The sequence below is a fragment of the Streptomyces sp. NPDC059785 genome, assembly GCF_042732375.1.
Lineage (GTDB): Bacteria > Actinomycetota > Actinomycetes > Streptomycetales > Streptomycetaceae > Streptomyces.
The window spans coordinates 55312-110127 of record NZ_JBHWHV010000010.1; the positions used below are offsets into that span (position 1 = coordinate 55312).

General features: G+C 71.0%; 58 protein-coding genes (2 of these 58 cut by a window edge). 39 read left to right on the forward strand and 19 right to left on the reverse strand.

Annotated elements, in window-relative coordinates; genetic code table 11:
• Positions 1 to 1081: the 3' portion of a trypsin-like serine protease gene (locus ACFV6E_RS10190; RefSeq protein ID WP_385460402.1), read on the forward strand. It extends 665 nt beyond the left edge of the window; the window shows 1081 of its 1746 coding nt (coding positions 666-1746); its start codon lies off the left edge, out of view; the stop codon is at positions 1079 to 1081.
• Positions 1082 to 1162: 81 nt separating this feature from the next.
• Here the strand turns inward: ACFV6E_RS10190 and ACFV6E_RS10195 are convergent, their stop codons facing one another.
• Complete coding sequence (locus ACFV6E_RS10195; RefSeq protein WP_385168465.1) at positions 1163 to 2185, reverse strand: LacI family DNA-binding transcriptional regulator; 1023 nt, start codon at positions 2183 to 2185, stop codon at positions 1163 to 1165.
• 23 nt (positions 2186 to 2208) lie between these two features.
• Positions 2209 to 3015: a response regulator transcription factor gene (locus ACFV6E_RS10200; RefSeq protein WP_385460405.1), complete on the reverse strand. Its 807-nt coding sequence runs from the start codon at positions 3013 to 3015 to the stop codon at positions 2209 to 2211.
• 249 nt (positions 3016 to 3264) lie between these two features.
• Here ACFV6E_RS10200 and ACFV6E_RS10205 point away from each other — a divergent pair, with 249 nt between their 5' ends.
• The 8 genes from ACFV6E_RS10205 to ACFV6E_RS10240 all read left to right on the forward strand — a co-directional run bounded on the left by ACFV6E_RS10205 (position 3265) and on the right by ACFV6E_RS10240 (position 8932).
• Complete coding sequence (locus ACFV6E_RS10205; protein WP_385460408.1) at positions 3265 to 4179, forward strand: alpha/beta hydrolase; 915 nt, start codon at positions 3265 to 3267, stop codon at positions 4177 to 4179.
• A 78-nt stretch (positions 4180 to 4257) separates the two neighbouring features.
• Positions 4258 to 4512 carry a MoaD/ThiS family protein gene (locus tag ACFV6E_RS10210; protein WP_385177544.1) on the forward strand — a complete coding sequence of 85 codons (255 nt, stop codon included), beginning with the start codon at positions 4258 to 4260 and terminating at the stop codon, positions 4510 to 4512.
• A gap of 10 nt (positions 4513 to 4522) precedes the next feature.
• Positions 4523 to 5971 carry a hypothetical protein gene (locus ACFV6E_RS10215; protein WP_385460411.1) on the forward strand — a complete coding sequence of 483 codons (1449 nt, stop codon included), beginning with the start codon at positions 4523 to 4525 and terminating at the stop codon, positions 5969 to 5971.
• A 153-nt stretch (positions 5972 to 6124) separates the two neighbouring features.
• The gene (locus tag ACFV6E_RS10220) at positions 6125 to 6868 is read left to right on the forward strand and encodes a DUF2993 domain-containing protein (RefSeq protein ID WP_385177540.1); all 744 of its coding nucleotides are present in this window, start codon (positions 6125 to 6127) and stop codon (positions 6866 to 6868) included.
• A 236-nt stretch (positions 6869 to 7104) separates the two neighbouring features.
• On the forward strand, positions 7105 to 7185 hold the full coding sequence (locus ACFV6E_RS10225) for an Ms5788A family Cys-rich leader peptide (RefSeq protein ID WP_350751515.1): 81 nt from the start codon (positions 7105 to 7107) through the stop codon (positions 7183 to 7185).
• 167 nt (positions 7186 to 7352) lie between these two features.
• Entirely contained in the window at positions 7353 to 8192 is an 840-nt protein-coding gene (locus ACFV6E_RS10230; RefSeq protein WP_385177538.1) for a sulfurtransferase, read from the forward strand.
• A gap of 57 nt (positions 8193 to 8249) precedes the next feature.
• The gene (locus ACFV6E_RS10235; RefSeq protein WP_004986406.1) at positions 8250 to 8537 is read left to right on the forward strand and encodes a DUF1416 domain-containing protein; all 288 of its coding nucleotides are present in this window, start codon (positions 8250 to 8252) and stop codon (positions 8535 to 8537) included.
• 134 nt (positions 8538 to 8671) lie between these two features.
• Positions 8672 to 8932, forward strand: coding sequence for a DUF3099 domain-containing protein (locus ACFV6E_RS10240; RefSeq protein WP_385177537.1), 261 nt, complete (start codon positions 8672 to 8674; stop codon positions 8930 to 8932).
• A 49-nt stretch (positions 8933 to 8981) separates the two neighbouring features.
• Here ACFV6E_RS10240 and ACFV6E_RS10245 read toward each other — a convergent pair whose 3' ends face one another.
• The gene (locus tag ACFV6E_RS10245) at positions 8982 to 9344 is read right to left on the reverse strand and encodes a DsrE family protein (protein WP_385177535.1); all 363 of its coding nucleotides are present in this window, start codon (positions 9342 to 9344) and stop codon (positions 8982 to 8984) included.
• A gap of 206 nt (positions 9345 to 9550) precedes the next feature.
• On the opposite strand from ACFV6E_RS10245, the gene ACFV6E_RS10250 reads away from it, so the two are divergent.
• The 6 genes from ACFV6E_RS10250 to ACFV6E_RS10275 all read left to right on the forward strand — a co-directional run bounded on the left by ACFV6E_RS10250 (position 9551) and on the right by ACFV6E_RS10275 (position 14852).
• Positions 9551 to 10366, forward strand: coding sequence for a hypothetical protein (locus ACFV6E_RS10250; protein ID WP_385177533.1), 816 nt, complete (start codon positions 9551 to 9553; stop codon positions 10364 to 10366).
• Complete coding sequence (locus tag ACFV6E_RS10255; RefSeq protein ID WP_385460414.1) at positions 10363 to 11514, forward strand: hypothetical protein; 1152 nt, start codon at positions 10363 to 10365, stop codon at positions 11512 to 11514. Before ACFV6E_RS10250 ends, ACFV6E_RS10255 begins: the two co-directional genes overlap by 4 nt.
• Positions 11511 to 12563 carry a hypothetical protein gene (locus ACFV6E_RS10260; protein WP_385460417.1) on the forward strand — a complete coding sequence of 351 codons (1053 nt, stop codon included), beginning with the start codon at positions 11511 to 11513 and terminating at the stop codon, positions 12561 to 12563. The genes ACFV6E_RS10255 and ACFV6E_RS10260 overlap by 4 nt, the downstream gene beginning before the upstream one ends.
• 283 nt (positions 12564 to 12846) lie before the next feature.
• The gene (locus tag ACFV6E_RS10265) at positions 12847 to 13422 is read left to right on the forward strand and encodes an FABP family protein (protein ID WP_385161157.1); all 576 of its coding nucleotides are present in this window, start codon (positions 12847 to 12849) and stop codon (positions 13420 to 13422) included.
• Between the two features lie 16 nt (positions 13423 to 13438).
• A complete protein-coding gene (locus tag ACFV6E_RS10270; protein ID WP_385161155.1) occupies positions 13439 to 13876 on the forward strand; it encodes a Fur family transcriptional regulator in 438 nt (145 codons plus the stop codon).
• Positions 13877 to 13886: 10 nt separating this feature from the next.
• Positions 13887 to 14852 (forward strand): YgfZ/GcvT domain-containing protein, encoded by a 966-nt coding sequence (locus tag ACFV6E_RS10275; protein ID WP_385161153.1) that lies wholly within the window; start codon positions 13887 to 13889, stop codon positions 14850 to 14852.
• A gap of 15 nt (positions 14853 to 14867) precedes the next feature.
• On the opposite strand, the gene dtd is transcribed toward ACFV6E_RS10275, so the two are convergent.
• Positions 14868 to 15293 carry a D-aminoacyl-tRNA deacylase gene (gene dtd, locus ACFV6E_RS10280; protein ID WP_385460420.1) on the reverse strand — a complete coding sequence of 142 codons (426 nt, stop codon included), beginning with the start codon at positions 15291 to 15293 and terminating at the stop codon, positions 14868 to 14870.
• Positions 15294 to 15523: 230 nt separating this feature from the next.
• On the opposite strand from dtd, the gene ACFV6E_RS10285 reads away from it, so the two are divergent.
• From ACFV6E_RS10285 to ACFV6E_RS10330, 10 genes are all read left to right on the forward strand, one after another.
• Positions 15524 to 16168, forward strand: a complete 645-nt coding sequence (locus ACFV6E_RS10285) for an AmfC protein (protein WP_385161149.1) — start codon at positions 15524 to 15526, stop codon at positions 16166 to 16168.
• Positions 16169 to 16318: 150 nt separating this feature from the next.
• Entirely contained in the window at positions 16319 to 17290 is a 972-nt protein-coding gene (locus tag ACFV6E_RS10290; protein WP_385161147.1) for an asparaginase, read from the forward strand.
• A 151-nt stretch (positions 17291 to 17441) separates the two neighbouring features.
• Positions 17442 to 18746 (forward strand): GNAT family N-acetyltransferase, encoded by a 1305-nt coding sequence (locus ACFV6E_RS10295; protein ID WP_385161145.1) that lies wholly within the window; start codon positions 17442 to 17444, stop codon positions 18744 to 18746.
• 358 nt (positions 18747 to 19104) lie between these two features.
• Positions 19105 to 20022 (forward strand): winged helix-turn-helix domain-containing protein, encoded by a 918-nt coding sequence (locus ACFV6E_RS10300; protein WP_385460422.1) that lies wholly within the window; start codon positions 19105 to 19107, stop codon positions 20020 to 20022.
• A gap of 135 nt (positions 20023 to 20157) precedes the next feature.
• On the forward strand, positions 20158 to 21051 hold the full coding sequence (locus tag ACFV6E_RS10305; protein WP_385161141.1) for a GntR family transcriptional regulator: 894 nt from the start codon (positions 20158 to 20160) through the stop codon (positions 21049 to 21051).
• 32 nt (positions 21052 to 21083) lie between these two features.
• Complete coding sequence (locus tag ACFV6E_RS10310) at positions 21084 to 21824, forward strand: HAD family hydrolase (RefSeq protein ID WP_385460425.1); 741 nt, start codon at positions 21084 to 21086, stop codon at positions 21822 to 21824.
• 90 nt (positions 21825 to 21914) lie between these two features.
• Entirely contained in the window at positions 21915 to 22781 is an 867-nt protein-coding gene (locus ACFV6E_RS10315) for a GntR family transcriptional regulator (protein WP_385161137.1), read from the forward strand.
• A gap of 111 nt (positions 22782 to 22892) precedes the next feature.
• Entirely contained in the window at positions 22893 to 24083 is a 1191-nt protein-coding gene (locus ACFV6E_RS10320) for an aminoglycoside phosphotransferase family protein (RefSeq protein WP_385161135.1), read from the forward strand.
• Between the two features lie 10 nt (positions 24084 to 24093).
• Positions 24094 to 24768, forward strand: a complete 675-nt coding sequence (locus ACFV6E_RS10325) for a TetR family transcriptional regulator (protein WP_385460428.1) — start codon at positions 24094 to 24096, stop codon at positions 24766 to 24768.
• A gap of 41 nt (positions 24769 to 24809) precedes the next feature.
• On the forward strand, positions 24810 to 26876 hold the full coding sequence (locus tag ACFV6E_RS10330) for a HelD family protein (RefSeq protein ID WP_385460431.1): 2067 nt from the start codon (positions 24810 to 24812) through the stop codon (positions 26874 to 26876).
• A gap of 9 nt (positions 26877 to 26885) precedes the next feature.
• Here the strand turns inward: ACFV6E_RS10330 and ACFV6E_RS10335 are convergent, their stop codons facing one another.
• The 4 genes from ACFV6E_RS10335 to ACFV6E_RS10350 form a co-directional block, all read right to left on the reverse strand.
• Positions 26886 to 27734 (reverse strand): nitroreductase/quinone reductase family protein, encoded by an 849-nt coding sequence (locus ACFV6E_RS10335; protein WP_385460434.1) that lies wholly within the window; start codon positions 27732 to 27734, stop codon positions 26886 to 26888.
• Positions 27735 to 27935: 201 nt separating this feature from the next.
• Positions 27936 to 30350 (reverse strand): ATP-binding cassette domain-containing protein, encoded by a 2415-nt coding sequence (locus tag ACFV6E_RS10340; RefSeq protein ID WP_385460437.1) that lies wholly within the window; start codon positions 30348 to 30350, stop codon positions 27936 to 27938.
• 122 nt (positions 30351 to 30472) lie between these two features.
• Entirely contained in the window at positions 30473 to 30832 is a 360-nt protein-coding gene (locus tag ACFV6E_RS10345; protein WP_385161126.1) for a VOC family protein, read from the reverse strand.
• Positions 30833 to 30902: 70 nt separating this feature from the next.
• Positions 30903 to 31979 (reverse strand): MerR family transcriptional regulator, encoded by a 1077-nt coding sequence (locus ACFV6E_RS10350; RefSeq protein WP_385161124.1) that lies wholly within the window; start codon positions 31977 to 31979, stop codon positions 30903 to 30905.
• 212 nt (positions 31980 to 32191) lie between these two features.
• Between ACFV6E_RS10350 and ACFV6E_RS10355 the strand changes: the two genes are divergently transcribed.
• The 3 genes from ACFV6E_RS10355 to ACFV6E_RS10365 all read left to right on the forward strand — a co-directional run bounded on the left by ACFV6E_RS10355 (position 32192) and on the right by ACFV6E_RS10365 (position 33930).
• The gene (locus ACFV6E_RS10355) at positions 32192 to 32746 is read left to right on the forward strand and encodes a helix-turn-helix domain-containing protein (protein WP_385460440.1); all 555 of its coding nucleotides are present in this window, start codon (positions 32192 to 32194) and stop codon (positions 32744 to 32746) included.
• Positions 32747 to 32819: 73 nt separating this feature from the next.
• On the forward strand, positions 32820 to 33416 hold the full coding sequence (locus tag ACFV6E_RS10360; protein WP_385161120.1) for a hypothetical protein: 597 nt from the start codon (positions 32820 to 32822) through the stop codon (positions 33414 to 33416).
• Between the two features lie 169 nt (positions 33417 to 33585).
• Positions 33586 to 33930, forward strand: coding sequence for a DUF2516 family protein (locus ACFV6E_RS10365; protein ID WP_385161118.1), 345 nt, complete (start codon positions 33586 to 33588; stop codon positions 33928 to 33930).
• 163 nt (positions 33931 to 34093) lie between these two features.
• Here ACFV6E_RS10365 and ACFV6E_RS10370 read toward each other — a convergent pair whose 3' ends face one another.
• From ACFV6E_RS10370 to ACFV6E_RS10380, 3 genes are all read right to left on the reverse strand, one after another.
• Positions 34094 to 35620, reverse strand: coding sequence for a SpoIIE family protein phosphatase (locus tag ACFV6E_RS10370; protein ID WP_385460443.1), 1527 nt, complete (start codon positions 35618 to 35620; stop codon positions 34094 to 34096).
• Positions 35621 to 35914: 294 nt separating this feature from the next.
• Positions 35915 to 37030, reverse strand: a complete 1116-nt coding sequence (locus ACFV6E_RS10375; protein ID WP_385460445.1) for an NlpC/P60 family protein — start codon at positions 37028 to 37030, stop codon at positions 35915 to 35917.
• A 389-nt stretch (positions 37031 to 37419) separates the two neighbouring features.
• Complete coding sequence (locus tag ACFV6E_RS10380; RefSeq protein WP_385161171.1) at positions 37420 to 38211, reverse strand: class I SAM-dependent methyltransferase; 792 nt, start codon at positions 38209 to 38211, stop codon at positions 37420 to 37422.
• A 365-nt stretch (positions 38212 to 38576) separates the two neighbouring features.
• On the opposite strand from ACFV6E_RS10380, the gene mshA reads away from it, so the two are divergent.
• The gene (gene mshA, locus ACFV6E_RS10385; RefSeq protein WP_385161114.1) at positions 38577 to 39914 is read left to right on the forward strand and encodes a D-inositol-3-phosphate glycosyltransferase; all 1338 of its coding nucleotides are present in this window, start codon (positions 38577 to 38579) and stop codon (positions 39912 to 39914) included.
• Between the two features lie 87 nt (positions 39915 to 40001).
• Positions 40002 to 40502: a YbjN domain-containing protein gene (locus ACFV6E_RS10390; RefSeq protein WP_385460448.1), complete on the forward strand. Its 501-nt coding sequence runs from the start codon at positions 40002 to 40004 to the stop codon at positions 40500 to 40502.
• A gap of 2 nt (positions 40503 to 40504) precedes the next feature.
• Here the strand turns inward: ACFV6E_RS10390 and ACFV6E_RS10395 are convergent, their stop codons facing one another.
• A complete protein-coding gene (locus ACFV6E_RS10395; RefSeq protein ID WP_385460450.1) occupies positions 40505 to 41437 on the reverse strand; it encodes an AraC family transcriptional regulator in 933 nt (310 codons plus the stop codon).
• 49 nt (positions 41438 to 41486) lie between these two features.
• Here ACFV6E_RS10395 and ACFV6E_RS10400 point away from each other — a divergent pair, with 49 nt between their 5' ends.
• Positions 41487 to 41975 carry a DUF2000 family protein gene (locus tag ACFV6E_RS10400; protein WP_385460453.1) on the forward strand — a complete coding sequence of 163 codons (489 nt, stop codon included), beginning with the start codon at positions 41487 to 41489 and terminating at the stop codon, positions 41973 to 41975.
• 49 nt (positions 41976 to 42024) lie between these two features.
• On the opposite strand, the gene ACFV6E_RS10405 is transcribed toward ACFV6E_RS10400, so the two are convergent.
• Positions 42025 to 43356, reverse strand: coding sequence for an MDR family MFS transporter (locus ACFV6E_RS10405; RefSeq protein ID WP_385460455.1), 1332 nt, complete (start codon positions 43354 to 43356; stop codon positions 42025 to 42027).
• Between the two features lie 195 nt (positions 43357 to 43551).
• Here ACFV6E_RS10405 and ACFV6E_RS10410 point away from each other — a divergent pair, with 195 nt between their 5' ends.
• The 6 genes from ACFV6E_RS10410 to ACFV6E_RS10435 all read left to right on the forward strand — a co-directional run bounded on the left by ACFV6E_RS10410 (position 43552) and on the right by ACFV6E_RS10435 (position 49655).
• A complete protein-coding gene (locus ACFV6E_RS10410; RefSeq protein ID WP_385460457.1) occupies positions 43552 to 44313 on the forward strand; it encodes a phosphoglyceromutase in 762 nt (253 codons plus the stop codon).
• Between the two features lie 336 nt (positions 44314 to 44649).
• Positions 44650 to 45087 (forward strand): winged helix-turn-helix domain-containing protein, encoded by a 438-nt coding sequence (locus tag ACFV6E_RS10415; RefSeq protein WP_385460460.1) that lies wholly within the window; start codon positions 44650 to 44652, stop codon positions 45085 to 45087.
• A complete protein-coding gene (locus tag ACFV6E_RS10420; RefSeq protein ID WP_385460463.1) occupies positions 45084 to 45593 on the forward strand; it encodes a transposase in 510 nt (169 codons plus the stop codon). The genes ACFV6E_RS10415 and ACFV6E_RS10420 overlap by 4 nt, the downstream gene beginning before the upstream one ends.
• A 419-nt stretch (positions 45594 to 46012) precedes the next feature.
• Positions 46013 to 47368 (forward strand): AAA family ATPase, encoded by a 1356-nt coding sequence (locus ACFV6E_RS10425; RefSeq protein ID WP_385460466.1) that lies wholly within the window; start codon positions 46013 to 46015, stop codon positions 47366 to 47368.
• Between the two features lie 21 nt (positions 47369 to 47389).
• Positions 47390 to 48238, forward strand: a complete 849-nt coding sequence (locus ACFV6E_RS10430; RefSeq protein ID WP_385460468.1) for a hypothetical protein — start codon at positions 47390 to 47392, stop codon at positions 48236 to 48238.
• Positions 48239 to 49322: 1084 nt separating this feature from the next.
• Positions 49323 to 49655: a hypothetical protein gene (locus ACFV6E_RS10435; RefSeq protein ID WP_385460471.1), complete on the forward strand. Its 333-nt coding sequence runs from the start codon at positions 49323 to 49325 to the stop codon at positions 49653 to 49655.
• A gap of 54 nt (positions 49656 to 49709) precedes the next feature.
• Here ACFV6E_RS10435 and ACFV6E_RS10440 read toward each other — a convergent pair whose 3' ends face one another.
• The 3 genes from ACFV6E_RS10440 to ACFV6E_RS10450 all read right to left on the reverse strand — a co-directional run bounded on the left by ACFV6E_RS10440 (position 49710) and on the right by ACFV6E_RS10450 (position 51902).
• A complete protein-coding gene (locus ACFV6E_RS10440) occupies positions 49710 to 50279 on the reverse strand; it encodes a flavoprotein (protein WP_385460474.1) in 570 nt (189 codons plus the stop codon).
• On the reverse strand, positions 50276 to 51577 hold the full coding sequence (locus ACFV6E_RS10445; RefSeq protein WP_385460555.1) for a helix-turn-helix domain-containing protein: 1302 nt from the start codon (positions 51575 to 51577) through the stop codon (positions 50276 to 50278). Before ACFV6E_RS10445 ends, ACFV6E_RS10440 begins: the two co-directional genes overlap by 4 nt.
• A gap of 151 nt (positions 51578 to 51728) precedes the next feature.
• Complete coding sequence (locus ACFV6E_RS10450) at positions 51729 to 51902, reverse strand: hypothetical protein (RefSeq protein ID WP_385460570.1); 174 nt, start codon at positions 51900 to 51902, stop codon at positions 51729 to 51731.
• Here ACFV6E_RS10450 and ACFV6E_RS10455 point away from each other — a divergent pair.
• Positions 51820 to 52299 carry an ATP-binding protein gene (locus tag ACFV6E_RS10455; protein WP_385460558.1) on the forward strand — a complete coding sequence of 160 codons (480 nt, stop codon included), beginning with the start codon at positions 51820 to 51822 and terminating at the stop codon, positions 52297 to 52299. The two genes, ACFV6E_RS10450 and ACFV6E_RS10455, sit on opposite strands and share 83 nt — an antisense overlap.
• On the opposite strand, the gene ACFV6E_RS10460 is transcribed toward ACFV6E_RS10455, so the two are convergent.
• The 3 genes from ACFV6E_RS10460 to ACFV6E_RS10470 all read right to left on the reverse strand — a co-directional run bounded on the left by ACFV6E_RS10460 (position 52197) and on the right by ACFV6E_RS10470 (position 54254).
• A complete protein-coding gene (locus ACFV6E_RS10460) occupies positions 52197 to 52511 on the reverse strand; it encodes a putative quinol monooxygenase (RefSeq protein WP_385460477.1) in 315 nt (104 codons plus the stop codon). The genes ACFV6E_RS10455 and ACFV6E_RS10460 overlap by 103 nt on opposite strands.
• Before the next feature lie 405 nt (positions 52512 to 52916).
• A complete protein-coding gene (locus tag ACFV6E_RS10465; RefSeq protein ID WP_385161073.1) occupies positions 52917 to 53366 on the reverse strand; it encodes a hypothetical protein in 450 nt (149 codons plus the stop codon).
• 228 nt (positions 53367 to 53594) lie between these two features.
• On the reverse strand, positions 53595 to 54254 hold the full coding sequence (locus ACFV6E_RS10470; RefSeq protein ID WP_385161071.1) for a TetR/AcrR family transcriptional regulator: 660 nt from the start codon (positions 54252 to 54254) through the stop codon (positions 53595 to 53597).
• A gap of 186 nt (positions 54255 to 54440) precedes the next feature.
• On the opposite strand from ACFV6E_RS10470, the gene ACFV6E_RS10475 reads away from it, so the two are divergent.
• Positions 54441 to 54816 carry the 5' portion of an SDR family oxidoreductase gene (locus tag ACFV6E_RS10475; RefSeq protein WP_385460480.1) on the forward strand. 554 nt of this gene lie beyond the right edge of the window, so the window shows 376 of its 930 coding nt (coding positions 1-376); its start codon is at positions 54441 to 54443; its stop codon lies off the right edge, out of view.

Genomic DNA, 54816 nt, shown 5'->3' on the forward strand with positions numbered 1-54816 from the left:
GGACGGCGCCGACCTGTCGTCGACGCTGCGCAAGGCGAGCCTGCCGCTGGTGGCCGACTCCACCTGCAACAGCGCGATGCAGTCCGTCCTCGGCGCGGACTACTTCGTCGAGGGCTCGATGATCTGCGCGGGCACCCCGGCGACCGGTGCCGACGAGGGCACACAGAGCGCCTGCAACGGTGACTCCGGCGGCCCGCTGGTCGTCGGCAACAAGGTCGTCGGCATCGTCTCCTGGGGCGTCGAGGGCTGCACCGCCCAGGGCGCCTACCCGGTCTTCACCAAGGTCTCGTCGTACACCTGGGCGGCCCAGCCGCGCATCGACGACACCGACGAGTCCCTGGACGGCCGGGCCGACCTGCTGGCGCGGACGCCCTCCGGCGGCCTGTTCGAGCAGGACAGCCTGGGCACCTCGCTCGCCAGGCGCGCCTACCTGAGCACCGGCTGGGACAGCATCAGCTGGGGTATGCAGGCGGACCTGGACCGGGACTTCCTGCAGGACTGGATCATCCGCGACAAGACCGACGGCAAGCTCTACCGCCAGTACTTCGACCACGCCTCCGAGTCGTGGACCTGGATGCAGATCAGCTCGGTGTGGGGCGGCTACAAGTCGTACGCGATCCCGGGCGACATGACCGGCGACGCCCGCCCCGACCTGGTCGCGGTGGACGCGGACGGCTCGGTGTACCTGTACCCGGGCAAGGGCACCGGCCAGTTCTACGGCAAGGTCAAGGTCGTCGACAAGTCGTGGAAGAACGTGAAGATCTTCGGTCACGGCGACCTGTCCGGCGACGGCAAGGCCGACCTCCTGGTCCGCAACAGTTCCGGTGTCCTGTACCTGTACCGCGGCACCCAGGTCGAGAAGACCCCGTGGTCGACGCGCATCCAGGCGCGTACCGGCTGGAACTTCACCTCGTACGTCGCCAACGGCGATGTGACCGGTGACGGCATCGCGGACATCATGGCCCGCGACTCCGGCGGCACGCTCTGGCTGTACCCCGGCACCAACAAGGCGTCCAGCAGCCTCTTCGGCAACCGCATCAGCCTGGGCACCGGCTTCAACCAGTACAACCTGCTGTTCTAGTACGACCCGCTGTCCCGGACCCCTCGCCCGGCCCGTGCGGCCGGACGAGGAGTCCGTTCCGCGTGCCGCTCCTGCGGCGGCTCAGGCGCAGCCGCAGGAGCGGCGGACCACCAGCCGGGACGGGAACAGCCTGAGCCGCTCGCGGCGGGATCCCGCGACTCTGAGGCCGTCGTCGAGCACCAGGTCGACGGCCGCGCGGGCCATCGCCGAGCGGTCGGAGGCGATCGTCGTCAGCGGCGGATCGGTCAGCGCCGCCTCCTTGACGTCGTCGAAACCGGCCACGGCCAGCTCGCCGGGCACGTCGATGCGCAGCTCGCGGGCGGCCCGCAGCACGCCGATCGCCTGGTCGTCGGTGGAGCAGAAGATGGCCGGCGGCCGGTCGGGGCCCGCGAGCAGGTCGAGCCCGACCCGATAGGCGTCGTAGCGGTTGTACGGGGCCTCGAAGAGCCGGCCCTCGGTGGGGATGCCGGCCTCCTGCATCGCGCGCCGCCAGCCCTCGACGTGGTCGGAGACCGGGTCGCCGACCGCCGGGGTCTCCGCCGTGCCGCCGAGACAGGCGACGTAGGGGTGGCCGTGCTCCAGGAGATGGCGGGTGGCGAGCTGCGCGCCGCCGATGTCGTCCGTGACGACGGCGACGTCGTCGATGGCCTCGGGCCGCTCGTGCAGCAGCACCACCCGGGCGTCCCACGCCTCGATCTCCGCGGCGGCGTTGTCGTTCAGCGCGTGGCTGACCAGGATCAGGCCGGAGACCCGCATGCCGAGGAAGGCCCGCAGATAGTGGACCTCACGCTCGGCGACGTAGTCGGAATTGCCGACGAGGACCATCTTCCCGCGCTCCGCCGCGGCCTGTTCCACGGCGTGCGCCATCTCCCCGAAGAAGGGCTGGCGCGCGTCGGGAACGATCAGGCCTATGAGCTCCGTCCGCCGCGAGGCCATGGCCTGGGCGACCCGGTCGGGCCGGTAGCCCAGCTCCTTGATCGCGGCGAGAACGCGCTCGCGCGTGGCCGGGGCGACCGGCCGGGGTCCGTTGTTGATGACATAGCTGACGACGGCGGTCGAAGTACCCGCCAGTCGTGCCACGTCGTCCCGAGTCACCTTGGCCACGCGCGGAGTCTACGCGGATGGACCTACCTGTGGGCAGGCTGTGCGGGGGCTTCCTGTGCGGTCACGGCCGCGGCGGCGTCCTCGGACGCGGGCTCCTCCGTCTCCGCGGGCTTCGGCCGGGCAGCCTTGGCCTTCGCCTCGTCGGCGGCCCGCTCCACCTTTTCCGGCGTCACGAAGCGGTAGCCCACGTTGCGGACCGTCCCGATCAGCGACTCGTGCTCGGGGCCGAGCTTGGCGCGCAGCCGCCGTACGTGGACGTCGACCGTGCGCGTACCGCCGAAGTAGTCGTAGCCCCAGACCTCCTGGAGGAGCTGGGCGCGGGTGAAGACGCGGCCCGGGTGCTGCGCCAGGTACTTCAGGAGCTCGAACTCCTTGAAGGTCAGGTCGAGCACGCGGCCCTTGAGCTTGGCGCTGTACGTCGCCTCGTCCACCGACAGGTCGCCGTTGCGGATCTCCATGGGGGAGTCGTCGGCGACGATCTGCTGGCGGCCCATGGCCAGCCGCAGCCGGGCCTCGACCTCGGCCGGACCCGCCGTGTCGAGCAGCACGTCGTCGATGCCCCAGTCGGCGGTGACGGCCGCGAGGCCGCCCTCGGTGACGACGAGGACGAGCGGACAGCCGGGTCCGGTGGACCGCAGGAGCTGGCACAGGCTGCGGACCTGCGGCAGGTCGCGGCGCCCGTCGATCAGGATGACGTCGGCACCGGGGGTGTCGACGAGTGCGGGGCCCTCGGCCGGGGCCACCCGCACGTTGTGCAGCAGCAGTCCGAGCGCGGGAAGCACCTCCGTCGACGGCTGGAGGGCGTTGGTCAGGAGCAGCAGGGAACTCATCGCGCCCCTCCCGCCCGGATCGTCATACGTTCGTGCACGGTTCGCTCGCCCATAACGTCTGGTTCCTCCTCGGTCCCATCGAGGACGTTTACGGCTGCCTCGTACTGCGGTGCGGATCCCGCGCCCCAAGGATCCACTGCGCCGGCTCCGAACCGCTTCGTATACCGGGTTCGTATACAACGCTTCAGAAAGCACAAAAGGACCCGGGGGCTGCATTGCCCGAGTCCTCTGCCCAGCACAATAGCCCACATGAGTTCTGGTTCGGCAGGTCATGTGACGCGATCTACCGGCCGTCCGGAGTATGAGACGGCCGGTCGGGGACCCGCGCGCACGTTCCTGCGCACGGCCGACGGGGTCCCTGTCGACGCGGCGTACACCCCCGGAAGGGGTACGTCCGAGACCGCGCCGGACGGCCTCGCCGTCGTCGTCGCGCACGGCTTCACCGGAGACCTGGAACGCCCGCACGTCCGGCGCGCGGCGGACGCCTTCGCGCAGTACGGGGCCGTGGTCACGTTCTCCTTCCGGGGCCACGGGGCCTCCGGCGGCCACTCCACGGTCGGCGACCGCGAGGTGCTCGATCTGGACGCCGCCGTGCGGTGGGCGCGTGAGCTCGGCCACACCAGGGTGGCCACCGTCGGCTTCTCGATGGGCGGGTCCGTGGTGCTGCGCCAGGCCGCCGCACGGGACGCCGCCGTGGTTGCGGAGCACAGGGGGCGCACAGAAGCGCGTACGGAGGCACACGCGGGAGCGCTGACGGCCACGACGGTGGACGCTGTCGTGGCCGTCAGTGCCCCGGCCCGCTGGTACTACCGCGGCACGGCCCCCATGCGGCGCCTGCACTGGCTGGTGACCCGCCCGATGGGCCGCGCCGTCGGCCGCTACGGCCTGCGCACCCGCATCCACCACCGCGACTGGGACCCGGTCCCCGCGTCCCCGGTCGAGTCGGTGCCGCTGATCGCGCCGACCCCGCTGCTGATCGTGCACGGCGACCGGGACGGCTACTTCCCGCTCGACCACCCGCGGATGCTCGCCGAGGCGGCCGGCGACGGCGCCGAACTCTGGCTGGAGCACGGCATGGGCCACGCGGAGAACGCCGCCGACGACGCGCTCCTGCACCGCATCGGCCACTGGACCGCCGCGCACACCGCCGCGCATACGGGCTAGCGCCGGGTGCGGGCTAGCCTGGCCGTGCCGGGTCACCGACGACCCCGGCACCGACTTCACCACTGATCGAGGAACCAGATGGCAAAGGGCACGGTGCGGTACTGGGCCGCCGCCAAGGCCGCGGCCGGTGTCGCCGAGGAGCCGTACGAGGCGGGCACGCTCGCCGAGGCGCTCGCCGCGGCACGTGAGCGACACCCCGGCGAACTCGTCCGCGTCCTGCGGCGCTGCTCGTTCCTCGTCGACGGTGACCCCGTGGGCACCCGCGGGCATGAGACGGTACGGCTGGCCGACGGCGGCACGGTCGAGGTGCTCCCGCCGTTCGCAGGAGGGTGACCGAGAAGCCATGAGCAACCAGCCGTACGACCCCCAGTACGAGGGGTACGACCCGTACCAGCAGCAGTCCCAGCACCAACAGCCCCAGCAGCACCAGTCCCAGCCGCAGTCCGGCTGGCCGGGGCAGCAGCAGCCGTACGACGAGGCGCAGCAGCACCAGTACACCCAGCAGTGGGAGGGCCAGACCTGGGAGACCCAGGTCCAGCCCCCCGTCTCCGCCGCGGGCACCGCGTACCTGCCCCCGCAGAACTACTCGGAGCCCCCCGCCGCACCGCGGCCCGGCACCGGGCAGGGCTACGGCGGCGGACAGGGCTACCCGCAGCCGTCCGCACCGGCGCAGAGCTACGGCGGGCAGCAGCACGCCCACGGACAGGGCCACGGCGGGCAGGGCTACCCCGGACAGGGCTACCCCGGACAGGGCTACGGGCAGCAGAACCCGGCCGGGCAGCGGCACGCCGATCCGTCCGCCTCGCCCGCCCCGTCGCAGGGGTACTACCAGCAGGCCGCCCCCGCGCACGGCACCGCCGGCCGGCCGCTGCCGCCGGAGACCCCCTCGGGCCAGTGGCCGGGCGCGGCCTCCGCCGAACCGGCGGCAGCTCCCGGTACGAGCACCCCGAGCGGCACCAACGGCTCGAGCGGCACCGGCACCACCGATGCCGACGAGCCCGGCTACGGCCCCGCGACCATGACCGGCAACGCCCGCGTCACCGACGCCCAGCGCGCCCGCGCCGAGGGCCGTTCGCCGATCATCGAGCCCGGCATACAGCCCGCCGTGCTCACCGCAGTCCTCGGCCTGCTGCTCTCCGGCACGGCCGCGATCGGCGAATACGCCCTCGTCGTACCGCTGGTGCTGCTCCAGGCGGTCACCGCGGCCGGCTGGTTCCGGCTGAACGGCATGTGGCCCGCCCGGCAGGGCATCGCGCTGGCGTTCCTGGGCGCGGTCGTCGCGGACGTCGTGCTGCTCGCGGCCGGGCGGGACCACGCGCCCGCCGCGATCCTCGGCACCATCGGCGTCTGGGTGCTGCTCTCGCTCGTGCTGAACCTGCGCAGCCACGCCGACCCGGACACCCGGATGTACGGCCTGATGGCGACCGTTGCCTCGGCGGCGCTGTCGATCGTCGCGGCCGGGCACCTCGGCGCCGACGCGGACGCGGTGACGGTGGGTGCCGCCGCGGTCGCCGTGGCGATCGTGGCCCGCGCGCTGCCGCTGCCGACGGTGGCGTCCGTCCTGGTGGCGCTGGCGGTCGGCGCGGGCGCGGGTGCCGTCGTGGGCGGCCTCACCGACTACGGCACCGACGGCGCCCTGCTAGGCGCGGGCGCCACGGTCTGCGCGCTGATCGGCCACCGGGTCGCCAGCTACGACTACCCGTCCCGCTTCGTCCACATGACGGCCGGTGTGGCCCTCCCGCTCACCGCCGCCGCCCCCGCCGTGTACCTCCTCGGCCGCGCGCTCGGCTAGGGCCCCCTCCGGGTCCTGCCGCGAGCGGGACCTTCGTCACAGGTGATCGACATCTCGCGAGGTCCCCGGTTCCGGGGGCCTCGCGCGGATAGGCTCGCAGACCGGCGGCCACGCAGGCCGCCGGCCGAACGCCTGAGTGGGGGAACACCGAGCATGCGCGCACTGCGAATACTTCTGATCGTCGTCGTCATCCTTGGTGGACTGTTCGTGATCGCGGACCGGGTGGCCGTGGGCTTCGCCGAGGACGAGGCGGCCGACCGGATCCGCAGCAGCGAGGGCCTGTCCGAGACCCCGGACGTCTCCATCAACGGTTTCCCGTTCCTCACCCAGGTCGCCGGCGGCGAGCTGGACGACGTGGAGATCGGCATCAAGAACTACGAGGCGTCCACGGGCGGCACCGACGCGGCCACCGACAAGATCCGCATCGACGACCTGAACGCCGAGATGCACGGCGTCGTCTTCAGCGGCGACTACAGCTCTGCCACCGCCGACAGCGCCACCGGCACCGCCACCATCGCCTACGACGAGCTGCTCAAGGCGGCCCAGGGCGACCCCGCGCAGGTCGCGCCCGGTGTCACCGCCCAGCTCGTGGGCCTGTCGGACGGCGGCAACGGCAAGATCAAGGTCGAGATCGAGGCCACCGTCCTCGGCAAGAAGCTGCCCGAGCCGGTCTCCGTGCTCAGCACGGTCAGCGTCTCCGGCAAGGACGTGAAGGTGCACGCCGACGGCCTGCCCAAGCTCGGCGTCGAGCTCGCCGAGGCCAAGATCCGCTCGATAACCGACTTCAAGCAGACCATCGACGAGCTGCCCGGCGGCATCACGCTCGACAAGGTCGAGGCCGCCCCGGACGGCGTCGAGATCACGGTGAAGGGCTCGGGCGTCAAGCTGGTCGGCTGACCTCAGGTACTGCCGGGGTAGGACGGCCGGTCTCCGGGTAGGACGCTCCCTGGACGGGTGGCCGTCCGACAGGCGAGACATCCCCGTCCGTTCAGCAGCCGCCGGACGGACACGGCGGCCCGGAAGCCCGGCGGGGACGGCCTCGGCGCTCCATGCATCCCATATGGCGGACGATGTCGTCTCAATATGCGACACGCCGGTGACATCCCCGCCTGTCCGTCCCTACGATCGCAGGCATGAAGCGACAGGCGGATCTCACGAAGCGGCGGGCAGTAGACCTGTGCCGCGTCGCCGCCATGCTCTGTCGCCCCTTCTGAGCGGAAGCCCGCCCCGCGGCCCTTCCGCGTTCCCCCGGCCCTCCGGCCTCCCCGTCAGGGCCACGCGTGCGCCGCGTACGCCCGCCCCTGCTGTCACAAGGCGCGTACCCGCCCCGCACCACCACCGCTTCACCGCACCGCCGTAACTGCCCCGGAGGAGAAACAGCATGAGCCGCAGCGACGTCCTGGTAGACGCCGACTGGGTCCAGGAGCACCTGGACGACCCGAACGTGGCCGTCGTCGAGGTCGACGAGGACACGTCCGCGTACGACAAGAACCACATCAAGAACGCCATCCGGATCGACTGGACCAAGGACCTCCAGGACCCGGTCCGCCGCGACTTCGTCGACCAGGAGGGCTTCGAGAAGCTCCTGTCGGCCAAGGGCATCGCCAACGACACCCTCGTCGTCCTCTACGGCGGCAACAACAACTGGTTCGCCTCGTACGCGTACTGGTACTTCAAGCTCTACGGCCACGAGAACGTCAAGCTCCTCGACGGCGGCCGCAAGAAGTGGGAGCTGGACGCCCGCGAGCTGGTCGAGGAGGTGCCCGAGCGCGCCGCGACCGACTACAAGGCCAAGCCGCAGAACACCGCGATCCGCGCCTTCCGCGACGACGTCGTGAAGGCCATCGGCGCCCAGAACCTGGTCGACGTCCGCTCGCCCGACGAGTTCTCCGGCAAGCTGCTCGCCCCGGCGCACCTGCCGCAGGAGCAGTCGCAGCGCCCCGGCCACGTGCCGAGCGCCCGCAACATCCCGTGGTCGAAGAACGCCAACGACGACGGCACCTTCAAGTCGGACGACGAGCTCAAGGCCCTTTACGAGGACGAGCAGGTCGACCTGGCGAAGGACACCATCGCCTACTGCCGCATCGGTGAGCGCTCCGCGCTGACCTGGTTCGTGCTGCACGAGCTGCTCGGCGTCGAGAACGTCAAGAACTACGACGGCTCCTGGACCGAGTACGGCTCCCTGGTCGGCGTCCCGATCGAGCTCGGCGCCGCCAAGTAACCCAGTAATCCGCATTCCGCGGCTACCGCGACCCTCAACAGCCGAAGGACAAGACATATGTGTGGAGCGAAGGCCGGCGGTCCCGACGCCTCGACGATCAAGCCCGGTGAGACCACCATCCAGGGCCAGGTGACCCGCGACGGCGAGCCCGTCACCGGTTACGTCCGGCTCCTGGACTCGACCGGTGAGTTCACCGCCGAGGTCCCGACCTCGGCGACCGGACAGTTCCGCTTCTACGCGGCCGAGGGCACCTGGACCGTCCGCGCCCTCGTGCCCGGCGGCACGGCGGACCGTACGGTCGTCGCGCAGCAGGGTGGCCTGGCGGAGGTCGCGATCGCCGTCTGACGGCACCGGCCGCCGTCCCGGACGGCGGCCGCATGTACGGCCGGAGGGCCGCACCCCCGGGTGGGACACCCACCGGACCGGGGTGCGGCCCTTCCGCTGTCCTCCTCCCGCCGCCCCGGCCTACGCTGGAAGACATGTACGCGCGACGACGGCACGCCTACTTCGCCCTGATGGCGACGTGCATCGGGCTGTTCGTGCTGGCCTGGGGGGTCGTACGGATCTGGTCGGTCCCCGTGGCGGTCGGCATGTGCGTGGTGGCGATGGTCATCCCGCCGCTCGCCGCGATGGTGGCGAACCGGCGCGGCCCCGACGACCGCTGGTGGGACGACCCCTCGGGGGACCGGAAGTCCGACGAGTGGTGGGACGAACTGGACGGCAAGAAGAGGCGACGGTAGCGGGCCACCGCCCGCGACCGCCGCTCGTGAGGTCTTCTTGAGGGACCCGCTAGTACACGAGCGCCTGCGTCTCGTCGGCCATCGCCTCCTGCACGAACACCTGGGCGCCCGCGATCCTTACGCGGTCCAGGACGTCCTTCTCCGTGATGTCCCGGCGGGCCGCGCACTGGGTGCACAGGGTGATGCGGCCCGCCGCGAGGATCGAGTCGAGCAGGTCGGGCAGCGGGGCCGCGTGCGGCAGTTGGAACCCGGCGGCCCGGCCCGGCAGCGCGAACCACGCGGACTCGCCGGTCAGCCAGAGGGAGACGTCGACCCCACTGGCCACGGCCACCGCCGCCACCGTGAACGCCTGCGAGCAGCGCTCGGGAGCGTCCGCCCCGGCCGTCACCTTGATCACCAGCTTCTTCGCCATGCCCGAATCGTAATCAAGTCGGCTACAACCCGGGGTGCCGGCCATGAGTCTCCTGTGAGCGCGCATATGGAATGCGCACTTCACGTTCTGTGGGGGACGTTTTGCAAGTACCCGAAGAGGCGCCGACCGACGCGGCGACCAGGGAGACAGCGGCGGCACCGGAGGCTGCACCGGATGCGGCATCGGCCGCGCCGGAGGCAGCACCAGTGGCACCGGAGGCGGCCGCTGCGGAGGCGTCGGCGGCTCCGGACGTACCGGTGGCGGCGGCCGCCCCGGCCGGTGAGGCGGTCGAGGCGGCGCCCCGGCCGCCCAGGTCGCGGCGTCGTGGGCGGACCGCGTTGCTGATCGCCGCTGCCGCCGTGCTCGGTGTGGTCGCCGGTACCTGTACCGGCTACCTGGTGCAGGCCGACCGCGAGCCGACCCGGCTGCCCTCGCTCTCGCAGCCGGACCTCCGGCAGGCGAAGGGCGACGGTCCCGAGCCGCTGTCCGCGGCCCAGGACCGCCGGGTGAAGACCGACGGCGACCTGCGCAAGCTGCTGCTGAAGAAGCCCGGCGGCGTGAAGGAGGCCGAGTGGCTGGCCGGCTCCGACGGCTGGATGAGCCTGGCCGAGTACGCCGAGAACTTCGACAAGCCCAAGGACGCCTTCGGCAACCTCGTCACCGACGAGTTCCGCCGGGCCGCCGCCGTCGGCTGGCACTCCGGCAGCACGTCCACCGTGGAGATCCACCTGGTCCAGTACCGGCAGGAGGAGGCCCTCGCCGCCGCCGAGTACGCGGAGAGCGGCCACTACTGGGCCGGTGCCGAGGACTCCACCGACAGCTGGCCCGTCCCGGGCACGGCCGACGGCATGGCGTACGTGCACAACCAGCCCGAGCGCGAGGCCGGGTACCTGCCGATGTACAGCGCGGAGGCGCACGCCTACCGCGGTGACATCGCCATGGAGATCTGGATCTACGACACCAAGCCGGTCAGCAAGAAGACGATCCTGGACCTGGCCACCCGGCAGATGGAGCGGCTGTGACGACCGAGAACCCCGCCGCCGGAACGGACCCGGCGCCCGCCGCCGGAACGGACCCGGCGCCCGACTCCGGGACGGACCCGGCGCCCAGCCCGGGGACGGCCTCGGTGCCCAGCCCGGGGACGGACCCGGTGCCCAGCCCGGGGACGGCCTCGGTGCCCAGCCCGGGGACGGACCCGGTGCCCAGCCCGGGGACGGCCTCGGTGCCCAGCCCGGGGACGGACCCGGTGCCCAGCCCGGGGACGGCCTCGGTGCCCAGCCACGGAACGGACCCGGCGCCCGCACCCGACGCCTCCGCACCCGACGCCTCCGTACCGGCCGCACCCGCACCCGCACCCGCACCCGTACCGGCACCCATCCCCGCCCCGCTCGCTGAGCCCGCCCCGCCCGCCCCGCCCGTCAAGAACACCGTCCTTCGGCGTCGGCTCGCCATAGCCGCCGCTTCGCTGCTCGCGGTGGGGGCCGTCGTCGCCGGGGTCGGGTACACCGTCGTCACCGTGGGGGACGCCGACCGGGACGCCGGCGCGCCCGTCTGGAAGTTCCCCGCGGCGACGAAGGCCGACGCCGGGAAGACGGCCGGGCCCGAGGGCCTCGCCGGGGTGCTCGTGCCGTACGGCACCGACTGGAAGCCGGGCCCCGACCTCGGCGAGTACGGCTCCGACGCGCAGCTCAGCGGGGCCCAGGCCACCGCCCTGCGCAAGGAGTCGCTGAGCGGTCTGCCCCGTTCCCAGCGCAAGCAGCTGGAGAAGGAGATCGACCGGCAGAAGCTCACCGGGATGGCCATGCGCAGCTACCTCGGCGCGGACGCGGGCTCGTTCGCCGACGACGACCCCTACACGGTCAGCATCGTGCTCGCGCAGATGAAGTCCAAGGCGGCCGTCGAGGATGCCGCCACCTTCCAGCAGGATTTCCTCGACGCGCTGGACGTCTTCCGCAAGGGCCCGAAGATCGAGGGGCACAAGAACGCCCAGTGCTTCCTGCCGCCCGCGGACTCCGACTCCGGCCTGGACAGCATGTTCTGCTCGGCCTACCAGGGCGACGTCCTGGTCACCGCCACCGCGGACGGCGTGAAGCCGCTCGACACCAAGGGGGTCGCGGCCCTGTTGCGCGACCAGCTGGACCGCATAGCCGAACCGGGGGAAGCGGTATGAGCACCGACCAGTCACCGATCACCGACCAGTCACCGATCACCGACGACGTACCGATCATCGACGACGTACCGATCACCGACGACGTACCGATCACCGACCGCCCGCAGGCCGACGAACCGGCCGCTCCGGCCGTCCCCGCTGCCCCGGCTGCCCCGGCCGTCCCGGCCGTCCCGGTTGCCCAAGCCACCACCCCCGTCGTGGTCGAGCGGGCGCAGGAGATCCTGCCCCCGCCGCCACCCCTCGCGCCGCCCGCCGCGGCCCCGGCACCGGACCCGGCCCCCGCCCCGCCCAAGGACCGCCGCGTCCTGCGGGCCGTGGCGCGCTGGACCGCCGCCGCCGCCGTCTTCGCGGTGCTCGGCGCGGGGACGGCGTACGGGATCACGTCGATGGAGCGGACCGACGTACCGGGGCTCGGGACGGAGAGCGACGGGCGCTGGGAGTACCCGGAGCTGACGAAGCCGCCGCTGCCGGCCGGCAGCCCGGAGCCGTTCGCCGCGGCCGACGCGACCGGCGCGCACTACGCCGACCTGCGGTCCCTCGTCCTGCCCGCGCCGAAGGGCGCCGCCGAGGACAAGGCGCTGCGCGGCTCGGACGGCTGGCTGGCGACGAAGGACTTCCTGGCGGAGTACATGGAGGACGAGCGGAGCGACCTCGGGCAGCAGCTCAAGGACGCCGGTCTGCGGCACATCGCGGCGCGCGGCTGGACGACGCCGGACGGTACGCACACCCGGGTCTACCTGCTGCACTTCGACACCGCGGCCGTCGTGGACGAGCTGTTCCCCGACCTCACCTCGGCCCTCGGCCCCGAGCACGCGCCGGCCGGCGGCGACACCCTCGCCTTCGACGAGGACTTCCCGGACGAGGCCCGGACCGAGAACGTCTCGCGCTCGCTCTACGTGGAGAACAAGCCGTACGGCGCGGAGCAGATCAGGCAGGGCTACCTGTCCGCCGGTGACGTCCTCGGCCTGGTCGTCCAGTCCCGCAAGGGCGGCGCGAAGGCCGTGCCGTTCCAGCAGACGGTGGTCCTGCAGAGCCAGCTCCTCGGGTGACACGGACTCTGAGGCCCGGCAGGGCGTACCTCGCAAGGAGACCCGGGCCCCGGCCGCGTAAGCTGGGGCCCGGCCTTGTACACCTCCCTCACTCCGGCCTGCACGCGGGGCGAGGGATTCATGACGATCGTCCGAGGAGCACTCCGTGCTTGAGGTTTTCTTCGAAGCCCTGCTGGTTCTGGTCTGTGTCGGAGTGCTCGGCTTCGCCTGGCTGACCGTGAAGAAGCTGTACCAGGGCCAGCGCTGATCCACGTCCGCTGACCCACGTCTAGGAACTGCTCCCATGATCGAGATCCCGTCCGACCTCCACAAGGACCTCGTCCCGCTCGCCTTCCTGCTCGGCAACTGGGCCGGCGCGGGCGTGCACGACTTCCCCGGCTCCGAGAAGTGCAACTTCGGGCAGGAGGTCACCTTCTCCCACGACGGCCGTGACTTCCTGGAGTACCACTCGCACACCTGGGTGCTCGACGCCGACGGGAACAAGGTCAGGCCCCTGGAGACCGAGTCCGGTTTCTGGCGCGTCGACGCCGCCCGCAAGGTCGAGGTCGTCATGACCCGCGACGACGGCGTCGTCGAGGTCTGGTACGGCGAGCTGGCCGACAAGAAGCCGCAGATCGACCTGGTCACGGACGCCGTGGCACGGACGGCGGCCTCCGGCCCGTACACCGGTGGCAAGCGCCTGTACGGCTACGTGAAGAGCGACCTCATGTGGGTCGGCGAGAAGCAGACCCCCGAGGTCGAGCTCCGCCCCTACATGTCCGCGCACCTCAAGAAGGTCGTCACCCCCGAGGACGTCGAGCGCTGGGCCAAGGCCCTCCCGGACGACATGCCGGACGACGGGATCGCTTTCTTCAAGTAGTCCTAGACTTCCCTGTGTGGTGAGCACCGACTGGAAGAGCGATCTGAGGCAGCGCGGCTACCGGCTGACGCCGCAGCGACAGCTTGTCCTGGAAGCCGTGGACACCCTGGAGCACGCGACCCCCGACGAGATCCTCGCAGAGGTGAGGAAGACGGCGTCGGGGGTCAACATCTCCACCGTCTACCGGACCCTGGAGCTCCTGGAGGAGCTGGGCCTGGTCAGCCACGCGCATCTCGGGCACGGCGCGCCGACGTACCACCTGGCCGACCGGCACCACCACATCCATCTGGTCTGCCGGGACTGCACGAACGTGATCGAGGCGGACGTCGAGGTGGTCGCCGAGTTCACCGCCAAGCTGCGCGAGACGTTCGGCTTTGACACCGATATGAAGCACTTCGCGATCTTCGGCCGGTGCGAGAGCTGCACACTCAAGACTTCAACTACCAAGTCGTAGGCTGGGACGCATGAAGAGCCCCCTGCTGTCCCTGCCCGGCGCGGTACCCGGCGAAGGCGTGGACGAAGGCGTCGCCGCGCACTACGGCGAGCTGTTCCGTGAGCAGCGTGCCCTCGCCGACGGCACCGGATTCGTCGACCTCTCGCACCGCGGCGTCGTGACCGTGACCGGTGCCGACCGGCTGAGCTGGCTGCACCTGCTGCTCACCCAGCACGTCAGCGACCTGCCCGCCGGGCAGGCCACCGAGGCGCTGATCCTCTCCGCCAACGGCCACATCGAGCACGCCCTGCACCTCGTCGACGACGGCGCGACGGTGTGGATGCACACCGAGCCCGGCACCCAGGACGCGCTGGTCGCGTACCTGGAGTCGATGAAGTTCTTCTACCGCGTCGAAGTCGCCGACCGGACGGCCGAGTTCGCCCTCGTGCACCTGCCGGCCGGGTCCATCGCCGGCGTCCCCGAGGGCGCCGTCGTACGCGAGACGGCGTACGGGCGTGATCTGTTCCTGCCGCGCGGGGAGCTGGAGGCGTTCGCCGCCGGGCACGGTCCGGCGGCCGGGCTCCTCGCCTACGAGGCGCTCCGGGTCGAGCAGCACCGGCCGCGGCTCGGCTTCGAGACCGACCACCGCACCATCCCGCACGAGCTGGGCTGGATCGGCAGCGCGGTCCACTTGCAGAAGGGCTGCTACCGCGGCCAGGAGACCGTCGCCCGGGTGCAGAACCTCGGCAAGCCCCCGCGCCGTCTGGTCTTCCTGCACCTCGACGGCAGCGAGGTGCACCTGCCGCCGCACGGCGCCGGGCTGCGCCTGGCCGCCGACGGGCCCGAAGGGCGCAAGATCGGGTTCGTGACCACGGCCGTCCGCCACCACGAGCTGGGCCCGATCGCCCTGGCCCTGGTCAAGCGGAACGTGCCGGTCGACGCGCCGCTGCTCGCCGACACCACGGCCGCGGCCCAGGAAGTCGTCGTAGAGCCCTAGGAAGACAAGACCGGCTCACATCTCCAGCAGGACCGTGAACGGGCCGTCGTTCGTCAGCGACACCCGCATCTGCGCCCCGAACCGGCCCGTCGCCACCGTGGCGCCCAGCGCGCGCAGCCGGGCGACCACCTCGTCCACCAGCGGCTCGGCGACCTCGCCGGGGGCCGCCGCGTTCCACGTGGGGCGGCGGCCCTTGCGGGCGTCGCCGTACAGCGTGAACTGGCTGATGACCAGCAGCGGCGCGTCGAGGTCGGAGCAGGACCGTTCCTCGCTCAGCATCCGCACCGACCACAGCTTGCGGGCGAGCTGGGCCGCCTTCTCCTTGGTGTCGTCGTGCGTGACGCCCACCAGGACGCACAGGCCCTCGCCGCTGATCCCGCCGACCGTCTCGCCGTCCACGACGACGCTCGCGCCGTCCACCCGCTGTACCACCGCACGCATACGGGTCATCATGCCCTGGCCGCCCCGCGCGGCGCCGAGCGGTCCCCGGCCCGCCCCACCAGCGGCCCGCCGGACCTGCGCGAGGGTGCCCGTAACCCCCCATCCGGGGCCGATCAGGGGCACTCGGTCACATAGCGGGTCGCAAGGGTGGCACCATGCGTGTTACCGGTACCGCGACGCCCATACGCGATACGCGGTGGACCGAACCGGTCGAGGGGACGGTAAGGCACATGAGCACCACACCGGGTCCCGGGCAGCCGCCCGGGGCCGTGTCATTGATTCGTACGAGTCCGCGCACGGGTGCGCCCGGACCGGTCGGCGCCCGCCGGCCGTCGGCGCAGCGCATCGAGAGCCCGCTGGCCGTGGACCCGCCCGTACCGGACCTGGCCGTGCTGCGCCTGTCCGAGCTGCGCGCGCTGCGCCGGGACGCCCAGCGGGACGAGGCCGACCTCAGCTATCTGCGGCGGCTGCTCCAGGGGCGCATCGACATCCTGCGGGCCGAGCTCGCGGGCCGCGGCGGCCATGTGCTGCCGCCGGGCCTGGTCGCGGTGGTGTCGCTCGTCGACCGGCTGCCGGAGATTCTCACGGACGCGCCCGCCCGGCACCGCTCGTCCGCCCGCCATGTGACGGTCGGCACCCCGCACGGCGAGGAGTACCGGCGGCTCGCCACGGACATGCTCGCCGAGGTCGAGCTGTCGGACCTCAAGGCCCGTACGGACGACGAGCTGAACGCCGGGATGGCGCGGCTCGTCCGCTACGAGCAGCAGGTCTCCCGGCGCCGCCAGCGCCTTCAGCGGACCGCGGACGATTGCAGCGCGGAGATCGCCCGCAGGTACCGTGAGGGAGAAGCACAAGTAGACGACCTGCTCATGTGACGCGGCGGCCCCGGCGATCCCGGGTGCCCCCGGCCGGAGCGGCCCCGGGGCCCCACGCGGGCGTCCGCGGCGCCCGGCAGCGGCGTGCGCCCGCCGTACGCCGTCGTACGTCCGTCGCCGGAGCGGGTCCCGCTCCGGAAGGCCCCGCAGATGTCCGTCCCCGCCGCCCCCTCCGTCTCCGCGATACCCCCCGTCCTCGCCGAGGTCGTCCGTTCCGGCTTCGTCGAGGGCCGTCACCGGGGCAGCCTGGTGCTGCTGGCCGCGGACGGATCGGTGGAGCTGGCGCTCGGTGACGTGACGGCGCCCGTCTTCCCGCGCTCCTCCAACAAGCCGATGCAGGCGGCGGGCGTGCTGCGGGCGGGCCTCGATCTCGCGGGCGAGCGGCTGGCGCTGGCCGCCGCGAGCCACTCGGGCGAGTCCTTCCACCGCGACCTCGTGCAGAAGATGCTCAGCGAGCACGGGCTGACGTCCGCGCAGTTGCAGTGCCCGCCGGACCTGCCGCTCGACCCCGAGGAGGCCGAGACGTACCTGGCCGCGGGCGCGGTGCGGGACCGGGTCACCATGAACTGTTCGGGCAAGCACGCCGCGATGCTCGCCGTGTGCGCCCTGCGGGGCTGGCCCACCGAGACCTACCTGGACCCTGAGCACCCGCTCCAGCGGTTGATCCGGACGGTCGTGGAGGAGGCGGCCGGGGAGCCGGTCGCGGCCCTCGGTACGGACGGCTGCGGCGCACCGCTGATGGCGATCGGCCTGACCGGTCTGGCCCGCGCCTTCCGCTCCTTCGTGCTCGCCGCGCCCGGCACCGCCGAGCGCCGGGTCGCGGACGCCATGCGCACGCACCCCGAGTACGTCGCCGGCACCCGCCGTCCCGACACGTGGCTGATGCGCGAGGTGCCCGGCGCGCTGTCCAAGATGGGCGCGGAGGCCGTCCAGGCGGTGGCCCTCGCCGACGGCCGCGCCCTCGCCTTCAAGATCGACGACGGTTACGGGCGTGCGCTGCGCCCGGTACTGGGCCGCGCCCTGACGCTGCTCGGTGTGGAGGGCCCGGTGGTGGAGCGCATCGGACGCGCGCCGCTGACCGGCGGCGGCCACGAGGTGGGGGAGATCCGGGCGGCGTTCTGAGAGCGCCCGGCCGCGCTCCAAAGGTGTCCGGGGGAGCCCGCTGCCAGGAGGAAAACGGCGCGACACCCGCGCCGCCGCCCGCCTAGTGCCCCGGCAGGCAACGTTCGGCCGACGGGGCGAACGTTGCCTGTTGGGGCACTAGCGTGTCCGCATGACTTTCACGACCGACGAGCGCTCCGGCGTCGACATACGCCCGATCACCGAGGCCGAGATACCGGAGTGGCTGCGGGCGGCGGACGCCGGGTTCCTGCGGTCGTCGGCGAGGTCGGAGCGGGAGATCGAGGACCGGGGGGCGGGGATCGTCCCGGAGCGGGCGCTCGGGGCCTTCGACGGCGGCCGGTGCGTGGGAACGTTCCGGTCCTTCGCGCAGGAGGTCACCGCCGTCGGCGGGCGCCCGGTGCCCGCCGACGCCATCACCAGGGTGACGGTCACCGCCACGCACCGGCGCCGCGGGCTGCTCAGCCGGATGATGGCCCTCGACCTCGCCGCCGCGAAGGAACGCGGGGACGTGGTGGCCTCCCTGATCGCCGCCGAGTACCCGATCTACGGCCGCTTCGGCTTCGGTCCGGCCACCACGAGCACGGAGTGGAGCATCGACGTACCGCGGACGGGTCTGGACCGGCGCCGGCCGGTTCCGGCGGACGGCGGGCGGATCGACCAGGTGGACGCCGAGGACGTACGCAAGATCGGGCCCGAGCTGCATGAGCGGCTGCGGCGCGGTCAGCCGGGCGCGGTCAGCCGGGACGAGCGCTGGTGGCGGGCGAACACCGGGGCGCTGGTGCTGAACGGCTCGCCGTGGACGGAGCCCTTCTACGCGGTGTACCGCTCGGCGGCCGGCGAGGTCGAGGGCCTGGTGTCGTACGAGTGCGACGACAAGTGGGGCGACGCGAGCCAGCCGCTGATCACGGCCTCGGTGAACTGGCTGATCGCGCTGACCCCGGACGCCGAGCGTGCCCTGTGGGGGTATCTCTGCTCGGTCGACTGGGTCGCGAGCGTCAAGACGGGGAACCGCGCCCCCGACGACCTGCTCCCGCACCTCCTGCCCGACCCCCGGGCCGCCCGCATCGTCTCGCAGGCCGACTGGCTGTGGCTGCGGATCCTGGACGTCGTACGGGCGCTGGAGGCGCGGACGTACGCGGGGACGGGGTCGCTGGTCCTGGAGGTCACCGACCGCGGGAGCGAGGTGCTGGCCGGGGCGGGCGGTGTGGCCGGGCTCTCGGTCGCCGGGCGGTATCTGCTGGAGGCGGGTCCCGACGGCGCGTCCTGTGCGCCGACCGGACGGGGCGCCGACCTCACGCTCGACGTGGGTGGGCTGGCGGCGCTGTGGCTGGGCGACGAGTCGGCGGTGCGGCTCGCGGCGCTCGGCCGGGTGCGGGAAGAACGAGCGGGCGCCGCCTCGGTGGCCGACGCCCTGCTGCGTACGTCCAGGCGACCGTGGTGCCCGGACCTCTTCTGATTTCCGTGATCGTGACTTCGGTGATGCCGGCTTCCGTAGGTCCGGCTTCCGTGATCCTGCATCCGTAGCTTCGCGTGCCCCGGCGCCCGGACGCCGGGCTGTGCCTCCTTCCGGACGGGGTCTCGGCTGGACGGGCTCCCGGCTCCCCTCCGGAAGGGAGCCCGGCCGGCCGGACCGGCGGACGGTGCTGTTCCCCCGTCGAGGATCCGTCACCTGGTCGACGTTGCCGTCCGAAGTGACCAACCCTCCGGAAGCTGGCCGATGTTGCTCAAGTTGGCGACCAACTCCACTTGGCTTATCTCCGCTTGGAGACGGCTCATAACCACCTTCACAGTAACTCCCCGAACTTGGCGCGAAGTTGTACCGTCATGACGTGGACCCGGAACTTGCCCCCGTCAATGGACGGAAGAGGTCACCACGGCCACAGAGGACGCACCGCGACGTGGCCGACGAGCTGCGCAGCCGGATCAGGTCCGGAGTGCTGCGCCCGGGGCAGCGCATGCCCACCCAGGCCAAGCTGGCCGACGAGTTCGGTGTCGAGCGCGGCGCCGTCCGCCAGGCGCTGCGCATCCTCCAGGCGGAGGAACTGCTCGCCGACGTCTCCAAGGGCAGCCCGGCCATCGTCGCCCCCGGCCCGGGAGGACACCGGACCGGGGCGGAGGCGGGACCGCAGCCCACCATGGTGGCGCTCGGCCCGCGGATCACCGCGGCCTTCGCCGCGCCGCGGGTCGCCGTCGACGCCCTGTGCCTGACGTCCGTCTCGCTCACCCTCGCCATCGGGGAGCCGCTGTGCCAGATCCACGCGGGGCGAACGAAACCGGCCAGTGTGAACGTCCGGGTCCTGCTGCCCAGCAGCGACATCCGGCTCGCCTTCCCGGCCGCGGTCGACGCCTCGGCGGCGGGCCGGCTGCAACGGGACTGGCTGGTCAACCGCAATGCGCAGGCCCAGGTGCTGCGGCACAACCTCGAAGCCCTGCGCGCCACCCACGGCATCGACGTGAACGTGTCGTTCCGCGCCCTGCCGTTCACACCCCCGGTGAAGCTGTACCTGCTCAACGGGGCGGAGGCGCTCTTCGCGTACTACACCCTCACCAGACGCGAGCGCGAGATCGGCCAGGAGAGCCTGGAGCTGTACGACGTCCAGGGGACCCGGTCCATGCTCTTCCCCTTCGCGCGGGGGGCCGGACTGCGGGACACCACGTTCGTGGAGCAGTCCCGGCTGTGGTTCGACGCGCTGTGGGGGACGATCAGTTCGGAGCTGCGGTTCGCCGACTGAGGGCCGGTGGCCGGTGGCCGGTGGCCGGGGTCCGGGCCGAGCCGCGGGCCGAGCCGCGGGGCGGGCGGCGGAGCGGATTCGCCAACTCCGCGGGGTTGGCGGCCAACTATGCTTGAGTTGTGCCCGGTTGGCACCATGGGCGGACAACTCGTGACCCGGGAGAACGTTGCAGTGAACGGCAGCAGAAGGTCCTCGCCCCAGGAGATCGCCGAGACCCTGCGGGAACGTATCCGCGCCGGGGAGCTGAGAGCCGGTGACCGGCTGCCCACCCAGGCCGAGCTGGCCGGGGAGTTCGGGGTCGAGCGCGGCACCGTACGCCAGGCGCTGCGGGCCCTGTACGAGGACGGCCTGCTGAGCGGGGTCAGCAAGGGCAGCCCGCCGCGGGTCGCGGGACCCGGACAGGCACCGGCCGGGCGTGAGCCGCAGCCCGCGATGGTGTCGCTCGCGCCCCGGCTGAGCGAGGCGTTCGAGCAGCCCCGGGTGCGGGTGGACGCGGTGAGCCTGACCGCCGAGACCCTGATGCTGGCCCTCGGCGACCCGATCCGCCTGATCCATGAGGGAACGATCCGTCCCGAGTCGGTCGACGTCCGCGTGCTGCTGCCCAGCCGGGAGATCGCGCTGGCGTTCCCGGTCCCGGTGGACGGGCGGGGCGAGGACGACCCGGTGCACCGCCGCTGGCTGGAGCAGCGCAACGCCCAGGGGCACGTGTTGCGCCACAATCTGCGCTCGCTGCGCTCCTCGCACGGCATCGACGTGACGGTCACCTTCCGCGCGCTGCCGTTCACCCCGCCGGTGAAGCTGTACCTGCTGAACGGGTCGGAGGCGCTGATGGGCTACTACATGGTGACCAGGCGGGCCGAGGAACTGGCGACCGGGACGCTGGAGACGTACGACACCATGGGGGCCAAGTCGCTGCTGTTCTCGTTCGGCAGGGAGGCGGGCGAGCGTGACGCGGCGTTCGTGGATCAGTCGCAGAACTGGTTCGACGCCCTCTGGGAAACCATCACGACTGAGCTGACACTCTCCTAGTGACTTCAGATGCAGCGAAACAGACTGTTCCGGTGGCTGAAGAGACCGAGTCGCTCCGGAATCTGATCGGAAGTGCACGTTTCGTGCTCTTCGACTTCGACGGGCCGATCTGCCGGCTGTTCGCGGGGCACCGCGCCGAGCGGGTGGCACAGGCCCAGGTGACCTGGCTCGCCGAGCGGGGTCTCGACGGGCTGCTCACCGCGGAGGAGCGCAAGCACCCCGACCCGCACGCCGTACTGCGGGCGGTGGACCGCAGGCAGCCCGGCAGTGATCTGGTGGTCGAGCTGGAGGAACGCCTCACCCGGCAGGAGCTGAAGGCCGTGGACACCGCGCTCCCCACCGCGTACGCCGACCCGCTGATCAGGACCTGGACGGCGCTGGGCGCCAAGCTGGCCGTCGCCACCAACAACGCGCCGCTGGTGGCCGCCCGTTACCTGGAGAGCAGGGGCCTCGCCGAGTGCTTCGCCCCGCACGTCTACGGCCGCACCCAGCGCCTCGACCTGCTGAAACCGGACCCGTACTGCCTGAACCGGGCGCTGAGCGCGATGGGGGCCGAACCCTCCGGGGCGCTGATGATCGGCGACGCGCCGTCCGACCACCGGGCGGCCGTCGCGGCCGGCGTGCGCTTCCTCGGCTACGCGGGCAACGAGCGCAAGCGGAAGGAACTGCACGCGTCCGGGGCCGAGTTCACCGTCGACTCCCTGCTGCCGGTCCTGCGGGTACTGCGCGCGAAGGGAGCCGCGGAGATCGGCCGCGCCCGGCCCGCGGAATGACAGCTACCGGAGCGCCGGAAGAACTTGGTTGCCAACCGGACTAAAGTTGTACGGAGTTGGCGCGAGGTCGAGACCGGGGAGAGCGTCGCGGTGAATGGCAGCAGAAGGCCCTCGCACCAGGAGATCGCCGACACCCTGCGCGAGCGGATCCGCACCGGGCAGCTGAAGGCGGGCGACCGGCTGCCCACCCAGCACCGGCTGGCGGACGAGTTCGGGGTGGAGCGGGGGACGGTCCGCCAGGCGCTGAAGACCCTCTCCGGCGACGGCCTGCTGACCAACGTCAGCAAGGGCAGCCCGCCCACCGTGGCGGAGCAGCCGGCCGCCGCCGAGACCTCGCCGCAGCCCACCCTGGTCGCCCTGGTACCCCGCCTCGAAGCCGCCTTCCGGGTGCCGCACGTGCGCATCGACGCCGTCTGCCTCACCGCGGAGACCCTGATGCGCTCGATGTACGCGCCCATCCGGCTGATCGAGCAGGGCGGCGCGCGCCCCGAGTCGATCACCGCCCGGCTGGTCCTGCCGAGCCGGGAGCTGAAGCTGCTCTACCCCGCGCCCGGGGACGGCTGGGGCCGTGATGAGAAGATCGACGCGGCCGTGCACGCCCGCTCGATGCGCCAGCACACGTACCAGATCAAGGTGCTCGGGCAGGAGTTCCGGCGGCTGAGCCGGCAGCACGGCATCCCGGTGTCCGTGAGCTTCCGGGTGGTGGACAACACCCCGTACCAGAAGGTCTATCTGCTCAACGGGACCGAGGCCCTGGTCGCCTACTACACGATCGCCCCCCGGACCGAGGAGGTCGACGGGGTCGAGATGGAGCTGCGGGACGCCTGGGGCACCCAGTCCACGCTGTTCTCCTTCAACAAGGAACACAGCGCCCGCGACCAGCTCTTCGTCGACGAGTCCCAGCGCTGGTTCGACGCCCTGTGGCCGACGCTGGAGCCGTACGCGCCGGACGCCTGAGCGACGCGCGGGACGGGTTCCGCCGGGTGCCTGAGCGACGCGCGGGACGGCTGCGTCCGCCGTACGGTCCGGCGCGCGCGGTGGTCCGTGCTGGGGATACTCTTCGCCACCATGCGGCCCTTTCAGCCACGCAGGGCGCGCCTGGCGCTCGTCCACCGGCTCGCGGAGTCCCGAAGACTGCGCGGCGGCGCCGTGTTCCACGGCCACCACAACACCAACCAGGTCCTGCCGCTCGGCCTCGGACTCGCCCTGCTGACGGGCGCCGCGCCCTTCACCCGGGGCAAGCTGCGGGTGCCGCGCGAGACGGTCGAGGTGGTGCCGCGCATCTGGCCCCGGGAGAGCGAGGTGCTGCGGGTCGTCACCCGCCACCTGCCGGAGGTGCCGCGCTGTCTGGCCGACCTCGGGGACCGTTCCCTGCACGTCTTCCGGCCGGGCCGGTCACTGGCCGAGGCCGCCCCGGACGGCGTCGGCGACGAGCTGCTGCGGGCGCTCGCCGGGTTCTTCGCCAGGACCGCCCGCATCCCGGCAGGCGAGCTGCCGCCCCGCCCGGACGGCTGGCCGGACGACGGCGACAGCGGAGGCTTCCTGCGCCGGCTCGCCGCCTTCACCGAGGACCGGGTGCACCGGCCCAACCGGGCCCGCTTCGGCTCCCTCTTCGACGACGTGCTGGTCCCGCGGAACGCGATGACGTCCTTCGCGCGGAGCCTCCCCGGCCTCACCTCCCGCCCGTTCCGGCTGCTCCACACCGATGTGCACCGCGCCAACGTCATCGCCCTCCCGGCCGGCGGCCTCGCCGTCATCGACTGGGAACTCGCCCTGTACGGCGACCCGCTGCACGACCTCGCCACGCACCTGGTGCGCATGGGCTACGGCGAGTCCGAACGGGAGCGGATGACCGTGCTGTGGGAGTCGGCCATGCGCGCGTCGGGCCAGACCGCGCTGACCGCCGGGCTCGCCGAGGACCTGCCCGTTTACCTGGCTTTCGAGCACGCCCAGTCGGTGTACCCCGACGTGATGCGTGCGGCGCTCGCCCTGCCCCGGCGGCCGGACGACGGGCAGTTCGCCGACGCCGCCCGGCGGACCTGCGTGGCCGTGGGCCTGGCGAGCGGCCCGCTGCGGCTGCCCGAGGTGCCGGACCCGGAGCGCACCGAGAAGGCGCTGCGCACCTGGCACGCGGAGGACGTCGCGGTCCACGGGCGCCGGGACCCGGAGCCGGCCGGCGGGGACGGTGCGAGTGCGTACACAGCGGATGCGTACACAGCGGGTGCGTACGGATCGGATGCGTACGGAGCGGGTGCGTAGGCTCGGGGGCATGGCTGAGATCGGGCTGCGCGAGCGCAAGAAGCAGCGGATGTACCGGGACGTCTCCGACATCGCGATCGGGCTCTTCCTGGAGAAGGGGTTCGACCAGGTGTCGGTCGCCGAGGTGGCCGCCGCCGCCGAGATCTCCAAGCCGACGCTCTTCCGGTACTTCCCGGCGAAGGAGGACCTGGTCCTGCACCGCTTCGCCGACCACGAGACCGAGTCCGCCCGTCTGGTCGCCGAGCGGCCCGAGGGACGGACCCCGGCCGGGGCGCTGCGCGAGCGGTTCCTGTCCGGGCTCGCGGGGGGCGACCCGGTCACCGGCCTGTGCGACGTACCGGAGGTCCTCGCCTTCCACCGGCTGCTCTACGGGACCCCGTCCCTGGTGGCCCGCGCGTATGCGTACCAGGAGCGCTCCGAGGCGGCGCTCGCGGCGGCGCTCGGCGGCGGCCTCGACGCCCGGCTCGCGGCCGGGCAGGTCATCGCCGTGCAGCGCGTCCTCGCCCTGGACAACTGGCGCCGGATCGTGGACGGCGAGCCGGTCGCCGTGATCCGCCCGGACGCCGTGGCCGCGGCCGGACGCGCCTTCGACCGGCTGACGGCGGCGTGCCCGGAACTGGCGACGCCACAGCCTCCCGCCTGCCAGCCCGGCCCTCCCGCCCCCGACGCTAGCGAGTCTCGGTAAAAAATTTAACTCGGTTACGTTATTCGGCTAGGCTCGTCGGAATGACGTCACCCGAGCTGACCCGTGCCCTCGCCCGCGAACGCGCCTACCACGACACCTGCCGCGCCGCCCTCGCCGCCATGGTCGACGGGGCCCAGGAACAGGTCGTCGTCGGTGAGGACGTCTCCGCCTCCGGCGCCGACGCCGAAGTACTCGGCCGCCTCTTCCGCAGCCACGCCAAGGAGATGCGCGAACTGCCCGAGGGCCCTCTCTTCTTCGGACGGCTCGACTTCGCACCGCCGGGCGAGCCGGCCGGGGGCCGGGCGTCCGGCGATCACGCCGGGCAGAGCTACCACATCGGCCGGCTGCGGATCACCGAGCGGCCCGCCGCCCCGCCGCTCGTCGTCGACTGGCGCGCCCCCGTCTCCCGCGCCTTCTACCAGGCGAGCGCCCGCGACCCGCAGGGCGTCGCCGTACGCCGCAGGTTCGGCTGGGCGCCCGGCAGCCACGGCGACTCCGCCGACCTGACGGGGCTGGAGGACGAGCCGCTGACGGGAGCGCGGCAGGGCGACGAGGCACCGGGCGCGGGCAGCCGCATCCTCGCCGGGGAGATCGAGCGCCCCCGCGTCGGCCCGATGCGCGACATCGCCGCCACCATCCAGCCCGAACAGGACGACCTCGTCCGTGGTGACCTGGACGTCTCGGTCTGTGTGCAGGGCGCCCCGGGCACCGGCAAGACCGCCGTGGGCCTGCACCGCGCCGCCTACCTCCTCTACACCCACCCGCAGCGCATCCGGCGCGGCGGCCTGCTGATCCTCGGCCCCAACCGCACCTTCCTGTCGTACATCGCGGAGGTGCTGCCCGCGCTCGGCGAGACGGGCGTGCGGCAGTCGACGGTCGGCGAGGAGATCGCCCGCCACCCGGTCACCGCCGTGGACGACGAGGAAGCCGCGCTGGTCAAGCACGACGCCCGGATGGCGCGGGTGCTGCGCCGCGCCCTGTACGCGCGGGTGGCCCCGGCGGTCGCCGACGACCTCGCGGTGCCGGACGGCTCGTACCGCTGGCGGGTGACGGCCGCCGAACTCGCCCGCATCGTGACCGGCGTACGGGACGAGGAGCCGCCGTACGCGATCGGCCGGGAGCGGGTGCGGACCCGGGTCGTGGACCGGATCCGGGCGCAGGCCGAGCGGCGGGCCGGACCGCAGCCGAACGCCTGGGTGCGGCGGATCTCCCGGGCCCGGCCGCTGAGCGCGTACGTCGACGCCGTGTGGCCCCGGGTGCGGCCCGAGGAGGTGGTGGCCGGGCTGCTCGGCGATCCGGACGTGCTCGCCGCGGCGGCCGACGGGATCCTCGGCGCCGGGGAACAGAAGGCGCTGCTGTGGCGCAAACCGCCGCGGTCGGAGAAGTCGGCGCGCTGGTCGGCCGCCGACCTCGTGCTCCTCGACGAGGTCGCGGGCCTCGTCGAACACCCCGAGGGCTACGGCCACGTCGTCGTGGACGAGGCGCAGGACCTCTCCCCGATGGAGTGCCGGGCCATCGCCCGCCGGGCGGCCTTCGGTTCCCTCACCGTGCTGGGGGACCTCGCCCAGGGGACGACCCCCTGGGCGGCCCGCGACTGGCCCGCGCTGCTTGCGCACCTCGGCAAGCCGGACACCCCCGTGACCCCGCTGACCACCGGCTTCCGGGTACCGGCGGCGGTGGCCGCACTCGCCAACCGGCTCCTGGAACGCCTCGGCGTCGACGTCCCGCACACCCGCTCGCTCCGCGCGGACGGCGCGCTGCGGCTGCGGGAGGGCACCGACGTACTCCCCCTGACGGTCCGCGCCGTGCGGGACGCCCTGGCGTACGAGGGTTCCGTCGGGGTCATCGCCGCCGACGCGGACGTCGCAGGGGTGCGCGAGGCGCTGGCCGCGGCGGGAGTCGCGCACGCGGGCCCCGACGCGCTCGGCGCCCGCGTCACCGTGCTGCCCGCCTCCGTCGCCAAGGGCCTGGAGTACGACCACGTGGTGGCCGTCGAACCGGCGGCGATCGCGGCGGCCGAGGCCCGGGGACCGCACCGCCTGTACGTGGTGCTGACCCGGGCGGTGTCCCGCCTGGACGTGGTGCACACCCGGCCGCTGCCCTGGTGACACAGGCTCTTACGCGGAGGCCGGCTCCAGCGCGGGGATCAGCACCTCCTCCTCGTACGTCAGATGCGCTTCGAGCTCCGCGGTGAGCCGCTCCACCTCGGACCGTACGGCCGCGGGGTCCGCGTCCTCCGCGGAGACCGCCCGGCGCAGCGAGTCGAGGAGCACGGCGATCTCCTCGTGCTCGCGCCGCAACCGCTCCAGCGCGGGCGCGAGGGAGGGGTCCCGGCCGGCGACGAACGGGAACAGGGCCGTGTCCTCGCCCGTGTGGTGCAGGGTGAGCCCCTGGCAGAGGGTGAGGCAGTTGACGCGCAGCTGCGCGCCGAGGGTCGTGCCCTGGTTCCTGCCGAACTCCGTGCGGATGGCGGCGAGTTCGCGGCGGAAGGCGTCGTGGACGACCTGCACGGCTTCGCCGGGGGAGCGCACCGCCATCGTGGGCGGGCCGTCCTTGGGCACGGCCCGCAGGGCCACGACGGGGATGACCCGCTCCGTCTTCGCCTGGTACTCGGCCCAGCCCGGTTCGGCCTCGACCGCGCGGGCGAAGAGACGGTCGCGCTCGGCGCCTTCGAGGACGACCGCCTCGGCGTCGTAGACGAAGACGCCGTCCTCCACCTTCACGCGGGGGTCGGCGACCAGGTTCCGGTACCAGTCGGGGTGGCGGGGAGCGCCGCCCGCCGAGGCGATGACGAGGACCTGTTCCGCGCCGTCGGGGTAGTAGGCGACGGGCGTGGTGTGCGCGGCGCCGGTCCGGGCGCCGGTCGTGGTCAGCAGGAGCAGCCGCGCTCCCTCGAAGGGGCCGCCGACCCGGCCGTGGTTGGCCCGGAACTCATCGATGATCTGCTGATTGAAGGGGTTGGGCATACGCTGCTTTCTTCCGTGGACTGCGTGGCCGTGCCTCCCTGGAGGGAGGCGGGGAACAGGGTGGGGAAGAAAGCGGCGGCGGGCTCCTGGCCCGCCCTGGCCTCACTCGGAGGCCGGGCACCCAACTCGCTCACGGCACAAGGCCGACCCGGCAGTCATACGCGGCACCGTAATGCCCGGCCGGCCGTCGCCGCAACGGAGTTACGGCCGGACGCCGACGTACTCCGCGAGGTGTTCGCCGGTGAGCGTGGAGGGGGCCGCGACGAGGTCGGCCGGGGTTCCCTCGTAGACGATCCTGCCGCCGTCGTGGCCCGCGCCGGGGCCGAGGTCGATGATCCAGTCGGCGTGCGCCATGACCGCCTGGTGGTGCTCGACCACGATGACCGAGCGGCCGGAGTCCACCAGCCGGTCGAGCAGGCCGAGCAGTTGCTCGACGTCGGCGAGGTGCAGACCGTTGGTCGGCTCGTCCAGCACGTAGACGAGCCGGTCGCCGCCCTTCTCCGTCATGTGGGTCGCCAGCTTCAGCCGCTGCCGCTCGCCGCCGGACAGCGTGGTCAGCGGCTGCCCGAGGCTGAGGTAGCCGAGACCGACGTCGGCGAGCAGGCCGAGAATGCGGTGCGCGGCCGGGGTGTGCGCCTCGCCCGCGCCGAAGAACTCAAGGGCCTCGGTCACCGGCATCGCCAGCACCTCGCTGATGTCGCGTCCGCCCAGGCGGTATTCGAGCACCGACGCCTGGTACCGCTTCCCCTCGCAGTCCTCGCACGGGGACGAGACCCCGGCCATCATCGCCAGATCGGTGAAGACGACACCCGCGCCGTTGCAGGTCGGGCAGGCACCCTCGGAATTGGCGCTGAACAGCGCCGGCTTCACCCCGTTGGCCTTGGCGAACGCCTTGCGGATCGGCTCCAGCAGCCCCGTGTACGTCGCCGGGTTGCTGCGCCGCGACCCGCGGATCGGCGTCTGGTCGACCGACACCACACCCGCGCCCGCCGCCTTCGACCGGCCCGGCAGCGCCCCGTGCACCAGCGAACTCTTGCCGGAGCCCGCGACGCCGGTGACCACGGCCAGCACACCGAGCGGGATGTCCACGTCGACGTCTCGCAGGTTGTGCGTGGACGCGCCGCGGATCTCCAGCGTGCCGGTGGGCTCGCGGACCGTCTTCTTCAGCGCGGCCCGGTCGTCGAAGTGCCGGCCGGTGATCGTGCCGCCTTTGCGCAGCCCTTCGACGGTGCCCTCGAAGCAGACCGTGCCGCCCGCCGTACCGGCACCGGGCCCGAGGTCCACGACGTGGTCGGCGATCGCGATGACCTCCGGCTTGTGCTCCACGACGAGCACCGTGTTGCCCTTGTCCCGCAGCCGCAGCAGCAGGTCGTTCATCCGCCGGATGTCGTGCGGGTGCAGGCCCGCGGTGGGCTCGTCGAAGACGTACGTGACGTCGGTGAGCGAGGAGCCGAGGTGGCGGATCATCTTGACGCGCTGCGCCTCGCCGCCCGAGAGGGTGCCCGCGGGGCGGTCGAGCGCGAGATAGCCGAGGCCGATCTCCACGAACGAGTCGAGGGTCTGCTGGAGCGCGCCGAGCAGCGGCGCCACCGAGGGCTCCACGAGGCCGCGCACCCACTCGGCGAGGTCCCTGATCTCCATCGCGCAGGCGTCCGCGATGGAGATGCCCTCGACCTTCGACGACCTGGCCCCCTCGCTGAGCCGGGTGCCCTCGCACTCGGGGCAGGTGGCGAAGGCGACCGCCCGCTCCACGAACGCCCGGATGTGCGGCTGCATCGCCTCCTTGTCCTTGGCGAGCATCGACTTCTGGACCCGCGGGACCAGCCCTTCGTACGTCATGTTGATGCCCGCGATCTTCATCTTGGTCGGCTCGCGGTGCAGCAGGTCGTGCAGCTCACGCTCGGTGAACTCGCGGATCGGCTTGTCCGGGTCGTAGAAGCCGGACTCGGCGTAGAGCCGCGAGTTCCAGCCGCCTCCGGTGTAGCCGGGGATCGTGAACGCGCCCTCGTTGATCGACTTGCTGTCGTCGTACAGCTCGGCCAGGTCGATGTCGGAGACCGAGCCCCGGCCCTCGCAGCGCGTGCACATGCCGCCGGTGCGCTGGAACGTCGCCTTCACCGCTTTCTTGGCGCCGCGCTCGACGGTGATCGCGCCGGACGCCGAGACCGACGGCACGTTGAAGGCGAACGCGCCGGGCGGGCCGATGTACGGTTTGCCGAGCCGGCTGAAGAGGATGCGCAGCATCGCGTTGGTGTCGGTGGCGGTGCCGACCGTGGAGCGGGGGTCGGCGCCCATCCGCTGCTGGTCCACGGTGATCACGGTCGTCAGCCCGTCGAGCACGTCGGCCTCGGGCCGGGCGGGCGTCGGCATGAATCCCTGTACGAAAGCGCTGTACGTCTCGTTGATCAGCCGCTGCGACTCGGCGGCGATCGTGTCGAACACCAGCGAGCTCTTGCCGGATCCGGAGACACCGGTGAACACCGTCAGCCGCCGCTTCGGGATGGCGATGCTGACGTCCTTGAGGTTGTTCTCGCGGGCTCCGTGCACCCGGATCAGGTCGTGGCTGTCGGCGGCGTGCGGCGCAGGCGACCGCGGGTCGGTGTCCGTGCTGGCCATGCTCTTCGTCTCCATCTGTCGGGCGGGACCGCCCCCGCGGCGGTCCCGTCGGCGTCGCCTGACTCAAGCAGATGAGTGGCTGTTTGTCCGTCGCTTTGCTGTGCGGGTGCGGGCGGACTCGCCTACCGGTCCTGGAGCAGTCCGAGGACGTTGCCGTCGAGGTCGGTGACGGTGGCCACCAGACGGCCGCCGCCGACGTCGTGCGCCGCCTCCCGCACGGTGGCGCCCACGGCGGTCACCTCGGCGAGCTTCGCCTCGATGTCCGGCACGTGCCAGTAGGCCAGCGGCGCGGCGGGGGCCTGCGGCGAACCGGCCGGTACGAGCCCGATCTGCTGGCCCGCGGTCTCGAAACCGACGTAGTAGTCGCTGTCGGTGGTCGGTGCCACGCCGAGCAGGGCGGCGTACACCTCCTTGGCCTTCGCCAGATCGGCGACGGGGTGCAGCACGGTCTTGATTCCCTGGGTGTTTCCCTGACTGGTCATGCCGTTCACGCTAGCCAGGGGCCGCCCGGCGGCACTTCTCGATTCCTGACCGCTTCGGCGCGCGCTTCGGCTACGGCAGGTCCACGACGTCGGCGACCACGCAGCTGACGTTGTCGGGGCCGCCGGAGCGGTTGGCGAGGGCGACGAGTTCGCGGACGGCCCGCTCGGGCCCGGCGGTCCCGGCGAGCACCCGGCGGATCTCGTCGGCCGGTACGACGGTCGGGAGGCCGTCGGAGCAGAGCAGGTAGCGGTCTCCCCGCCGGGCGTCGTGCAGGCGCATGTCGGGCGTGGAATCGGCCCCTCGGGCCAGCGCACGGACCAGCAGGGACCGCTGTGGGTGGGAGGCGGCCTCTTCCGGCGTGAGCCGTCCTTCGTCGACCATCGACTGCACCATGGTGTGGTCGTGGGTGATCTGGAACAGCTCCCCCTCCCTCAGGAGATGGACGCGCGAGTCGCCGATGTGGACGAGGGCCAGCTGCGATCCGGTCCAGTACATCGCGGTGAGCGTGGTCCCGGCGTCGTCGGCACAGGCGCCGGCTCCGGAGGCGTCGTGCACGGCCCGCCTGGCCGCGTCGACCGCGTCTTCGAGGACGTTGAGCAGATCGCCCGCCGGGATGCCGTCCGTCTCGAGGCGCTTGAGCGCGTCGACGGCGGCGGCGCTCGCGGGGGCGCCGGCGCCGCCGTAGCCGTCGGCGACGGCGAGCAGGCGGGACCCGGCGTAGGCGGTGTCCTGGTTGCTCTCGCGGACGAGGCCGGTGTCGGAGAGGGCCGCGTAACGGATGCCCAGGGGAGTGGCGGTCGGAGACATGGCGGGGTCCTTCCAGGAAAGATGGCCGATGAGGAAGGCGGCCAGGTCCCGCCGTGCGGCGGTGTCGGCTTCGACCCGGGCCCAGAACGCGCGGATCTCCTCGGCCGCCGGACCCGCCTCCAGTGCGCAGACCCGCTGGATACGGGCGAGCGGCATCCCGAGCCGCCGGAGCCAGGCGACCAGCCGGGCCCGCTCCAGCTGTTCCGGCGCGTAGCGGCGGTAGCCGGTCACCGGGTCGACGCGGGCGGGAGTCAGCAGGCCGAGCTCGTCGTAGAGCCGCAGCGCCTTCGGCGACAGCCGGGACGCCTTCGCGAACGCCCCGATGGTCAGCAGCTCCATGCCCGTCCCTCCTCGTGCCGGGCCCATCGCCCGGCCTCACCGATGCTGCGGGCTGCCCCTAGGTGAAGGTCAACGGCCCGCTCCGTTCCGACTGGCCGCTCCGGTCCGGCCGACCGCTGCATCCCGGCCGCCCGCTCTGTTCCGCAGTGGCGTGGCGCACTTTTGCAAGCAGCCGCTTGCAAAAGTTAGCGAGTCTGCGGCATGGTGAAGGCATGGCATCGCTCAACGTCGGCAATCTCGGTGAGTACCTGCGCGAGCAGCGGCGCAGCGCGCAGCTCTCGCTCAGGCAGCTCGCTGATGCCGCCGGGGTGTCCAATCCGTATCTGAGCCAGATCGAGCGCGGGCTGCGCAAGCCGAGCGCGGAGGTGTTGCAGCAGGTCGCCAAGGCCCTGCGCATCTCCGCCGAGACGCTGTACGTGCGAGCGGGGATCCTCGACGCCGAGCGGGACCGGGACGAGGTGGAGACGCGCGCCGTCATCCTCGCCGACCCGACGCTCAACGAGCGGCAGAAGCAGGTGCTGCTCCAGATCTACGAGTCCTTCCGCAAGGAGAACGGGTTCGAGATCGTGACGGCCGCCGAGGACGTCCGGAAGGACGCCCGGGAGACCGGCGTGCGGCCGGCCCCGGGCGCCGGGCCCGTCCCGGACCTGCCCGACGCACCCGGCTCGCAGGACATACCGGACCCGCAGGACGCCGTCCGCCGTGGCCCCCGTACGGCCGAAGGCGACGGCGGCAGCGACGCCGGCCCGCAGGAGTCGGCCAGTTAGCACGGCAGGCCGGCCCGCTCGCAGCGGACCGCCCAAACCCTCAGTCGAAAGCCAATCCGGGAGGACCATCCTCATGGCCATCACCGACGACATCCGCAAGGCTGCTACCGACCCGACCCCGCTGTACTTCCTGGCCGGCACCGCCGACCTGGCCGTCCAGCAGGCCAGGAAGGTCCCCGGTCTCGTGGAGCAGATCCGCACCGAGGCGCCCGCGCGCATCGATTCCGTGCGGCACATCGACCCGAACGCCGTCCAGGAGAAGGCCACCGCCCGCGCCAAGGAGGCGCAGGAGAACCTTCAGGCCAGGATGAACGAATTCCTCGGCAGCCTGGACACCGACCTCAAGAAGATCGGCGAGTCCGCCCAGGACCTCGCCCTGCGCGGTGTCGGCGTCGCCGCCGAGTACGCCGTGAAGGCCCGCGAGACCTACGAGAAGGTCGCCGAGCACGGCGAGCAGGCCGTGAGGACCTGGCGCGGCGAGGCGGCCGAGGAGATCGAGGAACTGGCCGTGGCCGTCGAGCCGAAGGCCGGGCCGGGCGAGGGCGAGGTCACGGTGGCGGAGAAGCCCGCTACGGCCACCGCCGCCACCGCGGCCGCCAAGAAGCCCGCGGCGAAGAAGGCCCCGGCCAAGAAGCCCGCCGCGAAGAAGACCGCGCCGTCCGCGAAGTGAGACGGTACCGCCGGGCCGAGGTACGGCGGATTCCGCCGGGCCGACGTGAGGCGGATCTCGCCGGGCTGACGTCCGGGGCGCGTCCGGGCCGGGCACCCTTGGGGTGTCCGGCCCGATTCACGGGTACGGTTGCCGCACAGATATCGGAAGGGAACGGGCGGTGGGCTCCATGCTGATGTTGGGCTTCGCAGGGTTCTTGGGACTGCTGAAGATCGTCCTGATGGCCCTCGCCGCCTTCGGGCTGTTCGACGCGGCCTTCCGCCGGGAGGACGCCTTCCGCGCGGCGGACAAGCAGACCAAGCCCTTCTGGCTGATCATCCTGGGCCTCGCCCTGGTGGTGAGCTACTTCTTCTCGATCCTGTCGTTCCTGCCGATCATCGGCGTCATCGCAAGCATCGTCTACATCGTGGACGTCAGGCCCGCGGTGCGGCAGGTCTCCGGAGGCGGTGGCGGCCGTGGTCGCCGCGGCTCCAGCAGCGACGGCCCGTACGGCCCCTACAACGGCGGCCGCTGACCGACCGGGACCGGCTTCGACCGAGGCCGTGCGCCGGTTCCTGGCCGGCCGGGATCGTCCGGCCGGGACGTCGGCTCAGGCGTTCAGACGCTCAAGCGCTCAAACGTGAAAACGCTCAAACGTGAAAACGCTCAAGCGCTCAAGCGCTCGGGCGCTCGGGCGTTCAGGAATCGCGGTCCAGCAGCAGTACCGCCACGTCGTCCGTCAGCTCACCGCCGTTGAGGTTCCTGACCTCGCGCACGGTCGCGCCGATCAGCTCCTCGCCCCGCAGCCCCTCGCCGAGGTGGCGGCGTACGAGGTCGACCATGCCCTCCTGGCCGAGCCGCTCCCCGGTGTCGCCGACCCGGCCCTCGATCAGGCCGTCGGTGTAGAGCATCAGGCTCCAGGCGGGGCCCAGCTCCACCTGCGTCCGCGGCCAGCGGGCCTGAGGCAGCAGACCGAGCGCCGGACCGCCGTTCTCGTACGGCAGCAGCTCCGCCGGATGGCCGGGTCGGGCGATCAGCGGGGACGGGTGGCCCGCCAGACACAGTCCGGCCCGGCGGCCGTCCGGGGCGATGTCCACCGTGCAGAGCGTCGCGAAGATCTCGTCGTTGTCGCGTTCGTGCTCCAGGACCTGCTGGAGGGTCGAGAGCAGTTCGTCGCCGCACAGGCCCGCGAGCGTCAGCGCCCGCCAGGCGATGCGCAGTTCCACGCCGAGCGCCGCCTCGTCCGGGCCGTGCCCGCAGACGTCGCCGATCATGGCGTGCACGGTGCCGTCGGGCGTGCGCACGGTGTCGTAGAAGTCGCCGCCGAGCAGGGCGCGGGAGCGGCCCGGACGGTAGCGGGCGGCGAAGCGCAGCGAGGAACCCTCCAGGAGCGGCGTGGGCAGCAGCCCGCGCTCCAGACGGGCGTTCTCCTGGGCGCGCAGCCGGGACTCGGTCAGCCGGCGCTCGGCCGTCTCGGAGCGCTTGCGCTCCACGGCGTACCGGATCGCCCGGCTCAGCAGCCGGCTGTCCAGCTCCTCGCGGAGCAGATAGTCCTGGGCGCCCACGCGCACCGCCTCGGCGCCGCCCTCGGTGTCGTCGGAACCGGTGAGCGCGAGCACGGCGTGCCGGGGCGCGAGCCGCAGCACGTGCTTGAGCGTGGCCAGCTCGTCGCTGGAGTCGTCGGACCGGCCCGGGGCCGGCAGCGTCAGGTCGAGCAGGATGCAGTGCACGTCGTCGGTGAGCAGCCGCTCGGCCTCGGTGAGGTTGCGCGCGGTGCGGATGCGGATCGGCTTGCCCGTCGAGTCCAGCATCTCGGGCACGCTGAGCGCGGACGCCGGGTCGTCCTCGATCACCAGCAGGGTGAGGCTGGTGGCGGCCTCGGCGGGCGCCGTGGTGCCGCGCACCGGTCCGCCGGGTCCGGTCGGTCCAGCAGCCGTCCTGCCGGGTCCGGTCGGTCCAGCAACCGTCGTGCTCGGCCTGCTCGGTGCGTTCGACCTGCTCGGTCCGCTCGGTCCGCTCGGTTCGTTCGCGACGCTCGCGGACGGGGTGCCGGACGGGAGGTCGGACCTGCTGCCGGACGGTGCGCCGGATCGGCTGCCGGACGGTGTGTCGGACAGCGGGCCGGGCTGGGGACCGGACAGACTGCCGTCCGGTGCGGACATGGCTCGACCCTGATCGTTTTCCACGGCCGGGACCGGTCTCTGCCGCGGTACGGGTACGGGCATCGTTGTAGGTTTCCTTCCCTCCCCCCGAGGGCTCTGCCGGGGCGTGGGTCCTCGACCCGGGGACCATAGCGGTAGCCGGCGCCGCAACGGAATGGCCCGCGGTAAACGGCCACCGTCATATGCCGCGTCACCCACCGCATTTGGACACCGTAGAACCTGGCCGGATGACGAAGGTCACGTCCGCGCGGCCGGCGGACCCGGGCGGACGTGATGCGCCCCACGTGCGGCAGATCACGCCACGCACGCTGCCACCCGTACCGGAACAAGCTCCCGTGTTCCGGGAGGCCCCGTACGTCACTTGTCGGGCCGTACGACCCCCAGGATCGGCATCGAGCCCGCGCCCGCGATCGTCACCGTGCGTCCCGGGCGCGGGGCGTGCACGATCGCGCCGTTTCCTATGTACATCCCGACGTGGGTGGCGTCGTCGAAGTAGATGATGAGGTCGCCGGGGCGCATGTCCTCGACGGCGACGTGCGGGAGCTGCTTCCACTGCTCCTGCGAGGTGCGCGGGATGGTCCGCCCGGCGGACGCCCACGCCTGCGACGTCAGCCCCGAGCAGTCGTACGTCTTCGGGCCCTCGGCGCCCCACTCGTACGGCTTGCCGATCTGCGCCGTCGCGTACTCCACGGCCTTCCTGCCCTGCGCGGAGGCCCTGCCGTTGATCTCCTTGAGGATGCCGGAACTCAGCCACGCCGTCTGCGCCTTGTAGGCCGCGTCCTCCTCCAGCTTGGCCAGCCGCTTCTTCTCGTCCTTCTCGAGCTGCGACTCCAGCTTCTCGGCGGCGGCGATCCGCTCCTTGATCTTCTTCTTGGCGGCGGCCTTCTTCTTGCGGTTGTCCTCCAGGTGCTGCCACTGCGCAGAGGCGTCCTTGGTGTACTGCGCCAAGTCCTTCTGGGTGCGCGCCATCTCGGCGAGCAGACCGCTGGCCGCGTGCTCGCCCTGGCGCACCCGTCCCGCGCCCTCCAGGTACTCCTGCGGGTTGTCGCTCAGCCAGAGGCGCGCCTCCGGGGGCAGACCGCCGCCGCGGTACTGGGCGCGGGCCGCCGCGCCCGCGCGGTCCTCCAGCGCCTCCAGCCTGGCCTGGCCCTTGACGATCTCCCGGGCCAGCTCGACGACCTGGGCGGACTGCTTCTCGGTCTTCTCCTCGGCCGCGTTGTACGCCTCTGTGGCGGTGGCGGCCTCGCGGTAGAGCTTGTCCAGTTTCAGGCGCACGGCCTCGAGGTCCGTACCGTCACCGGACGCGGCGCCGGACGACCCGGCGGACGCCGAGGGGGTGGGTGTGGGGGTCGGCGTCGGGGACGGTGCCGGCTTCGCCGGACTCGCGTACGCCATGCCCGGTGCGCTCAACACGGTGACCGCGCAGACCAGGGCCACGGCCGCCGTGGTCAGGCTCCGCTTGCCGGATCCCATCATTCGCCCCCAAACCCGATGCACAGAACCAGATGCACAGACCAGATGCACAGACCAGATGCACAGACCAGATGCACAGACCAGATGCACAGACCAGATGATCAGAGCCGGATGAACAGACCGGCTCAGACCTGACTTACCGTCAGTAACTTACGGACGTCTGGGGGATCGTGCCATGTCGACGCGCAATGCGACAGAGGCGGTCAACGACTCCCTTCCCCCTTCCCCGCTCCCAGGTCCGCCAAGGCGAGCCGCCCGCCTGTGTGACGAACGACTCATCGAGAACGTTCCCTGCTGCCCCGTTCGGGCCGACGCGAGGTCCGGCCGGGTGCCAGGTGCCGACCGGTGTCCCGACTGGTGTCCCGACTGGTGTCCCGCCCGGACCGGTGTCAGGTCCCGGGCGCCAACGCCTCCCAGCGCACGGTCACTTCGCCCTGCCGCCAGCGGGCCGGCCCGTCCGTCACCGGCCAGTCGGCGGTCAGCGAGCGGACCGTCCGTATCCAGCGCTGCCGCGCGCCGTACGACGCGTACGGCGCGGCGGCCGCCCAGGCGCGGTCGAAGTCGCGCAGGAACGCGTGCACCGGTTCCCCCGGGACGTTGCGGTGGATGAGCGCCTTCGGGAGCCGCTCGGCGAGGTCCGACGGGCGGTCCAGGGAGCTGAGGCGGGTGGCGAACGTGACCGTGCGCGGACCCTCGGGGCCGAGCGCGACCCACACGTGCCGTCTGCCGATCTCGTCGCAGGTGCCCTCCACCAGCAGGCCGCCCCCGGAACCCGTCGCCGGATCGGCGGGCGCCAGCCGCGCGCGCATCAGCTCCCACGCCGCGGCCACCCGGTCCTCGTCGTACTGGCGCAGCACGTTCGCGGCGCGGATCAGCGACAGCGGCTCCGCGACCGGTATCTCGAAGCCGCCGCGCCGGAAGACCAAGCCGTCCCGCTCGTAGGGCTTCGCCGCCGCCACCCGGCTCTGCTCGATCTCCACGCCCACCACGCGGGTGCGCGGCGCGGCGGCACGCAGCCGGGCCAGCAGCTCGACCGCGGTCCAGGGCGCGGCCCCGTACCCGAGGTCGACCGCCACCGGGTCGGCGGCGCGGCGCAGCTCCCGGCCGTGCACCGCGGCGATCCAGCGGTCCATGCGGCGCAGGCGGTTGGGGTTCGTCGTCCCCCGCGTCACCGTGCCCACGACGGCACTCCCGCCGCCCGGGCGGAGCCGGGCGAGGGGGAGGGACGCGGCGCGACTTGTCATGCGTACGAGGGTATGCGGGCGGAGCCGCCCCCGTCCGGCCTGTGGATACAGCCTGTGGACAACCCGCCGCGCCGCGCGTATCCGGCCTGTGGGCAGCCCCCGCCCCATGCGCATCCGGCTTCTCACGGGGTACCCGGACTGCCGGAGGCGCCGGGCGTACGCACCCAGCCATCGAACGGTTGAGCGATCATCGGCAATGATTCGGCAAAGAGGAAATGGAGCAGGCCACTCCGGCGTTCGTTGTCTTGGAAGGGCCTGTGCGCCCTCCGGACGGCCTGCCCGCAGCAAGGAGGAAACGCCACATGAGCCAGTACGTCAGCAGGCTCGGGCGTCGCTCCCCGGCGGCTCCCTCACGGCTCCGGCTGCACCGCAGGCCCCGCCGCGTCGCGATGCTCTCGGTGCACACCTCGCCGCTGCACCAGCCGGGAACCGGCGACGCCGGCGGCATGAACGTCTACATCGTCGAGCTGGCCCAGCGACTCGCCGCGATCAACATCGAGGTGGAGATCTTCACGCGCGCGACGACCGGCGCCCTCCCGCCCAGCGTGGAACTGGCTCCCGGCGTCCTCGTACGGCACGTCGACGCGGGCCCCTACGAGGGCCTGGCCAAGGAGGAGCTGCCCGCCCAGCTGTGCGCCTTCACGCACGGCGTCATGCAGGCATGGGCAGGACACCGTCCCGGCTACTACGACCTCGTGCACTCGCACTACTGGCTCTCCGGGCACGTCGGCTGGCTCGCCGCCGAACGCTGGGGCGCCCCCCTGGTGCACGCGATGCACACGATGGCCAAGGTCAAGAACGCCGCCCTGGCCGAGGGCGACACCCCGGAACCGGCGGCCCGCGTCATCGGCGAGACGCAGATCGTACGGGCCGCGTCGCGGCTGATCGCCAACACCACCGAAGAGGCCGACGAACTCGCCCGCCACTACGAGGCCGAACGCGGCAAGATCGCCGTCGTCCACCCCGGGGTCAACCTCGACCGCTTCCGCCCGGCCGACGGCCGCGCCGCCGCCCGCGACCGCCTCGGACTCCCGCAGGACGCCCTGGTCCCGCTCTTCGCGGGCCGCATACAGCCCCTCAAGGCACCGGACGTCCTGCTGCGCGCGGTGGCCGTGCTCCTGGACGAACGCCCCGAACTCCGCTCGAACATCGTGGTCCCCGTGGTGGGCGGCCCCAGCGGCAGCGGCCTGGCGAAGCCCGAGGGGTTGCAGAAACTCGCGGCCCGGCTGGGCATCGCCGACGTCGTACGCTTTCGGCCACCCGTCGACCAGGACCAGCTCGCCGACTGGTTCCGGGCCGCGTCCGTGCTGGTCATGCCGTCGTACAGCGAGTCCTTCGGCCTGGTCGCCATCGAGGCGCAGGCGACCGGTACGCCGGTGCTGGCGGCCTCGGTCGGCGGGCTGCCGGTGGCCGTGCGCGACGGGCGGACCGGCTTCCTGGTGGACGGGCACGAACCGGCCGCCTACGCGCGCGTGCTGCGCGATTTCGCGGACGACGCCGGGCTGTCCACCCGGATGGGCGCCGCCGCGGCCCTGCACGCGCGCGACTTCGGCTGGGACACGGCCGCCGCCGCCACCGCGGACGTGTACACGGCGGCGATGCAGGCCCACCGCCGCCGGGTCCGCGCCCACCACGCGTGAGCAGGCACCGTGAGCAGGCACCGGGCAGGAGGGTCGGGCCGGCCCCTTGGCCGCGGCTGCACGGGCGCGCTGACGTACCCTCCCCCCATGGCTGAGACGACGGTGGCAGCGGAGATCATCGAGCGGGTCCTCACCGAGGCCGAACTGGAGTGGGAGGCCCCGCAGGCGGGCTCGTACGTCGTGAAGCTGCCCGGGACGCGCAAGCTGTCGACGACCGTCTCGCTGATCGTCGGCAAGCACTCGCTCTCGCTGAACGCCTTCGTGATCCGCCGCCCCGACGAGAACGCGGACGCTGTCCACCGCTGGCTCCTCGAACGCAATCTGAAGCTGTACGGGGTCGGATACGCGGTCGACCGGCTCGGGGACGTCTATCTCACCGGCAAGCTGCCGCTCGCCGCGGTCACGCCGGAGGAGATCGACCGCCTCCTGGGCTCGGTCCTGGAGGCCGCCGACGGCTCGTTCAACACCCTCCTGGAGCTCGGTTTCGCCTCCGCGATCCGCAAGGAGTACGCGTGGCGGGTGTCCCGGGGGGAGTCGACCCGCAACCTGGACGCGTTCAGCCATCTGACGGGGCGCTCGTCCGACTGACGTCAGCCGCGGCTGCGACCGCCGTCGTGACGGCCACTGCCGCGGAAGCGTCCCGGCGCCACGCCCACCAGCCGCTTGAAGTGCCGGTTCAGATGCGGCTGGTCGTAGAAGCCGGTCGCCGCGGCCACCTCCCCCGGCGGCTGCCCGTCGAGCAGCAGCCGGCGGGCGCGGTCCACCCGGCGGGACATCAGGTACTGGTGCGGCGCGATACCGAAGGCACCGCTGAACGCCCGTACGAGGTGCGAGGGGTGAGCGTGCAGCAGCCGCGCCGCCTCCGCGAGGCCGACGCCTTCGACGAGCCGTGCGTCGAGCAGTTCGCGCAGTTGCTGGGCGACGGTGCGGTCCGCGCGGCGGGCCGTACGCGCGGAACCGGTACCCGCCGTCCCCGTACCCCCCGTCCTTGTACCCGCCGTCCCCGTACCCCCCGTCCTTGTGCCTGCTGTCCCCGTACTCGCGTCCGGTCGGCGTCGCAGGTGGCCGCGGAGCCGCTCGCCGACCAGGGCGAGCCTGCTCTCCGCCTCCAGTTCGTCACCGGGCCGCGCCAGCGCGGTGTGCAGTTGCCCGACCCGCCGCCGCAGCAGCGGATCGACCAGGTCGGGGGAGTCCACTGCGGGACCGATGAGGCTCGCGTCGAGCTGCGTCAGGTCCAGGTACAGCACCCGCTTGCGGAAGCCGTGCGGGGTGACGGGCGAGCCGTTGTGCGGGACGTGCGGCGGGAGCAGCGAGACGGTGTCGTGCGGGGTGCCGTGCTCGTGCCGGTCGAGGTCGTAACGTACGGCGCCGTCGTCGACGATCAGCAGCGTCCAGGCCTCGTGCACGTGCATCGGGTACGCGTAGCCGGTGTAGTGGGCGTGGAAGACCTCCACGACACCCGGGACTCGCGGACGCCATGCGGAGATCTCGCGCTGGGCACGCTGGTCACGCCGGGCCACCATGCAATAAACGTACAAGACGGCGCGCGGCCCGGGTCGGCAGTCTCGAGGCATGAGCAGCGAGACCCCGCAGAGCCCCGAGACCGACCGCGACTCTTCCGACGCCCTGGCCCTGGGGCTGTCCGAACCGATCCGCTTCGACACGAAGATCGCCGTCCTGCTGCGCGACGACCTGGAGACCTGGCAGCGGCTGAACGTGACCGCGTTCCTGGTCAGCGGCCTGGGCACGGCCGTCCCCGAGGTGGTCGGCGAGCCGTACGAGGACGCCGACGGGACGGCGTACCTGGCGATGTTCCGTCAGCCGGTGCTGATCTTCGAGGGCTCGAAGGAGACGCTCACCGCGGCGCACACCCGCGCCCTCGGCCGTTCCCTCCCGCGCTCCGTCTTCACCTCGGACCTCTTCGCCACCGGCAACGACCGGGACAACCGGGCTGCCGTAAGGGCGGTGCACGCGGCCGAGCTGGACCTGGTGGGCCTGGCGGTGTACGGACCGCGGAACGGCGTGGACAAGGTGCTGAAGGGCGCGCGCATGCATCCGTGAGCGGTGCCGGGGGCCGTACGGCCGGGGCGGGGGAGGTCCGACCGCGAGGTCAGACGGCGGTGACCTCGGGCTCTCCGGGATTGGGGACCGCCGGAAGAGCGCCCCCGCCGGTCTCCTCATGGACGTCCGCCGAGGTCCCCTTGATGACCGTGACCGGAGACTTCTCGGTGACCGTCGGCTCCTCGGCCGCCAGCCGCCGCATGAGCACCCCGTAGCCGACCGCCGCGACCGTGCCGACCACCGCGCACAGCCCCCACAGCCACTCCGCGCCGTACCGGTCGATGACGACGCCGGACACCAGCGGCGCGACGAGGGAGGCGACGGCCCAGGAGGTGGCGTACATCCCCTGGTAGCGGCCGCGGCCGTGCACCGGCGACAGCCGGACGACCAGGCTGGTCTGGGTGGGCGCGTTGACGATCTCGGCCAGCGTCCAGACGCACACGGTGAGGGCGAAGACCCCGACCGAGCCGGCGAACGCGGTGAGCCCGAACCCGTAACCGGCCAGGACGGACGAGATCACCAGGAGCCGGCGCGGGTCGCGGTGCTCGATGAAGCGGGTGATGGGGATCTGGAGTACGACGATGAGCGCGCCGTTGACCGCGATCGCCGTGCCGTAGTCGGCCGGGGTGAAACCGGCCTGTCCCATCGCCACCGGCAGCCCCACCATGCCCTGCTGGAAGACGAGGGCGATGAGGAAGGACAGGCCGACGACGCTCATGAAGCGGCCGTCGCGCAGGACGGTGCCGAGCCCGACCGCCGGTTCGGCGGCGGTCTTGGCGGTCAGCTCCGGCCTCGACTCGGGCAGCTTCACGAAGACGACGACCGCGCAGACCAGCGTCATGGCGGCCTCGATGAGGAAACCGGCGACGTAGCTGTACTCGGCGATGAAGCCGGCGGCCACGGAGGAGACGGCGAAGCCGAGGTTGATGGCCCAGTAGTTCAGGGAGAAGGCCCGTACGCGGTCCTCGGGGCGGACGATGTCGGCCATCATCGCCTGCACGGCGGGCCGGGAGGCGTTGCTCGCGACGCCGACGAGGAAGGCGACGGCGGCGATCGCGACCGGGTGGTGCACGAAACCGAGCAGCGCGACGGAGAGGCCGCTGCTCAACTGCGCGATCAGCATGGTGGGCCGCCGCCCGAGCCGGTCGGCGAGCACGCCCCCGCCGACCGACGAGATCACGCCGCCGAGCCCGTGCAGCGAGGCGACGAGACCCGCGTACGAGGCGGAGTAGCCGCGGTCGAGGGTCAGATACAGGGCCATGAACGTGGCGACGAAGGCGCCCAGGCGGTTGACGAGCGTGCTGGTCCACAGCCACCAGAACTCGCGGGGGAGACCCGAGACGGTCTCCCGGGCAGCACGTCTCAACGAGACCGACGGCATGGTTGTCCCCCTGGGTGTAAGTGTCTGTAGCGGTGAGCGCAACTTACGGTTGGACGGTCCCGGAGAGCCACTCAATTAACAGATGCCGTCAACTGGCCGACGCGGGAGGTATGGGCTACCGGCGAGCCGGGAACCGGGCGTCCGACTGCCGACCGGACGCGCGGGCGGGAAGCCGGTTCGATTACGCTCGGCACCATGGCCGACGCACCGTACAAGCTGATCCTCCTCCGCCACGGCGAGAGCGAATGGAACGCGAAGAACCTGTTCACCGGCTGGGTGGACGTCAATCTCAACGAGAAGGGCGAGAAGGAGGCGGTCCGCGGCGGTGAGCTGCTCAAGGACGCCGGCCTGCTGCCCGACGTGGTGCACACGTCGCTCCAGAAGCGCGCGATCCGTACGGCCCAGCTCGCGCTGGAGGCCGCCGACCGCCACTGGGTCCCGGTCCACCGCTCCTGGCGCCTGAACGAGCGCCACTACGGCGCCCTCCAGGGCAAGGACAAGGCGCAGACGCTCGCCGAGTTCGGCGAGGAGCAGTTCATGCTGTGGCGCCGCTCGTACGACACGCCCCCGCCGCCGCTGGACATCGACGACGAGTACTCGCAGTTCCACGACGCGCGCTACGCGACCCTCCCGCCGGAGCTGCGCCCGCGCACGGAGTGCCTGAAGGACGTCGTCCACCGCATGCTGCCGTACTGGTTCGACAGCATCGTCCCGGACCTCCTCACCGGCCGCACGGTCCTCGTCGCCGCCCACGGCAACAGCCTCCGAGCCCTGGTCAAGCACCTCGACGGCATCTCGGACGCCGACATCGCGGGCCTGAACATCCCCACGGGCATCCCGCTCTCCTACGACCTGAACCCCGAGTTCAAGCCCCTGAACCCGGGCGGCACATACCTCGACCCGGACGCTGCCGCGGCCGCGATCGAGGCGGTCAAGAACCAGGGCAAGAAGAAGTAACGCGACACCGTTAAGCCCCCGACCTGCGAGCTTCAAGCGGGTCGGGGGCTTTTTGGTGGGGCTGGGCCGTCCCTGGGCCGTCAGGTGCGACGACGCCAGCGGCGGACGCGGATGTCAAGGCGGCTCGCTCCGCTCCCCGCGTGCGGCACGGCCCCCGGCCGGGCCGGCGCTCCTGTCTCCGCCCCGCTCCAGCCCAGCGAGCGCCCGGACCGCGCTCATGGCAACTGAGGTTTTCGCTTCGGGGTGACGTGGTCGTCGTGGGTAGGTGTATCCCGGTGTCATGCGGTATCCCGATGGGGTGGCCTGACCGGGGTGCAGCGGGCCCAGCGTGAGCGGGTGCGGTTCCAGGCTGCCGAGATGTTCGCGGCGCGGCTCAGGCCGCCGCAGGCCGCGAGGGCGTTACGGGTGTCGCGGAAGTCGGCTTATGCCTGGCATGCCGACTGGCGGGAGGGCGGGATGGAGGCGTTGCGGTCCAAGGGGCCCTCGGGGGTGGCTTCGCGGATGCTGCCGTCGTGGCGGGCCTGGCTGGCGGGGGCGTTGGACGAGGGGCCGGCCGCTCATGGCTGGGTGGAGGATCAGCGGTGGACGCTGGCACGGATCTCTGTCCTGGTCGCGCGGCGGTTCCATGTCCGTTTCAGCCGTCCGCAGCTCAGCAGGATCATGCGGGAGATGGGCTTCTCCGTGCAGGTTCCGGTGCACCGGGCCGCCGAACGGGACGAGAAGCAGGTGGCCCACTGGCGGGAGGAGACCTGGGCGCGCGTGGAAAGACGGTGAGGGAGCAGCGCGCGTGGCTGGTGTTCGAGGACGAGTCGGGGCAGTCGCTGCGTCCGCCCAAGGCACGTACCTGGTCACGTATCGGCTGCTCACCGCAGGTACGGGTGTCCGGCAAGGGCTCGGGGCGGATCTCGCTGGTCGGCATGGTGTGTGCCCGGGTGGGCGAGCGGACCCGGCTGATCTACCGGATGCTGGTGCACCATTCCGGCCGCCGTGGTGAGAAGCCCGGCTTCAGGGAACGCGACTTCGCCCGGCTCCTGGACGCCGCTCACCAGCAGCTCGGCGGGAACATCGTCCTGGTCTGGGACAACTCCAGTCAGCACAAGGATGCGTTGATGCGCGACTTACTGGCCGCCCGCACCAGGTGGTTGATCGTCTTCCGGCTGCCGGCGTATGCCCCGGACCTCAACCCGGCGGAAGGCGTGTGGGCGAACCTCAAGAACGACCTGGGCAACTTGCTGCCTGCACCATCGACGCCCTCGCCGAACTGGCCCGCACCCGGCTGAAGAAGATGCAGTACCGGTCCGCACTCCTCGACGGCTTCATCGCCGAGACCAGCCACACCCTGGCCCCGCCATGACGTCACTCCGAAGCGAAAACCTCAGAAGCAGTGGCCTGATGTCAGAGAAGGGGCACGTCGTGGCTGGGGTCGGTCGGCTCTACGGCTTTAGCCACCTCCCCGCTCCGGGTCCCGCGTCGAGCTACGGCCCCCTGACCATGCTCGACCCCAGACCGGGCAGGCCACCGGCCAAACTCGCTCCGATTCGACCTACCGCACGTTCAGTCGAGAGACGCGGTGCATGTTGCACCCAACTACACAGTACGGCTCCAGCCGAAGCTCTTCCCTGATACAAATATTTCACTAGACTCTTCCTTCCGGTCGTGACCACTGCCCCCGAACACGTAGACACTTTAGGAGTCGGTTTTGAGGTATCTCACAGAGATTCGAGTAAAACGCCTTCTAGGGCGTTTTGATCACAAGATTGCGTTCCCCGGGCAAGACGAGTTCATCATCCTCCACGGTCCGAACGGCGTTGGAAAAACCAAAGTTCTGGAACTGATCCATGCACTTTCAGAACCTTTGCAAGTTCACAAAATCGCGCGAATCCCCTTCGGGTCGGCCGAGCTTGTATATTCTGATGGCTCAATGCTTGAAGTAATTAGGAACTACCAGGAGACCCTACCGCTTGGCGAACAGCTCGAAAAGAAAGTTCGACAGGTACATCTGAGCTTGCGCCTTCCGGGTGTACGGGAGCCGATTCGTTGGTACACCAAATTCGACAGTGACGACATCAATATGGCCCGAGTGCGTGAGTATCTCTCGCGATCCCTTGCTATCGATCAAGTGGGAGTCGACCTCTGGGAGGATTCAAGCGGATCCATCTTGAGCACCAGTGACCTCCTAGAAATTTACGGCGATCGACTGCCAGCAAGCGCCTTCAGGACCTCTCAGGAAAAAAGGATTCCATTGAAGCTGCGAGAATTCCTAACAGACAACGATGTTCACCTCATCGAAACGCAACGCCTTCTGGGACTACAGCCTCCTCGTAGCTCGCATCCACGCACCGGCCGCTTGGCAAGGTCGATAAAGGTAGAAGAGTTCGCTCAAGACCTGAGTCGTCGACTCGGAGAGGCACTAGCCGAGAATTCGCGTGTATCGCAGGAACTCGACCGCACGTACCCTACGCGCCTTCTAGCCGCCCAGTCAGAGTTCCCCGACGAGCAGAAAATCAGGGCTCGATACGCCGAACAGAATGAATTCCGGCGCCGACTGGCCGAGGTGTCCGTGCTGGATGAGAAATCCGGCGGTATCATTATTCCTGACGGCATGGAGCCATGGCAGAAAAACGTGCTTTGGACATATCTGCAGGATAGCGACAAGAAGCTGTCTACGTTCCGATACATCCTGGATCGCGTGAATCTTCTACAGGAGATCGTTAATGGTCGTTTCCTGCACAAACGCCTAGAAGTGGACCGCAAGCGTGGTCTAAAGGTGATCACCGATGAGGGTGCGGAACTCGGCTTGTCAATGCTGTCGTCCGGCGAGCAGCACGAGCTTGTACTCCTCTACGACCTCCTATTCAACGTTAGCCCCGGAGCGTTGGTCCTTATCGACGAACCTGAAATCTCTTTGCATGTTTCGTGGCAAAAAAGGTTCATCGAAGACCTTCGCCGTATTTCTTCCCTAGTTGAGTTCCGTTCTATCGTAGCAACGCACTCCCCGCAAATCGCTGGTAAGTGGATCGATCGAATGATTACGTTGGCTCCAGAATCAGAGTAACTGCCAGCCTAGGGGGGCGCCTTGCTCGACGAACTAACTGGCGACGATTTGTACGCCGAACTTATCATGTTGCGAACTAACGACAGTCGATATTTCATCGTGGTCGAGGGAGTAGCCGACGTAGCCGTATTCGACCGCTTCATGGATCTCGACCACTGCATTCCAATTCCTGCACATGGAAAGGGAAACGCACACATATGCCTTGAGCGGGTTATTAGAGACGACTTTTCCGGAGTGTTTGCCATTCTCGACAAGGACTGGTTCGAACTGCTACCAGGGGATTTGGAAGACAAGCGGATCATTTACACAGATCACTACGATCTAGATGCGTGTATTTTCTTTTCCGATGGCATATATGAAGGGATAGCAGGAAGTTTTTGTGCGGGTAGTGGCTTCCGCCACGGAACACCTGGCTGTACCTCGGATGATCTGCAGCGAGCTTGCATAGAAATAGCCTTTCCTCTCGGTGCCCTGCGTTATCTATCGGAACGTGACGGACTCGGCCTCAACTTGAGTAATTTCCCTCTGGGTGAGGTCATGAATTCAGATCTGTCCGTCAATCTAACTTCGCTAGTCAGCATAGCTCTTGCGCGCACTAAGGGAAATAACATATCTACGCACGGCGTTGAGGATGCCCTCCGTCAGGAGATGAAAACCGTGCGAAGTCGGATCCGGTACTGCTCCGGGCACGACCTCGCCAAAGCGTTCTCAATCCTAGTGAAACAAAGATGGAAGAGAAAAATCGGGGCTGATGTGGTTGAACGCTCCGCACGGGCGGCATTGAGTGCAGTGGAAATTAAAAAATGGATGATGTACCGCCACGCCAAAAAGTGGATTATGGGGACTCCACGGAAAGTCTGGCGAGTCTAGTCTCGAGGGACCGGACAGGGACGTTGTTTATTGCGGACGCACCACAGCCGCACCAGGTCGGGCTGGGTATCGCGGTGAAAGCGTTCCTGCCCGAGGAGACCAACTGAGCGGTTCGCCCAGGTCAGCGTCCGGCTGCCCCAAGTGCTCGCAGCTTTTCAGCTGAGGGCTCAAGAGCCGTCATAACATGCCGGCTGTCGTAGCTTGCTCTGGTCGACGGAACTGGCAGCGTGGCTTGGGCCGGCACGGGTTCAGCGAGGCACACGCGCGCCCGCGCGGTCGGCTGATCCGCCGTCGTGGCTGACTGTCGTTGGCTGAGGTTTGGGCGGGGTGCAGTGAGGGTGCCGACCGTCAGCCAGATGCGGCAGGGCTGGGCCGTCCGAGGCCGCTCGACAGTAGCCAATGACGACCAACGACGACCACCAGGCGCACCGGTCCGCCGCCTCTGACCAGTGAGTACCCAGCGCACCAAGATCCCCGACAAGACCCAGGGCAAGAAGAAGTAACGCGACGCTTTGCCGAGGCCCCTGCCCCGCGAGTTGTTCGCGGGGCAGGGGCCTCTTCGGTCTGCTCCGAGCGGGAGGGCGACGGCCATGGGCACGCCGGGTCTTGTGGTGGTGTGCCGGTCGGCATGTCCGGTGGGTCGGGCCGACCGGGCGGGTGAGCCGTTGATGCCCTGTCCCGTTCCGGAGCTGTTCCGCTGACGTCCGACGTCGGCTTCACCACCGTCCTTTCACGACGGAACGGAGCCAGTCGGCCAGCGTCGAGAAGTCGGCGTCCACAAGGCCTGCGGTCGGGTCGACGTGGTGAAGCAGTGACGGCCTGGGGCGGCCGGCGTCGACCCACAGGCAGTCCACGGCTGGCCCGACCCCGACAAGGGGGAGCGGTGCTCTCGTCAAAACGGGGCGATGGCCGTGCGAGGACGTCGGCCGGCGTAGCCCTTCTCCATGGTGATCAGGCCCGCGTCTCCGGTACCCGCGAACCGGCAGAGTGATCGGCTGTGCCGCCGCACACCGACGTGTGCTGAGCCGACAGGATTCGGTGGTCTGCGTATCTGCGTCTAATCGTGTGCGGCCATCATTTGTCCGTGGACGACGTGGACGACGTGGACGACGAGGGCGAATACGCCTGGCCTTCCGGCCCCGACATGCCGACGCCCGAGGCGATGCGGCGGAGTTGGGCGGCCACCGCCAGGGCTCTGCCCGTCGGAGCCCGGGTCGCCGGAGTGGTCGTCGGCCGCCAGCCCTTCGGGGTGTTCATCCTCATCGAGGACGTCCCGAACGCCGTGGGCCTGGCCGAGATAACAGCGATGCCGCACGGCATGAAGCTGCCCGCACTCGGGACCCGCGTCGAGGGCGAGGTCTTCTGGCACTCCCACCATCTCCAAGTGAGGATTCGGCTCGATGAGTGGAGAAGGTGACAGCTACGGTCTTGGTCAAGTGCCGCCTGATCAATGGCAGCCGTCACACCACAGTCACTGAGCCTGCTGTCGGCGAGCCGCCCGTGGTTCCAATAGCTCCAGCGCCTCTTCCCACTGGAAGAGATGCGCGCCCCCGCCGGCCTTGGGCCGATGAGGCTGGTACGAGCCGATCACGACACCCATCTCCCGTAGCCTCGCCAGGCTGTGCGCATAGGCAGGGTGCGCGGCCTGGGCGGTGTTCAGGTACGGCAGTACGGCAGTCGGGGTGCCCATGCCGTATGCCTCGCAGAGGATGCCGAGGGCGAGGGTGTCGGAGATGCCGGCGGCCCATTTGTTGATCGTGTTGAAGGTGGCCGGGGCTACGGCGATCGCGTCCGCAGGTGGCAGGGGCCGCACCTCGGCGGGCATGCGCCAAGCGGATCGAATCGGGTATCCGGTCTGCTCCTCGATCGCCTCGGCGTCGAGGAACCCCAGACCCTGCGGCGTCGCGATGACGCCCACGTCCCAGTGCCGCTCATGTGCGGCGGTGATCAGCTTGCCGACGTCGGCGGCGATGCCGCAGGCGCAGACGACGACGTAGAGGAACGGCCTGCTCCCACGGACCGCAGGCTCGTCCGGACTCACGCGGGGGCTCCGAGCCGACGGTGGAAGTGGTGCAGTTCCGGCAGCGTACGACCACGGTCGCGAGCGGCCATGTCGGCGACCAGTTCGCGTCCGGCCGGGCCTCGGACGTCTTGGGCGGCGCAGCCGTCGGCGATACGGAGGGCCTTGTAGGCGTCGGCGAGGCGGTTCTGCTGGCTGTAAGCGCGAGCGGCCTCGACCCACAGGGCGGCCCTACGCTCGGGGATCAGAATGGGGCGGCGCATCAGCGGGCGGGCGACTTGGAGGGCGAGGCCCGCGTCGCCGAGGGCCACCAGCGCGCTGACCTCGTGCACGGCGACGTTCACAGGGCAGAAGTTGGCCCAGACGTCCGGCTGGTCGAGGCACACGTATCGGGCCACGTCCTTGGCCTCGGTGAGGAACTCTTCGATGGCGGCACGATCGCCCCGGACACCGGCCGCGGTCACACCCCTCAGCAACAACAGCCCGATACCCGCCAGGTACTTGGGCGAGCGCCGGTCGTAAGACCCCGACAACTGGCCGCTGGTGTGCCGCACGAGAGTGACGGCATGCGCGGTGTGCTCCTCACGTGCCAGGACATGAACCTGTACACGCACGCTGGAGGCCAGTACCGCCGGATCGCCCGAGCGCTCCGCCTCCGACATGGCCCGACCGGCCGCCAGCCAGGCACTGCCCAGGTCGTTCCGCTTGATCAGCAGGCTGGCCGCGGTCTGGTATGCCGTGGCCAGCAGCCGGGAGAGCACGTCCGTGGCCGCGTGTGCGGCGACGGCGGCGGCCTGCCGCAGCTCGGTGATCAGCGCGGGAAGGGTACGTTCCAGCGCCGCGTAGTCACAGGTGTAGAGGAGCCTGCGCGCCGCGCCCACCCGCTCACGAAGTTCAGCCGCTCCCGCCGGCGCGGCATCACCCGTCGCGACGGAGCCGGGCAGAAGGGCCTGTACGAGTTCCTGATGAGGGGCTGGTGAGCCGGCTGAGGGGGTGAGTGCCGTGAGGCTCGCGGCGAGAAGGGTACGGCGGTGTATGTCCGATCCACCGGGACCCCCGACGGAAGCGTCAGCTGCATCCGGACCGGCACCGGTGCCGGTGCCGGAAAGTCCGAGTCTCGTCGGCTGAATGTCGAGTTCCCGGGCTATGGCACGCAGGACCCGGATGTCCTCCGTGCCGCGACCGCTCTCCAGCCGACTTACCTTCGACTGGTGGTATCCGAGGGCGGCGGCCACGTCGTTCTGCGAACGCTGCCGCAACACTCGTGCTTGGCGAATCACTTCGCCGATCCGCCGTGCCTCGCCCTGTCCGTCGGCCATCTGGCACGGCCCCCTTCCGCCGTCGCCGATCATGCCTGTCCAACGAGCGTAGAGCAGCCGTACGGCGGTGAAATGCGGCATCTGCATAAGCGATGCAGCGGCGACACCGAGAACCACCGACCACCGCGCGGCACTGCTTTCGTGGAAGCACCTACTTCGGAAGGCGTTCCATGGCAGCGAACCAGCTCACCTTCTCGGTCCCGGCCACGCCCGACGCGGTGACCACCACGCGGCACCGGGCGGTGGACGGTATACGGCGCTGGGGCAGCCGCCTGGACAACGAAGTGCTGCACACCGCCGAACTGGTCATCAGCGAGCTGGTCACCAACGCGCTCCTGCACACCGGTGCGAAGCAGATCTCCCTACGAGTACGGCTCACGGCGTCCGTCGTGCGTATCGAAGTACACGACTCCAGCCCGCTGCTTCCCCAGCGAAGCGCGGCGGCTTCTGCGTACAAGGACAGCGAAAGCGGGCGTGGCCTGCTCCTGGTCGCAGCTCTGGCTGATCGGCACGGCGTCGAACCGATGAACATCGGTAAGCGCTGCTGGGCAGAGCTCGCCACGGCTTCTGCCCTGTCCACCGGGGACAGCACTGCTGCCCATACCGAGGAGGCCGACAGTCAGCGCTCGACGCTAACCCCCACGCCGGACACGACGTCAAGACGGTCCACCTCTGTCGCGGACAGGTACTGCTCACGCTCGGAGAGGAACGCGCGTACGTAGTCCTTCGACTCGTGCTCGTTGAAGGCGTCCTCGTCCCGGTACAGCTCGTAGAAGACGCGCTCCAGGGGGCGACCGCCAACACGGTGCACCGCGTAGACCACCGTTCTGGGTTCGTGGGCGCGGATCTGCTCGCCAGTGCGCGACACCAGGTCATCGAACGCGGCCGCCGCTGTCTCGTCCTTGCAGGTGAAACGCACCATCAGGCCGAACATGCGAGGTCCTTCCCTCATCGGTATCGGGTCAGCACCAGATCGACATGACGCATGCTGGACCGCGGTTGGTTCCGTGCCGCCGCTCTTTCCAACGCCGAAGCCCCACCCGTGACGGACATGGTGGGGCCCAGCGCGTTGAGGTTGAGGGACTGGAACCGCGTCAGCCGAGGCCCAAGCCGCCGAAGCCCAGGCCGCCCAGGATCGGGCCGAGAAGTGACATGACGGGGCCCAGAAGCATCGAGAGCGCGTCCATATGAAACTTCGTGCAACGTAATGGTGCGCGCGTCCTGAAGACGATCGGGGCATCCCTCGGGCACGGCCGGGCGGGCGGCACCACTCGTACGAGCACACCGCAACTGCGCGTCAGTGTCTTGCAGTCGGCGTCAGCCGATCAGCGCTGCCGAGTCAGGGTTCTTGCCTCTCCAGGACGTACGTGCTGCGCGAGTCCGGGTCGCCGAAGAAGAAGTACAGCCTCAGCGCGTCCTCGTCGTCGCGCTCCAACTCGAAGGTCCACGTGTAGGTCCTGGGCGCCTCGGCGCGGATCGCCGATGGGGCGTCCAGTGACTGGGGCGGCTCGTCCGGCAGTGGCGTACGTGCCGTCACCGCGGTGCGTGAGGTGAGCGTGAGCCGCACGTGCTGGCCCTCGTTCCATCCGGTCCGGCGGTCGGTCAGCTCCCAGGTGCCCGTGCCCGACAGGCGCCAGCCGTCGTCGAAGTCCCACTCCTGCCCGTCCAGGAGGTCGACGTCCGCCTTGCCGTTGGGCTGCAAGACCACGTTCGTCCGGTCGTAGCCGACCCACGTTCCCGGCACCTCCGTCCGCTTCGCGTCATGCAGCGCCGGCACGTCGTCGTACATGTGCGGGTTGCAACCCGTGAGGGCGAGGGCGAGTGAGGCAGTGAGGGCGAGTGTCTGCACATATGCGGATCCCCGCGTCGCTCGGCGTGCGGTGAATACGGCCTGCCCCCTCCGTGGCCGACTTTCAGCAATCAGTGCCACTGGTGATTCCCACACAATCGCTCGGCGATCATGGCTCCCATGCTCTCAGCACTTTTGAACATGTTCAACTCTGCTGAGTGTGCGGCTTCACCCGCCGGACGTCGTCGTCCCCGCCGTGACCGTCCTCAACTCGCCCAGCAACTCCCGTACCAGTTCCGCCATCCCGCGGCCCCCGTCCGACTGCCCGCCGGACTCCTCGTCCGCCCCGTCCGGCCCGTCCGCCCCGTCCGACCCGTCGGAGCCGTCCGGCTCCCCCGCGCCGACCCACCGCACGAACGCCACCTTGAACACGGCGATGCCCGTCTCCGCGGCCAGGCTCGCCGCCGGTTCCGGGACGTCGCGGGCGCGCAGCGCCTCCGCGAGGTCCGCCGACAGCGTGGCCAACTTGATCAGCTCGCGCTCCTGGAGCTCCCGGTTCGCCGTGATGACCGCCTGCCGCTGCCGGGCGAACGCGTGGCGGTCGGCGAACATCCCGGCGGCCGCCTCCAGGCCCGCCGCCACCGCGTCGATCGGCGTCGCGGACTCCGGGGCCCCCGCGACGGCGTTCACGAACAGCTCCCGCAGCGTTCCCGAGCCGTCGAACAGCACCTCGCGCTTGTCGGCGTAGTGCCGGAAGAACGTCCGTTCCGTCAGTCCGGCCCGGCGCGCGATCTCCGCCACGGTCGTCTGCTCGTAACCGCGCTCGCTGTAGAGCTCCAACGCCGCTTTCGCCAGACGTCCGCGCGCGTTCGGCTCCCATCTGCCCATGCCCGGATCCTACGCGACGGCCGAGACGCGACGGCAGTGACTGACATGCGGCTACGACAGTGACTGACATCAGGTGTTACTGTCGATGGCAGCGGCTGACATCACTCACCTCGCGAAGTGGCAGCTTCGTGTGTCCGCCGACATCCACCGCCATCAACCACCCACCACCAACCTCCCGGAGTTCCCATGCGTCTCTTCGTCACCGGTGCGTCCGGCTGGCTCGGTTCCGCGACCGTTTCCGAGCTTCTCGGCGCGGGTCACCACGTCGTCGGGCTCGCCCGTTCCGATGCCTCCGCCGCCGCGCTCACCGCGGCCGGCGCGGAGGCCGTCCGCGGCAGCGTCGACGACCTGGACGTCCTGCGGGACGCCGCCGCCGCGTCCGACGGGGTGATCCACCTGGCCTTCAAGCACGACATCGCCTTCTCCGGCGACTTCCAGGGCGCCGCGGAGGCCGACCGCCGCGCCGTCGACACCTTCGGCGACGCGCTCGCCGGTACCGACCGGCCCCTCGTCATCGCGTCCGGCGTACTCGGTGTCAGGCCCGGACAGGTGGTGACCGAGC

Excerpts from the sequence above, each read along its gene's own strand:
- ACFV6E_RS10295 (WP_385161145.1), top strand. The coding sequence starts at position 17,442 with ATGACTTTCACGACCGACGAGCGCTCCGGCGTCGACATACGCCCGATC.
- ACFV6E_RS10465 (WP_385161073.1), bottom strand. The coding sequence starts at position 53,366 with ATGTACGACGACGTGCCGGCGCTGCATGACGCGAAGCGGACGGAGGTG.
- ACFV6E_RS10205 (WP_385460408.1), top strand. The coding sequence starts at position 3,265 with ATGAGTTCTGGTTCGGCAGGTCATGTGACGCGATCTACCGGCCGTCCG.
- ACFV6E_RS10365 (WP_385161118.1), top strand. The coding sequence starts at position 33,586 with ATGCTGATGTTGGGCTTCGCAGGGTTCTTGGGACTGCTGAAGATCGTC.
- ACFV6E_RS10350 (WP_385161124.1), bottom strand. The coding sequence starts at position 31,979 with ATGGAGCTGCTGACCATCGGGGCGTTCGCGAAGGCGTCCCGGCTGTCG.
- ACFV6E_RS10220 (WP_385177540.1), top strand. The coding sequence starts at position 6,125 with ATGCGCGCACTGCGAATACTTCTGATCGTCGTCGTCATCCTTGGTGGA.
- ACFV6E_RS10345 (WP_385161126.1), bottom strand. The coding sequence starts at position 30,832 with ATGACCAGTCAGGGAAACACCCAGGGAATCAAGACCGTGCTGCACCCC.
- ACFV6E_RS10245 (WP_385177535.1), bottom strand. The coding sequence starts at position 9,344 with ATGGCGAAGAAGCTGGTGATCAAGGTGACGGCCGGGGCGGACGCTCCC.
- ACFV6E_RS10375 (WP_385460445.1), bottom strand. The coding sequence starts at position 37,030 with ATGGGATCCGGCAAGCGGAGCCTGACCACGGCGGCCGTGGCCCTGGTC.
- ACFV6E_RS10395 (WP_385460450.1), bottom strand. The coding sequence starts at position 41,437 with ATGGTGGCCCGGCGTGACCAGCGTGCCCAGCGCGAGATCTCCGCATGG.
- ACFV6E_RS10340 (WP_385460437.1), bottom strand. The coding sequence starts at position 30,350 with ATGGCCAGCACGGACACCGACCCGCGGTCGCCTGCGCCGCACGCCGCC.
- ACFV6E_RS10330 (WP_385460431.1), top strand. The coding sequence starts at position 24,810 with ATGACGTCACCCGAGCTGACCCGTGCCCTCGCCCGCGAACGCGCCTAC.
- ACFV6E_RS10215 (WP_385460411.1), top strand. The coding sequence starts at position 4,523 with ATGAGCAACCAGCCGTACGACCCCCAGTACGAGGGGTACGACCCGTAC.
- ACFV6E_RS10265 (WP_385161157.1), top strand. The coding sequence starts at position 12,847 with ATGATCGAGATCCCGTCCGACCTCCACAAGGACCTCGTCCCGCTCGCC.
- ACFV6E_RS10305 (WP_385161141.1), top strand. The coding sequence starts at position 20,158 with ATGGGCGGACAACTCGTGACCCGGGAGAACGTTGCAGTGAACGGCAGC.
- ACFV6E_RS10240 (WP_385177537.1), top strand. The coding sequence starts at position 8,672 with ATGTACGCGCGACGACGGCACGCCTACTTCGCCCTGATGGCGACGTGC.
- ACFV6E_RS10320 (WP_385161135.1), top strand. The coding sequence starts at position 22,893 with ATGCGGCCCTTTCAGCCACGCAGGGCGCGCCTGGCGCTCGTCCACCGG.
- ACFV6E_RS10285 (WP_385161149.1), top strand. The coding sequence starts at position 15,524 with ATGAGCACCACACCGGGTCCCGGGCAGCCGCCCGGGGCCGTGTCATTG.
- ACFV6E_RS10275 (WP_385161153.1), top strand. The coding sequence starts at position 13,887 with ATGAAGAGCCCCCTGCTGTCCCTGCCCGGCGCGGTACCCGGCGAAGGC.
- ACFV6E_RS10410 (WP_385460457.1), top strand. The coding sequence starts at position 43,552 with ATGGCCGACGCACCGTACAAGCTGATCCTCCTCCGCCACGGCGAGAGC.
- ACFV6E_RS10325 (WP_385460428.1), top strand. The coding sequence starts at position 24,094 with ATGGCTGAGATCGGGCTGCGCGAGCGCAAGAAGCAGCGGATGTACCGG.
- ACFV6E_RS10390 (WP_385460448.1), top strand. The coding sequence starts at position 40,002 with ATGGCTGAGACGACGGTGGCAGCGGAGATCATCGAGCGGGTCCTCACC.
- ACFV6E_RS10445 (WP_385460555.1), bottom strand. The coding sequence starts at position 51,577 with ATGGCCGACGGACAGGGCGAGGCACGGCGGATCGGCGAAGTGATTCGC.
- ACFV6E_RS10230 (WP_385177538.1), top strand. The coding sequence starts at position 7,353 with ATGAGCCGCAGCGACGTCCTGGTAGACGCCGACTGGGTCCAGGAGCAC.
- ACFV6E_RS10470 (WP_385161071.1), bottom strand. The coding sequence starts at position 54,254 with ATGGGCAGATGGGAGCCGAACGCGCGCGGACGTCTGGCGAAAGCGGCG.
- ACFV6E_RS10370 (WP_385460443.1), bottom strand. The coding sequence starts at position 35,620 with ATGCCCGTACCCGTACCGCGGCAGAGACCGGTCCCGGCCGTGGAAAAC.
- mshA (WP_385161114.1), top strand. The coding sequence starts at position 38,577 with ATGAGCCAGTACGTCAGCAGGCTCGGGCGTCGCTCCCCGGCGGCTCCC.
- ACFV6E_RS10260 (WP_385460417.1), top strand. The coding sequence starts at position 11,511 with ATGAGCACCGACCAGTCACCGATCACCGACCAGTCACCGATCACCGAC.
- ACFV6E_RS10200 (WP_385460405.1), bottom strand. The coding sequence starts at position 3,015 with ATGAGTTCCCTGCTGCTCCTGACCAACGCCCTCCAGCCGTCGACGGAG.
- ACFV6E_RS10225 (WP_350751515.1), top strand. The coding sequence starts at position 7,105 with ATGAAGCGACAGGCGGATCTCACGAAGCGGCGGGCAGTAGACCTGTGC.
- ACFV6E_RS10210 (WP_385177544.1), top strand. The coding sequence starts at position 4,258 with ATGGCAAAGGGCACGGTGCGGTACTGGGCCGCCGCCAAGGCCGCGGCC.
- ACFV6E_RS10400 (WP_385460453.1), top strand. The coding sequence starts at position 41,487 with ATGAGCAGCGAGACCCCGCAGAGCCCCGAGACCGACCGCGACTCTTCC.
- ACFV6E_RS10335 (WP_385460434.1), bottom strand. The coding sequence starts at position 27,734 with ATGCCCAACCCCTTCAATCAGCAGATCATCGATGAGTTCCGGGCCAAC.
- ACFV6E_RS10355 (WP_385460440.1), top strand. The coding sequence starts at position 32,192 with ATGGCATCGCTCAACGTCGGCAATCTCGGTGAGTACCTGCGCGAGCAG.
- ACFV6E_RS10460 (WP_385460477.1), bottom strand. The coding sequence starts at position 52,511 with ATGTTCGGCCTGATGGTGCGTTTCACCTGCAAGGACGAGACAGCGGCG.
- ACFV6E_RS10360 (WP_385161120.1), top strand. The coding sequence starts at position 32,820 with ATGGCCATCACCGACGACATCCGCAAGGCTGCTACCGACCCGACCCCG.
- dtd (WP_385460420.1), bottom strand. The coding sequence starts at position 15,293 with ATGCGTGCGGTGGTACAGCGGGTGGACGGCGCGAGCGTCGTCGTGGAC.
- ACFV6E_RS10235 (WP_004986406.1), top strand. The coding sequence starts at position 8,250 with ATGTGTGGAGCGAAGGCCGGCGGTCCCGACGCCTCGACGATCAAGCCC.
- ACFV6E_RS10290 (WP_385161147.1), top strand. The coding sequence starts at position 16,319 with ATGTCCGTCCCCGCCGCCCCCTCCGTCTCCGCGATACCCCCCGTCCTC.
- ACFV6E_RS10405 (WP_385460455.1), bottom strand. The coding sequence starts at position 43,356 with ATGCCGTCGGTCTCGTTGAGACGTGCTGCCCGGGAGACCGTCTCGGGT.